This is a genomic window from Micromonospora sp. L31, from assembly GCF_052068075.1.
GTDB lineage: Bacteria > Actinomycetota > Actinomycetes > Mycobacteriales > Micromonosporaceae > Micromonospora > Micromonospora purpureochromogenes.
Map to the genome: position 1 here is coordinate 57,672 of NZ_JBQHDC010000008.1, position 57,671 is coordinate 115,342.

At 69.5% G+C, this 57,671-nt stretch carries 45 protein-coding genes and 1 pseudogene (2 of these 46 cut by a window edge); 26 read left to right on the forward strand and 20 right to left on the reverse strand.

Features of this window, described 5'->3' with window-relative positions; genetic code table 11:
• The 4 genes in view from ACTMS9_RS21650 to ACTMS9_RS21665 are tightly spaced (each overlapping or abutting the next) and all read left to right on the forward strand, a layout consistent with a single transcriptional unit that may run on beyond the window.
• Window positions 1-1,961, forward strand: the 3' portion of a protein-coding gene (locus ACTMS9_RS21650) for an FAD-dependent oxidoreductase (RefSeq protein ID WP_441165815.1). 316 nt of this gene lie to the left of the window's left edge; 1,961 of the gene's 2,277 nt are visible here — the last part of the coding sequence; the start codon falls outside the window, past its left edge; the stop codon is at window positions 1,959-1,961.
• Window positions 1,958-2,278 carry a putative quinol monooxygenase gene (locus ACTMS9_RS21655; protein WP_441165816.1) on the forward strand — a complete coding sequence of 107 codons (321 nt, stop codon included), beginning with the start codon at window positions 1,958-1,960 and terminating at the stop codon, window positions 2,276-2,278. Before ACTMS9_RS21650 ends, ACTMS9_RS21655 begins: the two co-directional genes overlap by 4 nt.
• Entirely contained in the window at window positions 2,275-3,612 is a 1,338-nt protein-coding gene (locus tag ACTMS9_RS21660) for a cytochrome P450 family protein (protein WP_441165817.1), read from the forward strand. Before ACTMS9_RS21655 ends, ACTMS9_RS21660 begins: the two co-directional genes overlap by 4 nt.
• On the forward strand, window positions 3,612-4,286 hold the full coding sequence (locus ACTMS9_RS21665) for a TcmI family type II polyketide cyclase (protein ID WP_441165818.1): 675 nt from the start codon (window positions 3,612-3,614) through the stop codon (window positions 4,284-4,286). Before ACTMS9_RS21660 ends, ACTMS9_RS21665 begins: the two co-directional genes overlap by 1 nt.
• 45 nt (window positions 4,287-4,331) lie before the next feature.
• Here ACTMS9_RS21665 and ACTMS9_RS21670 read toward each other — a convergent pair whose 3' ends face one another.
• The 7 genes from ACTMS9_RS21670 to ACTMS9_RS21700 all read right to left on the reverse strand — a co-directional run bounded on the left by ACTMS9_RS21670 (window position 4,332) and on the right by ACTMS9_RS21700 (window position 10,702).
• Window positions 4,332-4,712 carry a DUF4190 domain-containing protein gene (locus tag ACTMS9_RS21670; protein ID WP_441165819.1) on the reverse strand — a complete coding sequence of 127 codons (381 nt, stop codon included), beginning with the start codon at window positions 4,710-4,712 and terminating at the stop codon, window positions 4,332-4,334.
• Complete coding sequence (locus ACTMS9_RS21675; RefSeq protein WP_441165820.1) at window positions 4,709-5,113, reverse strand: hypothetical protein; 405 nt, start codon at window positions 5,111-5,113, stop codon at window positions 4,709-4,711. Before ACTMS9_RS21675 ends, ACTMS9_RS21670 begins: the two co-directional genes overlap by 4 nt.
• On the reverse strand, window positions 5,110-7,779 hold the full coding sequence (locus ACTMS9_RS21680) for an AAA family ATPase (protein ID WP_441165821.1): 2,670 nt from the start codon (window positions 7,777-7,779) through the stop codon (window positions 5,110-5,112). Before ACTMS9_RS21680 ends, ACTMS9_RS21675 begins: the two co-directional genes overlap by 4 nt.
• Window positions 7,780-7,991: 212 nt before the next feature.
• Window positions 7,992-8,810: a ribonuclease HI gene (locus tag ACTMS9_RS21685; RefSeq protein ID WP_441165822.1), complete on the reverse strand. Its 819-nt coding sequence runs from the start codon at window positions 8,808-8,810 to the stop codon at window positions 7,992-7,994.
• Between the two features lie 27 nt (window positions 8,811-8,837).
• Window positions 8,838-9,521 (reverse strand): hypothetical protein, encoded by a 684-nt coding sequence (locus ACTMS9_RS21690; RefSeq protein WP_441165823.1) that lies wholly within the window; start codon window positions 9,519-9,521, stop codon window positions 8,838-8,840.
• A 67-nt stretch (window positions 9,522-9,588) separates the two neighbouring features.
• Window positions 9,589-10,044 (reverse strand): hypothetical protein, encoded by a 456-nt coding sequence (locus ACTMS9_RS21695; protein ID WP_441165824.1) that lies wholly within the window; start codon window positions 10,042-10,044, stop codon window positions 9,589-9,591.
• Window positions 10,045-10,168: 124 nt separating this feature from the next.
• Entirely contained in the window at window positions 10,169-10,702 is a 534-nt protein-coding gene (locus ACTMS9_RS21700) for a DUF4352 domain-containing protein (RefSeq protein WP_441165825.1), read from the reverse strand.
• A 98-nt stretch (window positions 10,703-10,800) separates the two neighbouring features.
• Between ACTMS9_RS21700 and ACTMS9_RS21705 the strand changes: the two genes are divergently transcribed.
• The 13 genes from ACTMS9_RS21705 to ACTMS9_RS21765 all read left to right on the forward strand — a co-directional run bounded on the left by ACTMS9_RS21705 (window position 10,801) and on the right by ACTMS9_RS21765 (window position 35,156).
• Window positions 10,801-12,741: an N-6 DNA methylase gene (locus tag ACTMS9_RS21705; protein ID WP_441165826.1), complete on the forward strand. Its 1,941-nt coding sequence runs from the start codon at window positions 10,801-10,803 to the stop codon at window positions 12,739-12,741.
• A gap of 157 nt (window positions 12,742-12,898) precedes the next feature.
• The gene (locus ACTMS9_RS21710) at window positions 12,899-13,045 is read left to right on the forward strand and encodes a hypothetical protein (protein WP_441165827.1); all 147 of its coding nucleotides are present in this window, start codon (window positions 12,899-12,901) and stop codon (window positions 13,043-13,045) included.
• Window positions 13,036-19,281 (forward strand): protein kinase domain-containing protein, encoded by a 6,246-nt coding sequence (locus tag ACTMS9_RS21715; RefSeq protein WP_441165828.1) that lies wholly within the window; start codon window positions 13,036-13,038, stop codon window positions 19,279-19,281. The genes ACTMS9_RS21710 and ACTMS9_RS21715 overlap by 10 nt, the downstream gene beginning before the upstream one ends.
• A 52-nt stretch (window positions 19,282-19,333) precedes the next feature.
• Window positions 19,334-22,285, forward strand: a complete 2,952-nt coding sequence (locus ACTMS9_RS21720; protein WP_441165829.1) for a helicase-related protein — start codon at window positions 19,334-19,336, stop codon at window positions 22,283-22,285.
• Window positions 22,285-26,382 carry an Eco57I restriction-modification methylase domain-containing protein gene (locus tag ACTMS9_RS21725; RefSeq protein ID WP_441165830.1) on the forward strand — a complete coding sequence of 1,366 codons (4,098 nt, stop codon included), beginning with the start codon at window positions 22,285-22,287 and terminating at the stop codon, window positions 26,380-26,382. The genes ACTMS9_RS21720 and ACTMS9_RS21725 overlap by 1 nt, the downstream gene beginning before the upstream one ends.
• Window positions 26,382-28,223 (forward strand): DUF4357 domain-containing protein, encoded by a 1,842-nt coding sequence (locus tag ACTMS9_RS21730; protein WP_441165831.1) that lies wholly within the window; start codon window positions 26,382-26,384, stop codon window positions 28,221-28,223. The genes ACTMS9_RS21725 and ACTMS9_RS21730 overlap by 1 nt, the downstream gene beginning before the upstream one ends.
• On the forward strand, window positions 28,220-29,425 hold the full coding sequence (locus tag ACTMS9_RS21735; protein ID WP_441165832.1) for an McrC family protein: 1,206 nt from the start codon (window positions 28,220-28,222) through the stop codon (window positions 29,423-29,425). Before ACTMS9_RS21730 ends, ACTMS9_RS21735 begins: the two co-directional genes overlap by 4 nt.
• Before the next feature lie 37 nt (window positions 29,426-29,462).
• A complete protein-coding gene (locus ACTMS9_RS21740; protein WP_441165833.1) occupies window positions 29,463-31,619 on the forward strand; it encodes a UvrD-helicase domain-containing protein in 2,157 nt (718 codons plus the stop codon).
• 14 nt (window positions 31,620-31,633) lie between these two features.
• Window positions 31,634-32,308: a DUF6308 family protein gene (locus ACTMS9_RS21745; protein ID WP_441165834.1), complete on the forward strand. Its 675-nt coding sequence runs from the start codon at window positions 31,634-31,636 to the stop codon at window positions 32,306-32,308.
• A gap of 30 nt (window positions 32,309-32,338) precedes the next feature.
• On the forward strand, window positions 32,339-32,605 hold the full coding sequence (locus tag ACTMS9_RS21750; protein WP_441165835.1) for a hypothetical protein: 267 nt from the start codon (window positions 32,339-32,341) through the stop codon (window positions 32,603-32,605).
• Window positions 32,606-32,756: 151 nt separating this feature from the next.
• Entirely contained in the window at window positions 32,757-33,572 is an 816-nt protein-coding gene (locus ACTMS9_RS21755; RefSeq protein WP_441165836.1) for a hypothetical protein, read from the forward strand.
• A gap of 58 nt (window positions 33,573-33,630) precedes the next feature.
• Window positions 33,631-33,849, forward strand: coding sequence for a hypothetical protein (locus ACTMS9_RS21760; protein WP_441165837.1), 219 nt, complete (start codon window positions 33,631-33,633; stop codon window positions 33,847-33,849).
• Window positions 33,850-34,943: 1,094 nt separating this feature from the next.
• The gene (locus ACTMS9_RS21765) at window positions 34,944-35,156 is read left to right on the forward strand and encodes a hypothetical protein (RefSeq protein WP_441165838.1); all 213 of its coding nucleotides are present in this window, start codon (window positions 34,944-34,946) and stop codon (window positions 35,154-35,156) included.
• 79 nt (window positions 35,157-35,235) lie between these two features.
• Here ACTMS9_RS21765 and ACTMS9_RS21770 read toward each other — a convergent pair whose 3' ends face one another.
• Window positions 35,236-35,733, reverse strand: coding sequence for a hypothetical protein (locus ACTMS9_RS21770; protein WP_441165839.1), 498 nt, complete (start codon window positions 35,731-35,733; stop codon window positions 35,236-35,238).
• A gap of 120 nt (window positions 35,734-35,853) precedes the next feature.
• Here ACTMS9_RS21770 and ACTMS9_RS21775 point away from each other — a divergent pair, with 120 nt between their 5' ends.
• A complete protein-coding gene (locus ACTMS9_RS21775; RefSeq protein ID WP_441165840.1) occupies window positions 35,854-41,862 on the forward strand; it encodes a DUF4011 domain-containing protein in 6,009 nt (2,002 codons plus the stop codon).
• A gap of 65 nt (window positions 41,863-41,927) precedes the next feature.
• Here the strand turns inward: ACTMS9_RS21775 and ACTMS9_RS21780 are convergent, their stop codons facing one another.
• The 8 genes from ACTMS9_RS21780 to ACTMS9_RS21815 all read right to left on the reverse strand — a co-directional run bounded on the left by ACTMS9_RS21780 (window position 41,928) and on the right by ACTMS9_RS21815 (window position 45,830).
• Entirely contained in the window at window positions 41,928-42,212 is a 285-nt protein-coding gene (locus tag ACTMS9_RS21780; RefSeq protein WP_441165841.1) for a hypothetical protein, read from the reverse strand.
• Window positions 42,212-43,357, reverse strand: coding sequence for a WXG100 family type VII secretion target (locus tag ACTMS9_RS21785; RefSeq protein WP_441165842.1), 1,146 nt, complete (start codon window positions 43,355-43,357; stop codon window positions 42,212-42,214). The genes ACTMS9_RS21780 and ACTMS9_RS21785 overlap by 1 nt, the downstream gene beginning before the upstream one ends.
• Window positions 43,354-43,668, reverse strand: a complete 315-nt coding sequence (locus tag ACTMS9_RS21790) for a type VII secretion target (RefSeq protein ID WP_441165843.1) — start codon at window positions 43,666-43,668, stop codon at window positions 43,354-43,356. Before ACTMS9_RS21790 ends, ACTMS9_RS21785 begins: the two co-directional genes overlap by 4 nt.
• Window positions 43,661-44,065: a YbaB/EbfC family nucleoid-associated protein gene (locus ACTMS9_RS21795; protein ID WP_441165844.1), complete on the reverse strand. Its 405-nt coding sequence runs from the start codon at window positions 44,063-44,065 to the stop codon at window positions 43,661-43,663. Before ACTMS9_RS21795 ends, ACTMS9_RS21790 begins: the two co-directional genes overlap by 8 nt.
• Before the next feature lie 136 nt (window positions 44,066-44,201).
• Window positions 44,202-44,393 carry a hypothetical protein gene (locus tag ACTMS9_RS21800; protein ID WP_441165845.1) on the reverse strand — a complete coding sequence of 64 codons (192 nt, stop codon included), beginning with the start codon at window positions 44,391-44,393 and terminating at the stop codon, window positions 44,202-44,204.
• Window positions 44,394-44,432: 39 nt separating this feature from the next.
• Window positions 44,433-44,663: a hypothetical protein gene (locus ACTMS9_RS21805; RefSeq protein ID WP_441165846.1), complete on the reverse strand. Its 231-nt coding sequence runs from the start codon at window positions 44,661-44,663 to the stop codon at window positions 44,433-44,435.
• Between the two features lie 62 nt (window positions 44,664-44,725).
• Window positions 44,726-44,947 carry a DUF397 domain-containing protein gene (locus ACTMS9_RS21810; RefSeq protein ID WP_441165847.1) on the reverse strand — a complete coding sequence of 74 codons (222 nt, stop codon included), beginning with the start codon at window positions 44,945-44,947 and terminating at the stop codon, window positions 44,726-44,728.
• Complete coding sequence (locus ACTMS9_RS21815; protein WP_441165848.1) at window positions 44,940-45,830, reverse strand: helix-turn-helix domain-containing protein; 891 nt, start codon at window positions 45,828-45,830, stop codon at window positions 44,940-44,942. Before ACTMS9_RS21815 ends, ACTMS9_RS21810 begins: the two co-directional genes overlap by 8 nt.
• 264 nt (window positions 45,831-46,094) lie before the next feature.
• Between ACTMS9_RS21815 and ACTMS9_RS21820 the strand changes: the two genes are divergently transcribed.
• Window positions 46,095-46,364, forward strand: coding sequence for a DivIVA domain-containing protein (locus tag ACTMS9_RS21820; protein WP_441165849.1), 270 nt, complete (start codon window positions 46,095-46,097; stop codon window positions 46,362-46,364).
• Window positions 46,361-46,612, forward strand: a complete 252-nt coding sequence (locus ACTMS9_RS21825) for a hypothetical protein (protein ID WP_441148512.1) — start codon at window positions 46,361-46,363, stop codon at window positions 46,610-46,612. The genes ACTMS9_RS21820 and ACTMS9_RS21825 overlap by 4 nt, the downstream gene beginning before the upstream one ends.
• A 370-nt stretch (window positions 46,613-46,982) precedes the next feature.
• Here the strand turns inward: ACTMS9_RS21825 and ACTMS9_RS21830 are convergent, their stop codons facing one another.
• Window positions 46,983-47,390, reverse strand: coding sequence for a DUF805 domain-containing protein (locus ACTMS9_RS21830; RefSeq protein WP_441165850.1), 408 nt, complete (start codon window positions 47,388-47,390; stop codon window positions 46,983-46,985).
• A gap of 671 nt (window positions 47,391-48,061) precedes the next feature.
• On the reverse strand, window positions 48,062-49,525 hold the full coding sequence (locus ACTMS9_RS21835; RefSeq protein ID WP_441165851.1) for a PepSY-associated TM helix domain-containing protein: 1,464 nt from the start codon (window positions 49,523-49,525) through the stop codon (window positions 48,062-48,064).
• A 363-nt stretch (window positions 49,526-49,888) separates the two neighbouring features.
• Here ACTMS9_RS21835 and ACTMS9_RS21840 point away from each other — a divergent pair, with 363 nt between their 5' ends.
• Together ACTMS9_RS21840 and ACTMS9_RS21845 are read left to right on the forward strand one after the other, a co-directional pair.
• Window positions 49,889-50,095 carry a hypothetical protein gene (locus ACTMS9_RS21840; RefSeq protein WP_441165852.1) on the forward strand — a complete coding sequence of 69 codons (207 nt, stop codon included), beginning with the start codon at window positions 49,889-49,891 and terminating at the stop codon, window positions 50,093-50,095.
• A 208-nt stretch (window positions 50,096-50,303) separates the two neighbouring features.
• Window positions 50,304-50,611: pseudogene (locus tag ACTMS9_RS21845) on the forward strand (Bcr/CflA family drug resistance efflux transporter); the annotation flags it as partial.
• Window positions 50,612-50,614: 3 nt separating this feature from the next.
• On the opposite strand, the gene ACTMS9_RS21850 reads toward ACTMS9_RS21845, so the two are convergent.
• Entirely contained in the window at window positions 50,615-51,784 is a 1,170-nt protein-coding gene (locus ACTMS9_RS21850) for a YncE family protein (protein WP_441165955.1), read from the reverse strand.
• Window positions 51,785-51,892: 108 nt separating this feature from the next.
• Here ACTMS9_RS21850 and ACTMS9_RS21855 point away from each other — a divergent pair, with 108 nt between their 5' ends.
• Window positions 51,893-52,294 (forward strand): nuclear transport factor 2 family protein, encoded by a 402-nt coding sequence (locus tag ACTMS9_RS21855; RefSeq protein WP_441165956.1) that lies wholly within the window; start codon window positions 51,893-51,895, stop codon window positions 52,292-52,294.
• Window positions 52,295-52,515: 221 nt separating this feature from the next.
• Here ACTMS9_RS21855 and ACTMS9_RS21860 read toward each other — a convergent pair whose 3' ends face one another.
• Window positions 52,516-53,403 carry an RNA polymerase sigma-70 factor gene (locus ACTMS9_RS21860; RefSeq protein ID WP_441165853.1) on the reverse strand — a complete coding sequence of 296 codons (888 nt, stop codon included), beginning with the start codon at window positions 53,401-53,403 and terminating at the stop codon, window positions 52,516-52,518.
• A 358-nt stretch (window positions 53,404-53,761) separates the two neighbouring features.
• On the opposite strand from ACTMS9_RS21860, the gene aceE reads away from it, so the two are divergent.
• From aceE to ACTMS9_RS21875, 3 genes are all read left to right on the forward strand, one after another.
• Window positions 53,762-56,473, forward strand: coding sequence for a pyruvate dehydrogenase (acetyl-transferring), homodimeric type (gene aceE, locus ACTMS9_RS21865; RefSeq protein WP_441165854.1), 2,712 nt, complete (start codon window positions 53,762-53,764; stop codon window positions 56,471-56,473).
• A gap of 456 nt (window positions 56,474-56,929) precedes the next feature.
• Window positions 56,930-57,280: a hypothetical protein gene (locus ACTMS9_RS21870; protein ID WP_441148506.1), complete on the forward strand. Its 351-nt coding sequence runs from the start codon at window positions 56,930-56,932 to the stop codon at window positions 57,278-57,280.
• Between the two features lie 246 nt (window positions 57,281-57,526).
• On the forward strand, window positions 57,527-57,671 hold the 5' end (the start) of the coding sequence (locus ACTMS9_RS21875) for a DUF2267 domain-containing protein (protein ID WP_441148505.1). 278 nt of this gene lie beyond the right edge of the window; only the first 145 of its 423 coding nucleotides appear in the window; its start codon is at window positions 57,527-57,529; its stop codon lies beyond the right edge, outside the window.

Genomic DNA, 57,671 nt, shown 5'->3' on the forward strand with positions numbered 1-57,671 from the left:
ACGTCGAGGTCACCGTGCCGGCCGCCCGGCTCGCCGAGTTCACCCGCGGCTACGCCGAGGTGAAGGCACGGATGGCGGACGTGCCCGGCTACCTGCGCGAGGACCTGCTCCGCGAGCCCGACTCGGACGTCCACCACATCTTCGCCGAATGGCGCAGCCAAGCGGAGTTCTTCCGCTGGATCGGCAACCCCGCACACGCGCAGGAGGAGGCCGGGCCGATCGCGCCGTTCCTCCTCGACTTCCGGCGCCGCCTGTTCCACAGCGCGGCTCATTCCGACACCAGGCGAGAACCGAGTACGGGCAAGGAGATCGACGTGCACACGACAACGGACGTACTCATCGTCGGAGCGGGGCCCACCGGGCTGACCGCCGCCGTCGAGCTGGCCCGGCGCGGCATCGAGTGCCGGGTGGTCGAGAAGCGGGCCACCCCGCCGGGGCAGGCCGACAAGGCGATCGGCGTGCACTGCCGCACGATGGAGATCTGGGAGAGCCAGGGCATCGTGCGCGAGGCGATGGACGCCGGGATCTGGCTGACCGGCAACATGGTGTTCGTCAACGGGGTGCAGACCCACCAGATGAGCTGGGAGCTGCCCGAGCTGCCCTACGCGCACCTCGGCCTGCCCCAGTACGAGACCGAGCGCATCCTCACCGAACGGCTGGCCACCCTCGGCGTACGCCCGCAGCGCGGTGCCGAGCTGGTCGCGTTCACCCAGGACGACGACGGCGTCCTGGCCACGCTCGCGACCGCCGCCGGCGAGGAGACGGTACGCGCCAAGTACCTCGTCGGCTGCGACGGCGCGCACAGCAAGGTACGCGAGCTGCTCGGGTTGACGTTCTCCGGCGGGCTGGGCCGGTTCCCGCAGCTCTTCATGCTCTGCGACGTGGACGTGGACTGGGACATGCCGGAGGGCCACCTGCTCCGGTTCATGCACGAGACCGACGGCCAGATGGACGGGATGCTGGTCTGCGTGCCGCTGCGCGGCGAGTCCCGGTACCGGATCGCCACCCTCGCGCCGCCCCGGTTCTTCGCGCAGACCGGCGGGCAGGACGCCCCGCCGGGGTTCAGCGAGGAACTCGCCGAACCCACCCTCGCCGACCTCCAGGTCGCGCTGGACCGGCTGGCCCCGCCCGGCACCCGCGCGTCGAACCTGCGCTGGTCGTCGGTGTTCCGGATCAGCCACGGCATCGTGGACCGGTACGGCGACGGCCGGGTGTTCGTGGCCGGCGACGCGGCCCACCTGCACCCGCCCGCGGGCGGCCAGGGCATGAACACCGGCATCCAGGACGCCTGGAACCTGGCGTGGAAACTGGCCCTGGCGGTACGCGGGATCGCCGCCCCCGGGCTGCTGGACAGCTACGAGACCGAACGGCGCCCGGAGGGCGAGGAGATCGTCGGGCGCGCGGTGCGGCTGGCCTTCACCGACGAGCTGGACCGCGACGACCTGAAGCGGCAGTTCCTCCAGGAGATGTCCATGCTGCTCAGCTACGCGGACAGCCCGCTGGTCGGCGAGTCGCTGTCCGCTCCCGACGCCCTGCGCGCCGGCCCCGGGCCCGGCGACCGCGCTCCCGACGTCGGCGGCCTGCACCGGCGGGGCGTCGGGCACCCGCTGCGCCTGCACGAGCTGACCCACGGCACCCGGCACACGCTGCTGCTCTACGCCGACAAATCCGCCGACCTGGCGGCGTCGACCGACCTGGGGAAGCTCTGCGCCGACGTCCGCCGGCAGACCTCCGGGCAGGTCGACATCTACCTGCTGCTCAGCCCGGACGCCCCGGTGCCGGCGCTGCTCGATCCGCCGGTGGTGCACGACGCCGAAGGCGGGTTCCGCGCCACCTACGGCGTTGACGGCAGCGGCCTCTACCTGATCCGCCCGGACGGGCACGTCGGGTTCCGCAGCCAGCCGATCGACGCCGACGCGCTCGGCAAGCACCTGCAACTGGTCTTCGGAGGCGCGCGATGACGACGGTACGCACCGTGCTCGCCATGCGTACCAAGGAGGGCTGCGAGGAACGGTTCGAGGCGGAGTGGCGCTCGGCGGCGGAGGCGATCCGCGCGCTGGACGGCTGCCTGAAGCAGGACCTGGTCCGCGACGCCGACGACCCGCGCAGCTACCTGATCATCAGCGACTGGGCGGACCGCGAACGGCTGGACGCCTTCGGCCGCAGCGAGCACCGGGACCGGCTGTTGCAGATGATCCGCGAGCTTCGCGAATCCGCGCAGCGGCACACCTACCAGGTTCTGCACAGCGTACGCAGCGAGCCCGAGGAGTCACGATGACCGAGGATGCGGTACCCGCGTCGGAGCTCTACACCCCCGAGTTCGCCGCCAATCCCTATCCCGCCTTCGCCCGGCTGCGGGCGGAGAAGCCGGTGTGCCCGATCAGCTCGCCGCGGTTCGACTCGTACCTGATCACCCGGTTCGACGACGCCAAGGCCGCGCTGATCGACCCCCGGCTGTCCAAGGACCTCTACGGCCCGGGCCAGGAGTACCTGCGGATCTTCGGGCCGAACTCCGAGGCGTTGAACAAGAACATGCTCAACGCGGACCCGCCCGAGCACACCAGGCTGCGCCGGATCGTGTCCCAGGCGTTCGCGCCGCGTCGGGTCGAGGCCCTGCGGCCCCGGGTGGCGGAGATCGTGGACAACCTGCTCGACAAGATCATCCCGCAGGGTCAGGCCGAGCTGATGCACGACTTCGCGATCCCGCTGCCGATGATGGTGATCAGCCACCTGCTCGGCATCCCGGAGACCGACCACGAGCGGGTCCTCGACTGGACCCAGGTGATCAGGACGTCCGGGTCGTCCGGCCGTAGTCCCGAGGAGGACCGGGCGGCCGTGCAGGAGGCCCAGCTCCGGCTGCACCACTATCTCGTCGACCTGATCCAGGCCAAACGCGCGCACCCCGGCGACGACATGATCAGCGCGCTGATCGACGCCTGCGAACACGGCCGACAGCTGTCCGAACCCGAACTGGTCACCACCACGTTCCTGCTGCTGTTCGCCGGGCACCAGACCACCGCGGACTTCCTCGGCAACGCCACCGTGGCGCTGCTGACCAATCCCGACCAGCTCGACCTGCTGCGCGCCAAGCCGGAACTGCTGCCCTCGGCGATCGAGGAGCTGCTGAGGTTCGACGGCCCGCTGCCGGTCGCCAGTCCCCGGATCGCCACCGAGGACGTCGAGTACCAGGGCGTCCGCATCCCGCGCGGGTCGATCGTCGGCGTCGTGATCAACGCGGCGAACCACGACCCGGCCCACTTCGTCGACCCGGACCGGCTGGACCTGCGCCGGGTGCGGGGCCCGCACATCGGCTTCGGCCACGGCGTCCACTACTGCCTCGGCGTCTCACTGGCCCGGATGGAGGCACAGATCGCCATCGAGGCGCTGCTGCGCCGGCTACCGGACCTGCGGCTCGGGGTGCCGGTCTCCCAGCTGCGCCGGCTGCCGGCCGGGTCGCCGTTCCGTGGCCTGCTGGAGCTTCCGGTCGAGTTCACCGCCTGGGACGCCGGATCGCCCTCCCCGATCGGCGGGGACGCGGGAGCGCCGTCCCCGATCGGCCACCAGAGATCACCGTCCACGCAAGCACCCGTCCACACACCCGAGGAGCGGTAATGGTCTTCCGAAACGTGATCGTCTGCCACATGGTTCCGGGCAGCGACGACATCGTCGGTGATGTCTTCGGCTACTACGACAAGTCGACCCGACCGCAGGACCTCGGCGTGATCGGGCGCCGGCTGCTGTCCTTCCACGACCTCTACATCCACGTGATCGAACGCAGGGAGGACCCGCGGATCTCCGGCCAGACCCGGGGACTGCCGGCGTTCCAGAAGATCGCCGAGGCCATCGCCCCGTACGTGACGCCGTACCCGAAATACTGGAAGAACCCCTCCGACTCCGTCGCCAAGGAGTTCTACAGCTGGGTCCCCGACGAGGACCCGGCGCCGGAGTCGGCCGACCGGAACCTCACCGTCATCATCGGACGGATCAAGCCCGGCGCGGAGCCCGACGTCGCGCGCATCTTCGGCGAGTCCGACGCCGGGTCGCTGCCGGTCCAGCTCGGCGTCACCGGGCGCTGGCTGTACTCGATCGACGACGTCTACGTGCACCTGTTGGAACGCACCGACGCGGCGGCCGCCGACGGCGCGGGGCAGGACCACGAGCAGCCGGTGTTCGCCAAGATCATGGCGGAGCTGAGCCCGTACATCAGCCCGTACAACCCGGCGACCTGGCGTGGGCCGGAGGACTCGGTGGCCAAGGAGTTCTACCGCTGGCAGGCCGAGGACTGACGCCTTCGGTGGCGGTCGCCGTGACGCCACGGCGACCGCCACCCTTCAGGGAGTGGAGGTGGGGGTCGGGGTGGCCGCACCGATCACGCCGCCGAAGAAGACCATGACGGTGAGCGCGACCGCCGGGGCGACGAAGACGTAGCCGAGCACCAGCCCGGCGACGGCCATGCCGCGCCCGGACTTCAGACCGTCGCGGGTCTCGTGCAGCCCGATGTGCCCGAGGATGACGGCGAGCAGGCAGGGAAGGCCGAACACACACCATCCGCCGAGCACGCCGACGATGCCGAGCACCATCGCGGCGGTGGCGCTGCCGGACGTGGGCAGCGCCGCGACCAGCAGCGGCGTCGGATACGGCACCGCCGGCGGATACGGCACGGCCGGCGGGTAGGGCCGGGCAGGCTCGTGGCCGGGCTGGGGGTAGGTCATCGTCGGGATTCCTGTCCTTGGTCGAGTCGGTGCAGCAGGGCGGCGACCTCGCTGTGCAGGCGGCGCAGCTCCGCCGCCGTCGGGGCCAGCTCGTAGCAGTGGTGGTGGGTGGCGGCCGACAGCGTCGACCAGGCGTAGGTAATCCGGCGGGCCACCTCGGCGCCCGGCCCGAGCCGACCGCGCAGCATCAGCTGCTTGGCCCGGCCCTGCCGGCACGCCGCCACGGCCGGCCGGACCCGCCGCCAGTAGTCGTCGATGCCGCCTTCGAGGGCGAGGCGGATCAGGCAGGCGCAGGCCCGCGGCCACCAGCCGGCGGTCACCGCCGAGGTGCCGAGCGGGCCGGCGCCGCGCAGCAGCTGATCGGCCGCCGCCAGGCAGCGGCGGGGCGTCGGCGCGGTCACGCCAGCACCTTCGCCAGGGCGCGGGCGTCCGTGACCAGGCCGGGCAGGTCCGCCAGGTACGCCCCGTGCACGCCCTCCCGGCAGGCCCGGTACGCGCCGACCGCCCAGCCGCCGTGGCGTCCCAGCCAACCGAGCACGTCGCCACCGCGGTCCGCGTCGTCGAAGACGGCCAACGCCACGATCGTGGTCAGCCGGCGGGACGCGTCGACGATCGCCGCCTCGATGTCGTCATGGGGCACGCCCCGGGTCACCCGGACCCGCCACACCCGCAGGTGGCAGGCCGCCTCGATCGCCGACCGGCACAGCTCCGCCACCACCGGACCCCGTACGTCGGCGGGCAGCTCGTCGTTGCGGGCCAGGGCCCACGCGTCGTCGAGATAGCGGGTGACCGGGTCGGAGCCGGGCCGCAGGGTCACCACGGACCGCTCGGCGCGCTGCACCTCCACGATCCGCGCCCGCCCCAGGTCGAGCCGACGCACCGCGTCGGGCAGCCGGGTGTCGTGGGTGAAGACCACCACCTGCCGGTCCTCGGCCAGCTCGGCGAGTACCCGGGCCAGCCCGTCCACCTTCGACGGGTCCATGCTCTGCACCGGGTCGTCGACGACGATGAACCGGAACGGGCTCTCCGGGGCACAGCTGCGCGGCAGGAACGTGGCCAGCCCGAGGGCCTGCATCTCACCCTGGCTCATCACGCCCAGCGCGGTGCCGTTGTCGGCGCCGTCCACGCTGACCGGGAAGACCACCCGCCGCCGGGTGTTCGTCCCGGCGAGGGTCATGGCGCCCAGCTCGACGTTGCTCTCCTGCCGCAGCTGCTCCCAGATCCGCTGCGAGTGCGCGGCGAACGGCGCGATCCGCTCGTCGCGGACCGCCGCGCCGGTCTCCTTCAACCAGGCGCGCGCGGCCTTCAACCGGGCCAGCGTCGCCTCCCGCGCCGCCAGCCCGCCGGCGGCGGCGACCCATTCGCGCAACTCGGCCGCCGCCGCCCGCCACCCGGTGTCGCGCTGCCGCAGGAACCCTTCGGCGTACGCACGTGCCGCGTCCGCCGCCGCCACCACCGCCGGGTACCGCGCCGCTAGGTGGTCGGCCAGGTCGGCCGGTTCCCCGGGTACGCCCCGAAGCGCGGCCACGGCCTCCCGCAGCGCCCCGAGCAGGACCTCCACTCCGTCGCCCTCGCGCGGCACCGCCGTGCCAACACCCTCGCGGAGTACCTCCGTGCCGGCCCTCTGGCGCGGCGCTTCCGCGCCGATCCCCGTGAGCGGCGACCCGGTCGGCGTGTGTGCTCGGGGGTCGTCGCGCACGGTCAGGACCTCCGTGCCGACCCCTTGCCGCAGCGCCCCCGTGCCGACGCTCGGCGGCGACCCGGTCGGCGTCTGCGATCCGGGGCCGTCGGGCACGGTCAGGTCGTCGATCAGGTGGTGCGCCTGGCGCAGCAGCGCGGTGAGCCGGGTCGCCGCGGTCTGGGCGGCGACGCTGCGCTGCCGCAGCTCGATCAGGCTCTTGGCGGCGGTCGCCCGCCAGCCACCGTCGAGGGCGCCGCTGGCGCAGACGGGACAGGGCCCGTCGCCCCGGTCGTCGTGGTGTTCGAGCGCGAGGCGGAGCAGTTCGGCGCTGCGCAGCGCCGCCCGGGACCGACCGCCGTCGTACCGGAGGGTCTCGGCCGCCGCCTCCCGCAGCTGCCCGGCCAGCCGCGTCACCTCGTCCACCGGCGGCGGGTCGAGGGCGGCGAGCTCGCGGCACAGCAGCACTGCCTCGTCGGCGGTCGCCTCGTCCGGCTCGTCGAGGATCGCCGTCAACGCCGGCAGGTCGACCGCGCCCCGGCCGCGCAGCAGCACGGCGGCCCGCCGGGCCCGGTCGTCGGCGACCCCGGCGAGCAGGTCGGCCAGGGCGGCGCGCTGTGCGCGTACCTGCTTGACGGCCGTGTCGTGCGGCCGGGCGGCGTGCATCAGACGCTGGTCGGCGTCGGTCAGCGCGTCCAGGCCGAGGATGGCGAAGAGCGCGTCGAAGAGCTGGCTCTGCGTGCCGGCGGCGAGCCGGCCCAGCTCGGCGGCGGTGAGGAACGGCCGGTACAGCTCCAGCGGGCGGGCCAGGCCCAGCTCGCCGAGGCCGTCGCGCCGGCCCCGCGCGCTGGTCACGGTCACCTCGGCGTCGGCCAGTTCACCGCCGGCGGGCCAGGCCCGCGCCACCCGGGTCGGCGTGGCCACGCCGTCGACCCGCAGCTCCACACCGATCCGGCACGGGTCCGGAACGTGCAGGTTGCGCCACCCGGTACGCCACACGCTGGTCTTGTCGGCCCAGCGGGCGCTGTCGCCGGTGAGGGCGAGTTCGACGGCCTCGGCGAAGCTCGACTTGCCGGAGCCGTTGCGGCCGACGACCAGGGTGAGGCCCGGCCCGGGCGCGATGTCGAGGGTGCGCTCCGGGCCGACGCCGCGGAACCCGGCGACGGTCACCGACTTCAGCCAGATCCGCTCCGACGGTTCGTCGTTCGTGGGGGAGTGCGGGTCGAGCCGGGTGGGGCTGCCGGCGAGGGCGGCGGTCAGGTCGTCGTCGCCGGTGAGCGCGGCGAGGACCAGTTCGGCGGTGTCGGCCGGCACGTCGCTGTCGGCGGCGAGCCGGTCGAAGATCAGCTCGATCAGGGGTGCGGTGGTGGGCTGCGCGGGGTCGGTCATGGTCGTCTCCAGGCGCGTGGTGTCCGCGGACCGACGGGTCGTCGGGCCGCCCGGGATGAGCGGTGGAAGTGGGGAGGCCGCTGTCGTCCCGGCTGGGGCGAGCAGTGGAGTCGGAGGGCGGTGGTGGCCGTTGGACGCTGTAGAGCTGATGTCGCAAACGAATCAGCGGTGCGACGTCGGGCGCCTCCGCTGCGGGCGGTGCGGGCGAGCGGTCAGAGCGTGGCGTTCGCGTGCCAGTCGTGCAGGAACGCGTCGACCAGGGCGTGCGCCCGAGGACGCAGGTCGAAGGACTCCTCCCGCCGGCGACGGGCCATGTGCGACAGGCCGTCGGCTGCCTCGTTGAGGGCGTGGCCGCTGTGCCCCTTGACGTGCGCGAACGTCAGGTCGGGGCGGCGGGCCACCTGCTCGGCGAGCCGGACCAGGGTCGGCTGGTCCGACCAACGGCGCTCCCGCAGGCTGTAGCCGGCCGGCATCGCGCCGGTCTCGCCAGCCTGCCAGCGGTGCAGGTAGCGCAGGGCGGCGAGGCAGTCCAGCAGCACCGTCATGCCCACCGGCGCCTCGTCGTACCCGGTCAGCAGGTAGTCGACCGCGCGCAGCTCATTGATCAGCACCCGGGAGGCGCCGGTCGGGTCGAGCCGGCCGATGCCCCGACCGAGCAGGCCGTAGTGGCCGTCGCTGACGACGTACCCGATGCCGCCGACGCGGCCCTTCCAGCTGGCGTCGGTCGCGGCCACCAGCGGCGCGGACGTCGTCGCCCAGCGGACCACCCGGCCGCGGCCGCGCTGCTGGTCGTCGCCGGACCGGCGGTGGATGCCGTGCTTGGCGGCCAGCCGCTCGGCGGTGTCGAGCAGCTCGCCGGCGGAGGTCAGCTCGTCGTAGTGGGCGGCGGTGAGGGCCAGGCGGACGGCGTCGCCGATGCGCTGGCAGTCATCGCAGCGGGTGGGGCGGGTGAAGGCGCGCAGGGTGAGGGCGCGGTCGTGCAGGGGAGGGGGGAGTAGGGCCAGGGTGCGGAGGAACTCATCGGGACGCACGACGCCTCCTGACGTCTCGGAGGAGTCCTAGAGGACCTTGATCGAGTTGACCATGAGCATCGGAACCGTGGTCTCGCCGCCGATCTGGGTGTCGTAGCTGAAGGAGCCGAGCACCGTGACGTTGGCGCGGAAGATGTCGTCCTCGACGAGGTTGTCGAGGTCCGACTCGGACCCGTTGAGGATCGTGTTGGTCTCGTACTCGTACTCGTCGGCCATTCGGCGGTGGGCGACGTCGGCCCGGAAGCTGTCGGTGCCGGTGGCCGCGTCAAACTGGGTGACCCGGCCGTAGACGACGTAGGTCTTGCCCATGTACGCGTCCGGGTTCTTCGCGATCAGCTTCCACTGCCGCTCGGTCAGCGCCTTGTACGACGGCGGCTTCGGCTTCGGCTTCGGCGGGGGAATGGTCCTCGTCGGCGACGGCGCGGCGCTGGTCGGGGCCGCCGTCGTGGGAGCGGCGGTGGTCGGCGCGACCGTGCTCGGGCTGGCGGACGCCATGGCGCCGGCGGCAGGCTTCGCGTCGTCGCTCGATGCACCGATAAAGGCACCACCAACGCCGAGGGCGACGACGAGGGCGACGCCACCCACCGCCCAGGCGCGGGCGTTGGAGTGCTTGGCGGGCATGGTCGGTTCGGGCGCGGTGTCGGGGGAGGTGGTCGGCTCTTGCGGTGCGGCGGGCTGCTCGGGCGTCATCGGACTCGTCCCGTCGGTCATGAAATTCTCCTGCTGTTCGAGGGCTCTTGGTCGGGCTTGTTGGGGGAGCTTGCTGTCTGCGGTCTGGTCAGGGGACGGAGAGCGTGAAGGGGGCCTTGTCCGTCTTGTCGTTAAAGCCGAAGGCATCGACCTTGTAGAGGCTCTTCTCAGGCACCTCGAACCTCAGGGCAGCGGTACAGCTGTAATCCCCGGTGTCAGCGCTGCCAGAGATCTCGCCCTCCAAGGGCAGCGACTTGGCGGCGAGGATCTCTCCATCCGGATCGGAGACGGTGAGGCTCTGGCTCGGGAACGACTTGAAGCTGTCCGCGAAGACGCAGCTGGAGCCGTCGATGTTGGCGCAGTACAACCCGTTGGTGCAGTGGACGTTCACGCTCACGCTGACCAAGGGGGGAGGCGTCGGACTGGCGGGAGCGGAGGGGGCCGTGGGTGAGATGGCGGCAGTCGGGCTGTCGTTCGTCGCTCTGCTGCAAGCCGTCAGCCAAAAGGCCGTGACGAGCAGGATGGCGCTGATCGCCTTTCTCACGAAGAGCAACCTTTCGGTGGGTTAAAACAGCGGCTCGAAGGCGGACGAATCCGGACTGCGCTGTGGCAGCAGCGCTGGAACCAGCGGGGCGGGCGGTGGCGCCCGCCCCGGGTCGAGCGGTGGATCAGGCGAGGGAGACGGTCACGCCGCCGGAGAACATCGAGTCGTGGAGCTCGAGCTTGGTGAGCTTCACGCTCTTCGGGATGTCGAATACGAACACGCCGGTCACCTGGTTGCCGGGGTTGATCTCCTCGAAGAAGGTGCTCGCCTCCTTGTTGGCGTAGAGGCCGGCCTCGGTGTCGGAGGAGTACTCGGTGCCGTCGGCGGTGTAGGCCTTCTGGCTGCTGCCGTCGAGGGTCTGCGGCTCCTTGCCGATGTTCTTGACGTTGATCGTGATCAGGCAGAACTGGCCCTGGGCCTTGTCGCCGAGCATCGAGCTGCCGACCTTCGCGACGCCGCACTTCGACGACTTGACCGTGAACTCGAACTTCCCGTCCTGGGCCGCCTGGCCGATCTTCGAGGTCTTCGCCGGCTTGTCCTCGCCCTTGGCGCCCCCGGCGTCGGCCTTGCTGCTGGTGGCGTCGTCGGCGGCGCCGGAGCCGCAGCCCAGGGCGACCAGGCCGGTGGCGATCAGGGCGAGGGTCGTGGTCTTGCGCATCGTTTCCTCCTGCTGTGAACGTGACGGCGTCAATGAGAACATCGCCTGTGAACCCTGTCAACAGACATGATGGTTGACAGGTGTGACACACTTCGGAGGTGCATGAGACACCGACCATCACGGCAGCGGAGATCGCCCGGCTCGCCGGGGTCGGTCGCGCTGCAGTCAGCAACTGGCGCAAGCGGCACCCCGACTTCCCCGCCCCGGTCGGCGGGACCCCGGCCAGTCCGGAGTTCGACCTGATCCAGGTCGAGCAGTGGCTGCGCGGGCAGGGCAAGCTCCCCGAGCTCTCACCCGTCGATCGGCTCTGGCGGCACCTCGCCCCGCCCACTGACACCGCCGCCGACGCGCTCGCCGCCGTCGGCGCCTTGCTGCTCGCCCGGCAACGCGGCGAACGCCCGTCACCCCGGCAGGTCGACCGACGGCTGGCCGACCTGCTACCCGAGATCAACGCCCTCGCCGACCACCTCGGCCCGCAGGCCGCGTTCGACGAGCTGTGGCAGCGCTTCTCCGCCCCCGGCCCCGGCCGGCCCTGGGCCACCCCCGACGACCTGGCCGACCTGATGGTCGGGCTCGCCGACGTCGGCGGCGGCGCCGTCCTCGACCCGGCCGCCGGCTCCGGCGCCACCCTGCGGGCGGCCGTCCGCGCCGGCTGCACCTCGGCGTACGGGCAGGAACTCGACGAATCCCTCGCCCGGCTGGCGGGGCTCTGGCTGGCCATGCGGGAGGTGCCCGGCGAGGTCTGCCCCGGCGACTCGCTGCGTGCCGACGCGTTCCCCCGTTCCGCGGTCGACGCGGTGGTCTGCCACCCGCCGTTCGGCGTCGCCAACTGGGGACACGACGAGCTCGGCTACGACTCTCGCTGGGAGTACGGCCTGCCGGCGCGTACCGAACCCGAGCTGGCCTGGGTGCAGCACGCCTTGGCCCACCTGCGTCCCGGCGGGCACGCCGTAATGCTGATGCCCCCCGCAGCCGCCAGTCGCCGCGCGGGGCGGCGGATTCGCAACAAGCTGCTGAGCCACGGCGCGCTGCGCGCCGTCGTCGCGCTTCCGCCGGGGGTGGCCGCGCCCCACGGCGTACCGCTGCACCTTTGGGTGCTGCGGCGGCCCGCGGCCGACGCGCCGCCACCGACGCGGGCGCTGCTGATCGACGCTGCCGACGGTGACCTCGCTGAGCTGTACGCACGGGTGCTGACCACCTGGCGGGCCTTCACCGCCGCACCCGATGCCGAGATCGAGGAAGTCGGTTTCGCCCGCGCGGTACCGGTCATCGAGCTGCTCGACGAGGAGGTCGACCTCACCCCCGCCCGCCGGCAACCCGCCGTCGGGGGCGAGCAGAGCGGAGAGCATCTGGTACGCACCAGGGAACGGCTGGCCGCCATCGTCGGCGACCTGCCGGCGCTGATGCCGCAGGTCACCCCCACGCCCGACGGCGCTGCCGCGCTCACCCTCTCGGTCGGCGAGCTGGCCCGCACGGGAGCGCTGCAGCTCCTCGGCCAGATCCGGACGGCCTCATCCGACGGCGACGCGACCTCAGGTGACGGGCCGCCGGTGCTCACCGTGCAGGACGTGCTGAACGGCGAGGACGCCTCCGGGCGGGACGACGGCAAGCTCGGCCAGGAGATCCCGCTCGCCGTCGGGGACGTGGTGGTGCCGATGATCGCCCGGACCCTCACCGCCCGGGTGGTCACCGCCGAGGGGGCGCTGCTCGGGCGCAACCTCTACCTGCTGCGACCCAACCCGGCCGCGCTCAACTCCTGGTTCCTCGCCGGGCAGCTGCGCACCTCCGCCAACAAGAAGCAGGCGTCGAGTCTGTCGGGGACGCTGCGGTTCGACATCCGACGGGCGCAGGTGCGACGGCTGCCGCTCGACGAGCAGCGCGTGCACGGGGAGGCGTTCCGGCGGCTGGATGCCTTCGAGTCGGCTATCCGACAGGCGGCGGCGCTTGGCGCGGAACTGGTGCAGCTCACGGCCGATGGCCTGGCCCGCGGCGCGCTCCGCGCAGAAAAGCGATCGGGCCGGAAACAACAGGCGAGGTAAGGACCGAGGGCAGCTGCCCTACTGACGGTCCGGACCCCCGCTTTGGCCGAGCAGGGGACTACAACGATGCAACCGACCAGCGATACTCCTTGTTGGCAACAACGAAAGGAACCAGGTGAGTACCACACACCATGCGCTCGCCAGCTTCGCTCGGCAGGTGGCTGACCTGGTGTCCGGTGATGACCAGCAGGGTGAGTACGGCAAGATCACCCTGCTGACCACCGGGTTGTGCGCCTCAACGCAGCCCATGGAGGTCGCGGTGCCTGCGATGCGTGACGAGCTGAGGATGCTGAAGTGTCTGTGAACCTGGACTGGGTAACGAACCGGTTCCGCCTGCTGGGCGCCATTGGCAGGGGCAACATGGGCGAGGTTCACCGCGCCGAGGATCTGCAGGCGGCCGAAGACTCCAAGGACCGCGTCGTCGCGGTGAAGCGCATTCTCCGTAGCCGCTCCGGAGCGATCATCGACACGACTGCCGATGGGAAGGCTGTGCAGCGCTTCGATCGCGAGATGCGGATCATGCGCAAGCTCAGCCACCCCAACCTCCCCCGGTCCATCGCCGGCGGGGTGGACGACAGCGGCGCGCCCTACATCGCCATGGAGTATCTCGACGGGGAAACCCTTCGCGACCTCGTGGCAGAGTATGCGCAGCTGCCCATCGCCTGGGTTGCGGCGCTGGGAGCGCAGATTGCGGACGGACTGTTTGCAGCGCACACCGCGGGTGTCATCCACCGGGATCTCAAGCCCTCGAACGTGATGCTGCTGCGCGGGGGAGTAGTCAAGGTCCTCGATTTCGGTATGGGACGGATCGTCGACGACATCGAGGGCGGCAAGCTTACGAGTACCGGTGCCACCGTTGGCACTGCCCGCTACATGGCGCCCGAGCAGTTCCGCGCCGCGACGGTCACCCAGGCAGCAGACCTCTATGCCCTCGGCTGTGTGCTGTTCGAGCTTCTCACCGGCGTTCCGCCCTTCCTCAGCGAGTCGGCACATGAGGTCGGGCAGAAACATTTGACTGAACTGGCGCCTCCCGTGCGGTTGCTGCGTTCGGATGTCCCGGAGGACATGGCGCGGCTCATCGACCGCTTGCTTGCCAAGGACCCGGCAGAGCGACCCGAGGATGCCGTCGCAGTCCGCGACGCTCTGCTGCCGTTCGTAACAGGCGAGGACAAGGTTCCGGGCTGGGACGAGTTCAACCCGGTACGGCACTTCAAGGCCCCGCCCACGCTCGGCGGCGTGTCGAAAGCGGCGCTGGATGACGTCGTGACCCCGGAGCCCCGGTTGGCCGGAGCCGGCATGGATGTCTTCGGCGTGCACCAGCAGCTCATCAAGGACTATCGGTCGTTCACCGAGGGCGGCACGATCATTCGTGATGACCGGATCGCGGCCTTCGTCGAAGACGACCTGGATGCCAAGTCCCAGTGGCCGGACCCCTGGTTGTCGCTGAACCCGTTCTTCGCCTCCGGGGGCAGCGTGCTGGAACTCGCGAGCGAAGGTGTGCTGCACCCTGAGTGCGCACGCATCTTCCAGGCCGGAAAGACCGAGGGTGGCACGGCCTGCGATGGCCGCTCGCTCACGCTTCACCGCCACCAGCGCGAGGCGATCGATACCGCGAAGTCCGGTGCCTCCTACGTCCTCACCACCGGCACCGGCTCGGGCAAGTCGCTGTCGTACATCGTCCCAATCGTCGACAAGGTGCTGAGAGAGCGCGAGCAGGAGGGCCCGAAGGCAGCCAAGCGGGTCCGCGCGATCATCGTCTATCCGATGAACGCGCTGGCCAACAGCCAGCTCAAGGAGCTCGACAAGTACCTCCGTGATGGCTACGGCCCTGGCCGGGAGCCGGTCACGTACGCCCGCTACACCGGTCAGGAGAGCGACGAGCGGCGCAAGGAGATCCGCGACAACCCGCCGGACATCCTGCTCACCAACTACGTGATGCTGGAGCTGATGCTCACCCGTCCGGACGACCGGCGCTCTCTCATCAAGATGGCGAATGGCCTGGAGTTCCTGGTCTTCGACGAGCTGCACACCTACCGCGGCCGGCAGGGAGCCGATGTCGCCCTGCTCATCCGCCGCGTGCGGGAGGCGTGCAAGGCGGACCAGCTGCAGTGCATCGGCACCTCCGCCACCATTTCCAGCGAAGGCACGGCCGAGGACCAGCGAAAGGTCGTCGCCCGGGTCGCGACCACGCTCTTCGGCACGGAGGTGAGCCCGGAGAACATCATCGGTGAGACGCTCGTCCGCGCGACCGCCGAGGCATCTGACACCGTGCCGATTGAAAGGCTTCGGGTGCCCGGCGCTCCCCGCGCCTACGCCGACCTGGTGAAGGACCCGCTCGCCCGCTGGATCGAGACCCGCTTCGGTCTTGCCACCGACCCGACCGGCCGCCTCGTACGGCAGAAGCCGGCGAAGATCGAGGAAGCAGCCGTCGAGCTTGCGGCGGACAGCGGATTGACCGTGGCCGAGTGCGCACAGGCGATCCGTAGCACGCTGAAGGCCGGTTCGGAGGCCAGGCATCCGGTCACCGAGCGTCCGCTGTTCGCGTTCCGGCTGCACCAGTTCCTCTCCAAGGGCGACACGGTCTACGTGACGCTCGAAGATGAGCTGACTCGTCACCTGACGCGCGAGTACCAACTCGTCCTGCCGGGCTCAGACGGCAAGATCCTGCTGCCGCTGGCCTTCTGCCGGGAGTGCGGCCAGGAGTACCTGACGGTGTGGCGCACCGAGAAAAACGGCAGCGCCGTGTATGAGCCGCGCCGAGACACCTTCGCCACCGGCGGTCGCGCCGGGGACGGCTACCTGTACATCGACTCGGACCGGCCCTGGCCGACGGACACAGCACAGGCCATCGACGCCCGCCGCCTGCCCGAGTCGTGGCTCGAGGCTGACGACAGTGGCCAAGAGGTCGTCCGCAGCAACTATCGCGATCGGCTGCCTAGGGCTGTCACGGTCGACGCCTACGGCTATGAGGGGCGAGGTGAGCTCAAGGCAGCTTTCATACCGTCGCCGTTCCTTTTCTGCGCGCACTGCGGGGTCAGCTACGAGCAGACCAGGGGCAAGGACTTCGCGAAGCTGGCGACTCTTGACCAGGAGGGGCGGTCCTCAGCGACCTCGCTGGTTTCCGCGTCCATCGTCCGCTCCCTCATGCAGGCGCCTGCCGAAGCGCTCAGCAAGAAGGCGCGCAAGCTCCTCACCTTCGTCGACAACCGGCAGGACGCTGCCCTTCAGGCGGGTCACTTCAACGACTTCGTGCAGATCACGCAGCTGCGCGGCGCGCTGTACCAGGCGGCTCTTGAGGCCGGCAAGGAGGGCATCAACCACGAGGAGTTGGCCTCCCGGGTCACCACCGCGTTGGGCCTCACGCTGGCGGACTATGCCCGTGAGGCGGACCTGCCTCCGTCCATGGCGAGCGCCGCAGCCAAGACCCTCCGCGATGTCGTCGCGTTCCGGCTTTACCTGGACCTCGAACGCGGTTGGCGCATCACCATGCCCAACCTGGAGCAGACCGGTCTGCTGGAGATCGACTACCAGGACCTGACCTGGCTCGCCGAGAAGCAGGATCGCTGGTCCAAGACTCACGAGAAGCTGCGCGACGCGGAGGCCGGCCAGCGGGCCGAAATCATGCGGGCACTGCTCAACGAGATGCGCCGTGCTCTGGCCATCGATGTCCAGTACTTCCGGGACGACTTTGACATGCTCCAGCGCGCGAGCGAGGAGCGTCTCATTGACCCCTGGGTGCTCTCCGCGGGCGACCGCCCGAAGGTCGGCACCGCCTACCCCCAGCCATCGAAGCCCGGCCTGGATCGTTCCGGCCTGTTCCTGTCCGGGCGGGGGAAGGTCGGCAAGTACCTGCGCCGAGTGCACTTCGCGGATCTGTCATTCAGTGACGCTCAAGAGATCATCGTTGACCTGCTCAAGGTGCTCAGGGGTGCCGGCCTGGTCACGGAGGTCTCGGCGGCGCCGCAGAGTGCCGGCCGGTTCCGGCGTCCCGCCGGCCCGACGGTCATTGGCTACCGGGTTTCCGCCGCCTCTCTAATCTGGCGAGCCGGGTCCGGCGAGACCGGCAGCCACGATCCCTTGACGCGCACCTATGCCAGCGGCGACGGTCCTCGTGTCAACACCTTCTTCCGGGACCTTTACCAAAGCGCGGCCGGAACTCTCGCCGGCCTAGCCGCCCGTGAGCACACCGCCCAGGTCGATCCGGCCGAGCGGGAGAGGCGGGAAGAAGCCTTCCGCAAGGCGGAGTTGAGGTTGCTCTACTGCTCGCCCACGATGGAGCTGGGCGTGGACATCTCGGAGCTCAACGCCGTCATGATGCGCAATGTCCCGCCCACCCCAGCCAACTACGCTCAGCGCAGCGGGCGGGCCGGCCGGTCGGGACAGCCCGCGCTGGTGACCACATACTGCGCGACCGGCAACAGCCACGACCAGTATTACTTCCGGCGCTCTGAGCGGATGGTGGCCGGAGCGGTTGCCCCGCCGCGGCTGGACCTGGCCAACGAGGACCTGGTCCGTTCCCATGTCGACGCCATCTGGCTGGCCGAGGCTGGGCTCAAGCTGGGCCGGGCCATACCCGAGACCGTTGACATCAGCTACATCGAGGAGACTCGACGGCCGGATCCTGCCCTCGCTCTGCATGACCACATCGTTGCGGCGCTGCGCGACTCCAGCGCGCAAGAGAGAGCTGCCGCGGCCGCCCGCAAGGTCTTCGCGGGGCTCCTGCCGGACTTCGAGGACTCGACGTGGTGGGACGACCAGTGGATCGAGGACAGTGTCCGCACCACGCCGGAGAGGTTTGACCGGGCGCTCGACCGCTGGCGGGACCTGTTCAGGGCGGCGCTGGTCGACCAGGCCGAGCAGAACCGCCGAGTCCTGGACCACACGCTCTCCGAGCGCGACCGCCGGATCGCCGTGGGCCGCCGCAAGGAGGCCGAGACGCAGCTCAACCTGCTGAAGAACGAGAGCGTGGAGAGCAAGTCGGTCCTGTCTGACTTCAACCCGTACCGCTACCTCGCCAGCGAGGGCTTCCTGCCTGGGTACTCGTTCCCGCGGCTGCCGCTCGCCGCCTACGTCCCTACGACGGGCCGCAGGTTCGGCGACGGCGACTATCTCCAGCGTCCCCGCTTCCTGGCCATCCGCGAGTTCGGGCCCGGGGCCCTGATCTATCACGAGGGAGCCCGCTACCAGGTCACCCGCATCCAGCTGCCGCCAGACGCGGCGGGGGACGTCGTGACCGGTGAGGCCCGGAGATGCAGCTGCTGCGGCTATCACCACGACATCAAGGAGGGCGCCGACCGCTGCCAGATGTGCGACGAGCCGCTGGGTGAGAAGACCACGGGATTGCTCCATCTGCACACCGTCTACACCAAGCGGCGAGAGCGCATCTCCTCCGACGAGGAGGAGCGTCGCAGGGCGGGCTTCCGACTCGTGACCTCCTACCGCTTTCAAGACCATGGCGCACGTCCGGGCCGCCAGGATGCCATCGTTTCTGATGCCGATGGCAAACTCGCCACCTTGTCCTACGGCGACTCGGCCACGGTCCGTATCACCAATGTCGGACGGGTGCGCTCGAAGGAGAACGAGCCGGACGGCTTCTGGCTCGACCCGGCCGACGGCCGCTGGATGAACGAACGCGACGCCGGCGAGGCGTCCGGCGATTCCAGCGAGATGCCGGTCGTCGACGCCGACGGCAACGAGAAGCGCCGCAAGAAGAAGGTCATTCCGTACGTCGAGGACCGCCGCAACATCCTGGTCCTGAAGCTCGATGAGCCGCTGGATGAGCCGGTCGCGCTCTCGCTGATGTATGCGCTGGAACGCGGCATCGAGGCGGCCTTCGAGCTGGAGGACTCGGAGCTGACCACCGAACTCCTGCCGCCGGACGAGGGGCCGCGCGAGCGGATGCTCTTCACCGAGGCGGCCGAGGGCGGTGCCGGCGTTCTGCGCCTGATGCAGTCGGACCCGCACGCCCTCGCCCGGGCCGCCGCCGAGGCGCTGGCCATCTGCCACTTCGCGCCCGACGGCACCGACCTAGGCGGCCCGGCCAAGGACCGGCCCTGCGCGATGGGCTGCTACGAGTGCCTGCTCACCTACGGCAACCAGCTCAACCACCGGTTCATCGACCGGCACACCGTGCGGGACCTGCTGCTGCACTTCGCCGCCGCCCGGGCCACCACCACCGGCCAGGGCGAGTCCCGCACCGAGCAGCTCCAGCGGCTGACCGCACAGTCGGACACCGCGCTGGAGGCAAAGCTCATCACCTGGCTCAAGGGGCGGGGGCTGCGGCTGCCCGACGAGGCGCAGACCCTCGTCACCGAGGCGCTGGCCCGGCCCGACTACGTCTACCGGCTGCCCGGTGCCACCGTCGCGGTCTTCGTCGACGGCCCCGTCCACGAACACGAGGCGGTCGCCGAGCGCGACCGCGACGCCGAGGAGCGGCTGCGCGACGCGGGCTGGGACGTGGTCCGCTTCCCGCACGACGCCGACTGGTCGGCCATCGTCGACGAGCACCGCTACTGCTTCGGCACCAGCGCCAGCGCGTGACCTCCGCCCGACCCTCTACGACAGAAGACACCATGACGCCCAAGGACTCCTCATGACCACCTCGTTCAGTGCCGGATCGCTGGTCTCCGCCCGGGGCCGCGACTGGGTCGTACTGCCCGAGAGCGCCCCCGACATGCTTGTCCTGCGGCCGCTCGGCGGCGCGGACGACGACATCGCGGCCGTATTCCCCGCCTTCGAGAGCGTCACGAGCGCCCAGTTCGCGGCCCCGTCGCCTGGAGACCTCGGCGACGCCCAGGCGGCGGGCCTGCTCCGCTCGGCGCTGCGGATCGGCTTTCGCTCCGGCGCCGGGCCGTTCCGGTCCCTCGGCGGCATCGCCGTCGAGCCGCGGGCCTACCAGTTCGTACCGCTGATGATGGCGCTGCGGCAGAAGACCACCCGCATCTTGATCTCCGACGACGTCGGCATCGGCAAGACCGTCGAGGCCGGTCTGATCGCCAGCGAGCTGCTCGCCCAGGGCAGCGCCCGCGGGCTCGCCGTGCTCTGCTCCCCGGCTCTCGCAGAGCAGTGGCAGGGCGAGCTGCGCACCAAGTTCGGCATCGACGCCGAGCTGGTCCTTGCCTCCACCGTCTCCCGGCTGGAACGCGGGCTGGACCTGGGCCAGTCGCTGTTCGATCGGCATCCGCACGTCATCGTCTCCACCGACTACATCAAGTCGACCCGGCATCGCGACGACTTCGTCCGGCACTGCCCGGACCTGGTCATCGTCGACGAGGCGCACACCTGCGTCTCCGCCGACGACAACAAGACCACCACCCAAAACCAGCTCCGCTACGAACTGCTCCAGCGCGTCGCCGCTGACGCCGACCGGCATTTGCTGCTGGTGACGGCCACGCCGCACAGCGGCAAGGAGAGCGCCTTCCGCAACCTGCTCGGTCTACTCAAGCCGGAACTGGCCAGCGTCGACCTCGGCTCGGACGCCGGCCGCCGGATGCTCGCCCCGCACTTCGTGCACCGCAAGCGCGCCGACGTCCGCCAGTATCTGACCCGGGAGGACGGGCTCGCCGACGACTCGCTCGCCGAGCAGACGTCGTTCCCGACTGACCGGCACTTCAAGGACGAGACCTACAAGCTCACCCCCGCCTACCGGGCGTTGCTCGACGACGCCATCGCGTACGCCAGCGACCGGGTCACCGCAGCCGACCAGCGCGGCCGGCGGGAGGCCCGGATCGCCTGGTGGTCCGCGATCGCCCTGCTGCGCTCCCTGGTGTCCTCGCCGCGCGCCGCCGCGCAGACCCTGCGCACCCGGTCGGCGACCGCTGCGGCCGTCACCGCCGAGGAAGCCGACCGGCTCGGCGCCCCGCTGACCAGCGACTTCTCCGACTCCGACGCCCTGGAAGGGCTCGACGTGGCACCCGGCGCCGAGGCCGCGGAGGTGGATAACGCCGGGGCGCGGCTGGCCGAACTGGCCGACCGGGCCGCCGAGCTGGAGGGCCCGAGCGAGGACCGCAAGCTCGCCGCTCTGGTCACCCACCTCAAGGCGCTGCTGAAGGAGGGCTACCACCCGATCGTCTTCTGCCGCTACATCCCCACCGCCGAGTACGTCGCCGAGCACCTCGACGGCAAGCTCGGCAAGAAGACGATCGTCCGCGCGGTCACCGGCACGCTCTCCCCGCAGCAGCGCATCGAGCGCATCGAGAAGCTCGCCGATGACGCTGGCGACGACCCCGCCGCCCGGCGGGTGCTGGTCGCCACCGACTGCCTCTCCGAGGGCGTCAACCTGCAACACCACTTCGACGCCGTCGTCCACTACGACCTCGCCTGGAACCCCACCCGGCACGACCAGCGTGAGGGCCGCGTCGACCGGTACGGCCAGAAACGCGACGTGGTCAGGGTCATCACCCTCTGGGGCAGCGACAACGGCATCGACGGCAAGGTCCTCGACGTCCTCATCAAGAAGCACCGGCAGATCCGTAAGGACCTCGGCATCTCCGTCTCTGTCCCGGACGCCGACTCCGCCGGCGTGACCGACGCGATCGTGCAGTGGGTGCTGCTGCGCGGCCAGCAGGTCCGCCGGGGCGACCAGGGCAGCCTCTTCGACATCGACGAGTTCACCGGCCTCGACAAGAAGGCCGCCGCCCTGGCCGCCGACTGGCAGTCCGCCGCCGAGCGGGAGAAGACGTCCCGCTCCCGGTTCGCTCAGCACGCCATCCGACCCGAGGAGGTCGCCCGCGAGGTCGCCGCCGTCCGCGACACCCTCGGCAGGGCCGGCGAGATCCGCGGCTTCGTACGCCGGTCGCTGCACGCCCTCGACGGCGTCCTGCGCGACCGCCCGGACGGATCCGGCGACTTCACCGCCGAACTCGGCGGCACCCCCGCCGGCCTACGCGACGCCCTCGCCCCAGCCCTCGGCGGCGACATCGTCGAGCGGGGCCGGCCGGTGCCGTTCCGCACCACGGCGGCCGTCGACCGCGGCGAGGCCGCCCTAGTCCGCACCGACCCGGCGGTGGTGGCGCTCGCCGGCTACGTCCTCAACGCCGCCCTCGACGACAAGGAGTCCGGCTCCCGACCGGCCCGCCGCTGCGGGGTGATCCGCACCCGGGCCGTCACCAGCCGCACCACCCTGCTGGTGGTCCGCTACCGATTCCACCTCACCCTGCCGTCGCGGACCGGCACCCGGCAGCTCGTCGCCGAGGACGCCCGGCTGCTCGCCTTCGAGGGCGCCCCGACGAACGCCCGCTGGCTCTCCCACGAGGACGCCCTGGCGCTGCTCGACGCCACCGCCGACGCGAACACCGACCCCGGATTCGGCGAAAGCACCATGCGCCGCGTCCTCCAGGACCTACCCGCGACCACCGACCACCTCGACGCGTACGGCGAGGAGCTGGCCGCCGAGCTGCTCGCCTCACACCGGCGGGTCCGTAGCGCCTCCGGCGAGATCGTCCGTGGCCTGACCGTCACCGCCCAGAAGCGCGCCGACATCCTCGGCGCCTACGTTTACCTGCCGGCCCCGACCGCCGCCCCCACCGCCGGAGGCACCGCCTGATGTCCGCCACCGCCCGCAACCAGGTCTTCTCCGCCATCCACACGATCGGCGGCCTGCTCCCCGCCGACATGCTCGTCCGCATCGCCGAGGGCAAGGACATGAGCGGTGCCAAGCCCGCCGACTACCAGGTGGTCGGCGCCCGCTCGGTGCGCGACGACGCCGAACGCCAGTGGGAGTGGCTCAAGTCGGCGTGGAAGGAGCTGCGCGGCACGCTCCCGATCGCCCCGGAGGCCGCCATCCCGGCTGACCCGACCGGCCTGGCCATCACGCAGTGGCTGGAACCGCTGTTCAAAGCGCTCGACTTCGGCCGGCTCACCCCGATCGGCGCGACCGGCATCCTGTCGGACGACGGCGGCAAGACCTTCCCGATCAGCCACCGCTGGCAGCACGTGCCGATCCACCTCGCGGCATGGAACGCCACCCTCGACAGGCGCCCGGCCGGCGGCGGGGTTCCGCCGCAATCGCTGGTGCAGGAGTGCCTGAACCGCTCCGAGGCCCACCTGTGGGGGGTGCTCACCAACGGCCGCCAGCTCCGGCTGCTGCGCGACTCCAGCGCGCTCGCCACCGCCGCGTACGTCGAGTTCGACCTGGAAGCGATCTTCGACGGCGAGCTGTTCAGCGAGTTCGTCCTGCTGTACCGGCTGCTGCACGTCTCCCGCTTCGAGGTAGCCGAGGGCGCCGCCCCGTCGACCTGCTGGCTGGAGAAGTGGCGCACCGAGGCGATCAGCTCCGGCGTCCGCGCCTTGGAGCAACTGCGCCGGGGCGTTCAGGAGGCGATCACCACCCTCGGCACCGGCTTCCTCCGCCACCCCGACAACAACCGGCTCCGCGAGGACTTCGACGTCCAGGCGTTCCACAACGCCCTGCTGCGCCTGGTCTACCGCATGTTGTTCCTCTTCGTCGCCGAGGACCGGGACGTCCTGCACCCGCCCGGCACCAGCGACGAGGCCCGCGAGCGGTACGAGGCATACTTCTCCTCCGCCCGGCTACGTGCCCACGCCCGCCGCCGCCGGGGGAGTGCCCACACGGACCTGTATCAGTCGCTCTGCGTCGTGCTGGACGCACTCGCCGACGTGAACGGCCGCCCCGAGTTGGGCCTGCCGGCCCTCGGCGGCATCTTCCACGGCAAGCTCGGCACCATCCCCGCCGACAACGGCCGTACCGAAAAGGATGCCCTGCACGGACTGTCGCTGGCCAACGAGTACCTGCTGACCGCTGTACGCCACCTGTCCCAAGTGCGCGACACCGGCACCCGCCGCTGGCGGTCAGTCGACTATCGACACCTGGACGCGGAGGAGCTGGGCTCCATTTATGAGTCTCTGCTGGAGCTGGTGCCGAAGCACAGCGCTGTGGACCGCACCTTCGAGCTGGTCGAACTCGCCGGCAACACCCGTAAGACCACCGGTTCCTACTACACCCCGTCCTCACTCATCGAATGCCTGCTGGACTCGGCGCTCGACCCGGTGATCGACGACGCAGTGAAGCGCGGCGAACAGGCTGCCACGGCCGCCAGGCAGCTCGACCCGTCCGACGCCATCGTCTCCGAGCTGCTGTCGCTGACGGTCTGCGACCCGGCCTGCGGCTCCGGCCATTTCCTGGTGGCGGCAGCTCGTCGGATCGCCAAGCGTGTCGCGGCCGTCCGGGAACGCAACCCCGAACCGACCCTCGACGCGGTCCGGCATGCCCTGCACGAGGTCATCGCCCGCTGCATCTACGGCGTCGACCTCAACCTGATGGCGGTGGAACTCGCCAAGGTCTCCCTGTGGCTGGAGGCACTGGAACCGGGCAAGCCCCTGAGCTTTCTCGACGCCCATATCAAGCACGGGAACGCGCTGATCGGGGCCACGCCCGCGCTGCTCAAGCGCGGCATCCCCGACGAGGCATTCAAGCCCATCGAGGGCGACGACAAGACGTTCGCCAAGGGCCTGGAGAAACTAAACGCCAAGGAGCGGGCGGGACAAAGCACACTCTTCGACCTGAACGCCGGGGCAAAGGTGGCCAACACCGTCTTCGCGCATGGCCTGCGCCGTGTTATGGAGGCTCCCTCGGACGACCTCGGTGACGTGCGTACGCAGGAGTCCGCGTATCGGGACTGGGCGGGTTCCGCCGAGTACGTGCGTGCAATGCACGTCGCCGACGCCTGGTGTGCGGCGTTCATGTGGAAGAAGACGCCGGATGCGCCGCCCGCCGTCACCCACGGTGTCTTCCGCGCTTTGGAGGACCCCCGCGCCTCGGCTGCTCCGCAAGAGTCCCACGATGAAATCACCCGGCTGCGCGAGCAGTACAGCTTCTTCCACTGGCACCTGGAGTTCCCCGAGATCTTCGAGGTAGCGGAAAGCGGCGCCGGTATCGACCAGGCGACGGGGTGGGCGGGCGGCTTTCACTGTTTACTCGGAAACCCACCGTGGGACCAGGTACAGGTTGACGCACGGGAGTTCTTCGCCACCCGGCGGCCTTCTATCGCTGAGGCTACCAACATGACGGCCCGAAATCGGATGATCAAGAAACTTGAAGTAGAGGACCCCGAACTCTTCATAAAGTTCTCTGACGAGAAGCGCAAGAACGACGGATTCAAGCACTTTATGCACTCGTCAAACCGGTATCCGCTGACCGCCTACGGCCGCCTTAACACGTACTCGCTGTTCGCAGAAAGCGTGCGGTCGCTGACGGCGTCATTGGGTCGCTCCGGTCAGATCCTACCATCGGGAATTGCGACTGATTCTTTCAATCAGCACTACTTCAAAGATCTCGTGCGAAACGCCTCAATTGCAGCTCTTTACGACTTCGAGAACCGCAATGGTCTCTTCCCCGCCGTTCACTCGAGCATGAAGTTCTGCATCCTTTCACTCACCGGGCACTCTCTCCGCGAGCGTTCCGCTAAATTCGCCTTCTTCCTTCGGGACGCGGCGGAGTTGAACGACGCAAACAAGGTTTTTACCCTTACCCCCGAAGAGATCACGCTCCTCAATCCCAACACCGGCACGTCCCCCGTTTTTCGTTCTCGTCGCGACGCCGAGATCACGATCGGGATCTACCGTCGAGTACCTGTCTTCGTGAACGAATCGGGCAGTCGCGGCGGTGACAGTAATCGGTGGAACGTGAAATTGCAGCTAATGTTCATGATGAACTCCGTCTCGGAAATCTTTGAGGATGGCGAATCCCTGCGGCGGCGCGGAGCAGTTCAACGAGGAAACACCTATCATCTTCAGAACGAACAGTACCTGCCTTTGTACGAGGCTAAGATGGTCGGAGCGTACGACCATCGGGCCGCTGACGTTGTGAAGAGCGCCACGGCGGCCGTGCGTCAAAACCAGCCGGCCTATATCGGCCTGAGTGGGCATGGCGATCCTGATCGTCAGGCAATCCCAATCTCCTGGGTATCCGCAGTAGAGGTGTCCAAGCGGATCGGTGACGCGAGTTGGCTTGCCGCGTTCTGTGATGTTACAAGCCCCACAAACGAACGAACTGTCATTGCATCCATGATCCCGAGGGCAGCGGCAGGTGACACGTTGCCCGTGGTGCACTCCCCGAACAAGCACCTCCTTGTGGCTATTTTCAATGCCTTCGTATTCGACTACGTTGCGCGTCAGAAAGTCGCTGGCCTCCATCTGCGATTCGGCTATGTCAAACAGTTGCCCGTACTTGATCCGACCGTCCTTGGTACCCACCGCGGGTTCATTGAAGATCGCGTCCGTGAACTCGCTTACACCGCTCACGACATGAGGGCCTTCGCCCAGGATATCGGGGATGGCGGCGCGCCGTTCCGCTGGGACGAGGACCGCCGCTTTGTCATTCGCGCCGAGTTGGATGCCTTGTTCTTCCACCTCTACGGGATCTCGCGGGATGATGCGGACTACATCATGGAGACATTCCCAATCGTCAAGCGGAAAGACCAGGCGAAGTACGGCACGTATCGGACTAAGGAAATCATCCTCGCCGAGTACGATCGGATGGCTGCGGCTGGCGTGGGCCTCACCGCTTCCCTCATTGATGGTGATAACTACACCTCCACCCTCACGCCACCCCCTGGCCACGGCCCCCGCCACCTTGCCGGGCGCTCTGCGGTCGGCACTCCGACCGTTGACAAGGGAGCCTGATGCGAGACGACTACCCCGATTTCCAGCTTCGGCTGCCGTTTGGAGGCCCCGCGGCGCGTGGACGGCTGCTGGACGAGCAGGGGACCAACGGCAGCCAGAGGTTCTTGGTGTATGCCGGTTCACCGGTACGGCGCGAGATCGTCCCATCGTTCTCCACGCGAAAGTCGTCCTCGTACGTCCTTCGGCGGCGGCTGATCGCCGACGATTTGATCGCGGAGTCCACCACCGAGCCGGGCTATCTGGAGACATCCAAGGACCTCACCTTCAACTCCGCTTCGGAAGCCGCCTGCGTCCTACTTGGCCGTAGCTCAAATGGATGGCTCGAGTGGAAGACCGTCGATGGGCGGCCTCTGGGCGACTTCCTGGAGCAGGTGGGGTGGGGGCCGAGACGCACCTGGCTGATTCGGGGCTCCAATGTGTTCGGCGTGGACCTGGTCCAGCGCATGTGGCTTCCCAAGGGATGGGTGAGCATCCCGGCCAACCGCCTGCGTGCGAGCGTGGAGCAGGGCGTGAGCAAGGAGCAGTTGCGGAGCTTCCTGGAGGTCGACTACGAGTCCACAGTGACCTACGGACAGAAGGTCCAGATGGTCGAGGAGTTCCACGCCTTCCTATCCCGGATGAAGCTGGGTGACACGATTTGCACCATCTCCAACGGGCGGCTGTACGTCGGGGAGATCACCGGCGACGCCGTACAGGTCGCCTCCGAGGGGGGCACGTCGAACCTACGGCGCCCAGTTGAGTGGCAGAGCATCGGGTACGCCTACGACGAGCTGCCTGAGGAACTGCAGCAGAAGCTGTCCATCCAGCACGACGTCGTCGATCTCACCTCCATACAGGCGCTGGTTAGCGGTCTTGGCCGCAGCAACGAGGAATTGGCCGCCGAGGCGCAAGACCAGGCTGCTGGTCCGAGCCTAGAGATCGCCGCGCTGGCAGCGCGGCGGGAGTTGGAGCTTCCCGAGCCGACCTCTGAGCTAGTGGACGAGCTGCTAATACATGATGTGGACTGGCTGCGCGAGCTGCGGGATCTGCTGTGGGATGAGCGGCAGCTGGTGCTGTACGGACCGCCTGGTACCGGAAAGACATATCTGGCGCTCAAGCTGGCCGAATTCCTCGGCGGCGGGCCCGAGCAGGTCAAGCTGGTGCAGTTCCATCCCTCGTACGCGTACGAGGACTTCTTCGAGGGCTTTCGCCCCCGGGAGGATCCGGCAACCCGAGAGGTCGCCTTCCGGCTCACTGCGGGCCCGCTGCGGGAACTCGCCGACCTCGCGTCACGCGAGGGTAACCGGCACGTCCCGCACTTTCTCATCATCGACGAAATCAACCGGGCCAACCTTGCGAAGGTCTTCGGCGAGCTGTACTTCCTGTTGGAATATCGCAACAAATCGGTGCGGCTCACCTACTCGGGCGATGACTTCGCGCTGCCGCCGAACGTGTTCGTCATCGGCACCATGAACACCGCCGACCGCTCCATCGCGCTGGTGGACGCCGCCATGCGCCGTCGCTTCGCTTTCGTCGAACTCTCTCCCCGGACCGAGCCGACCATTGGGCTGCTGCGCCGTTGGCTCACGCGTGAGGGACGTGACGACGAGCCCGCCGAACTCCTTGACGCGCTCAACTCTCGTATCGGCGACCCCGACTTTCGGGTCGGGCCCTCGTATCTGATGAAGAAGGGGGTTTACCGCGACGGTGGGCTCGAACGTACCTGGCGTACCAAGATCCTGCCGCTCCTTGAGGAGTACCACTACGGGGAAGACGTGGACGTCGAGCGGCGCTACGGACTGCGATCGCTGCGCGCCGCTATCGCGCCGTCTCCGGTAGCGGACGAACACGGCCCGTCATGACGGACATCGAGCTCGCCGAGCACGGCGCGGCGCTCTCGGTCCGTCTTGATGACGCTGTCGGCCGGGCCCTCGTGACATCGCGCCTTGTCGAGGCGGCACCCGACCCCTACCTTCCCGGGCGGTGGCGGGTGAAGGCCCGAGGAAAGGTCGGTGTCGCGACGGTCACCGTGCCTGGTGGCCGGCCGTTCACCCTGCGGATTGTCCCCAAGGTCCCTGTCGCGAGGCTCCTGTTCCTCCTCGGCTACAGCCTCGACAGTAAAGGGTGGCGGAACGAGGACGCAGAACTGGAGGAGGAGTCTGAGCTGCTGCCCGCACTTGCCCGTCTCTTCGAGCGACAGGCGGAGCACGCGCTGCGTCAGGGACTGCTCCAGGGCTATCGCACTACCGAGGACACGTCCCTGCTCGTTCGTGGCCGCATCCGCGAGGCCGATCAGATCCGCAGACATCACGGTAGCCTCATCCCAGTGGAGATCATCCACGACGAGTACACCGCTGACATCGCCGAGAACCAGCTTCTGCGTACCGCCTGCGAGTGGCTCTGCCGGCTGCCCCGCGGCATTCCCGATGACGTACGCGGCACACTGCTTCGGCTGCGTGTCCGGCTGGCCGACATCACCCCGATCGGCCGAAGGCAGGAGCTGCCCACATGGTGGCCTAGCCGGCTCAATGCGCGCTACCACAAGGCTTTGCGGCTGGCCGAACTCGTGCTACGGGGGGCCTCCGTCGAGCACCGGCCCGGTAACGTCACCGTGAGCGGCTTCCTCTTCGACATGGCCAGGGTCTTCGAGGACTTCGTCACCGTCGCCCTGCGCGATGCCTTCACCGGCAGCGGCGGCCGCTGCGTATTGCAGGCCACCCATCACCTCGACGAACGTCACGCGATCCGCATGATCCCCGACTTCGTCCGGTACGCCGACGACGGCACCCCGCTCGCCGTGGCAGACGCCAAGTACAAGGCCGAGAAACTCGAGGGTTTCCCGGACGCCGACCTTTACCAGATGCTCGCCTACTGTACGGCGCTCGGCCTGCCGGACGGCCATCTCGTCTACGCCAAGGGCAATGCTCCGCACGCCGCCCACCGTGTCCGGCACGCTCGCATCACCATCCACCAGCATGCGCTCGAACTCGACCAGCCGCCTGCCGGGCTGCTCGCCGAGGTACGAGCTTTGGCGCAGCGGCTCACCGCAGCCGTACCCTGTTGATCCGCCGTCACTGACCGCCCGCCTCAGGAGATCCGCCGTGCCTCAGCTCGCCTTCGCCAACAGCTTCTGGGAGAGCTACGACGTCCTGGAGAAGCCGGTCAAGGCCGGCGTACGCAAGGCGATGGACAAGTTTCAGCAGCTCACCATCGCCGAGCTGCACGCCGACAAGGGTCTGCACCTGGAGTCGGTCAACAACGCCCGGGATCCCCGGATGCGGACCATCCGGATCAACGATTTCTGGCGCGGGGTCGTCCTGGCCCCGGACGACGGCAGCGACACCTTCCTCCTGCTGAGCGTGGTGCCGCACGACAGCGCGTACACCTGGGCGGCGAAGCGTCTCTACACCGTGAACACGGCCACGCGGGCGCTGGAGGTGCGCAACGTGGTCGCCATCGAGCAGCTCACGCCGGCGCTGGAGAAAGCGGCGGCGGACGCGCCGACGCTGCTCTTCGCCCGCCATTCGGACACGGTGCTGCGGGACCTCGGCATCGACGACCAGGTGCTGCGAGCGGTGCGAACGATCATCAACAAGCCGCAGCTCGAAGCGTTCGGCACGTTGCTGCCCGAGGACCAGTTCGAGGTGCTGCAGTACCTCGCCGAGGGCTTCTCGGCCGACGAGGTGTACCGCGACCTCGTGGCCGAACGCCGGCCGGCCGACGCCACCCCGGAGCCGAGCGAGAGCCTGGCGACGGCGATCGCCAACACCACGAACCGCATCACGCTGGTGACCCGGCCGGACGAGCTGGCCGAGATCCTCGACAAGCCGTTCGCCGCCTGGCGGGTGTTCCTCCACCCGTCACAGCGCCGCGTCGCGTACCGGGTGTCGTACAAGGGGCCGGCGCAGGTGACCGGCGGACCCGGTACGGGCAAGACGGTGGTCGCCCTGCACCGGGTCAAGCACCTGCTCTCGCGGTCCGCCGACAGCCGGGTGCTGCTCACCACGTACACCAACGCCCTCGCCGCGACCCTGCGGGAGAACCTGGCGCTGCTCCTCGGCGACGAGGAGCAGTTGGCGCGGGTGGAGGTGACCACGGTGAACGCCTTCGCCAACCGCACCGTGCGAACCCTCGCCAGCCGGGTGCCGGCACCCATCGGGGACGCGGACGAGCGGCAGGTCTGGCGGCGGGTGTGCCGGCGGCTGAACCTGCCGTGGACCGAGCAGTTCCTCGCCCAGGAGTTCCGGCACGTCTTCCTCGCGCAGGACGTGCGGAGCCGGGAGGAGTACCGCGCGGCCAGCCGGCGGGGGAGAGGGTTGGCACTGGGCGGCCGGCAACGCGACCAGGTGTGGGACGCGGTCGAGATGTTCTGGGCCGAGCTGTCGGCGGCCGGCACCATGACGCACCTGCAGGTGTGCGCGCGGGCGGCGCAACTGCTCGACGGCGCCGACCTGACCGTCCACGGGTTCGACCACGTGGTGGTCGACGAGGCGCAAGACCTCCACCCCGCGCAGTGGCGGGTGCTGCGCGCCGCGGCGTCGCCTGGCCCCGACGACATGTTCATCACCGGCGACCCGCACCAGCGAATCTACGACTCCCGGGTGTCGCTGGGTGCCCTCGGTGTCTCCGTCGCCGGCCGCAGCAGCCGGCTGCGCATCAACTACCGCAGCACCGAGGAGATCCTCACCTGGTCCACCGGCGTGCTCGTCGGCTCGCGGGTCGAGGACCTCGGAGGTGAGGGCGAGGACAGCCTCACCGGCTACCGGTCGCTGCTGCACGGGAAGCGGCCGCAGACGGTGGGGTATCCGACGGCCCAGGCCGAGGTCGCGGCGCTCGTCAAGCGGGTGGGGGAGTGGCTGGAACAGGGCGTCCAGCCGAGCGAGGTCGCGGTCTGCGCGCGGTTCAACACAGTCCTCAGCAGCGTGTACGACGAGCTGACCGGTGCAGGAATCCCTGCCGTGCGGGTGCGGGACCAGCCCGGCGCGGACGTTGACGGGGTGCGGCTCGCCACCATGCACGCGATGAAGGGGCTGGAGTTCCGGTGCGTCGCGGTGGTGGGGGCAACGGCCAAGGCGGTTCCCTTCGCGAAGGAGGTCACGCCGAGCGAGGTCGATCAGTTGCAGCACGACAGCGACATGCTCCGAGAGCGCTGCCTGCTCTTCGTCGCCAGCACCCGCGCCCGGGAAGCCCTGCACGTGTCGTGGAGCGGGACGCCCAGCCCGTTTCTGTCATTCGCCTCTGGGGGCCAGCCCAGGTGATCCGAAGGAGAAGCATGAGGCAGCCCCTGACACTCGCCGAGATCCTGACCGTGCTGACTGATCCTCAGTCAGTCCCCGACCTTCAGCGCTATTTCCTGGCGGTTGGCGATGCAGCATTCACCGGTGGCCAGTTCGAGCGACTCGGCGGCGGCGGTGATCGTCTGGCGGTGGCAAACACCGTCACCGCCGAGGATCTGATCGCGGCGGAACTGCTCAGCGTGCAGGTGCGCCCGCGTCGGGCGCTCGACCTGCTGCAGGGGCAGCTCGGCAAGGATTTTGGAGCGGAGCTGGCGAGGATTCCCGTCGACGTCGAGTTGGGCACCGACGAAGCGTTACCGCTGATCGTGGAGGGCGGTCACGCGGATAGCGCGTGGCGACTGCTGCGCAATGAGGACGGCATCGGCTGGGTCATCGCCGGCAAGCTGCTCGCCCGCAAACGCCCAAAGCTCGTGCCGGTGTACGACGAGGTGGTGTCCTGTGCCTTCGGTACCGGGACCGGCTTCTGGGAGTGGCTGCACGGCAAGCTCCGTGAGGAGGGCGGCGTCCTGGCGCAGCGTCTTGACGCCTGCCACGTGGAGGCTGACCTGCCAGCGGCGGTCAGCCGACTGCGGGTCCTTGACGTTGTGTTCTGGATGCGGCACCGAGACGCTCACGGCGGTAACGGGTGCCTCGGACTGCGACTGCCCTGAAATCGGACGATCACAGTGGGGAGCTATGAGATGCGGGAGATCACGGTTCGCCTCGGCGGCGTCAGCGACGAGCAGTACGCGGACATCGTGAACGCGATCTGGATGCAGATGAATGCGATTGGCTGCGACTTCACCGTTACGCCGGACAGACAGGCTGTGCCAGCCCGGCTCGACAAGCGCTGGGACGAATACAGCCAGGTGTCGTGGGAGGCAGGTGGTCGACGCGGCACACCGCAGGCAATCGCGGCCGGTGCCGACCGGACCGGCATCCAAGATGGTGCCGGTTCGGGCGAATGACGAAGTGGAGTGGGAAGCACCAATCAGTCTCCTGAACGCGCCTGTGTTAACTGCGGCGAAGTCGTCCACGGCCGGGCGAACTCCCGCTATCGCGGCCCGGATATCGCGGTCCGTCCACTGTAATTCGTGTGCCGAGCTGGTCGCGGACCAGATGGAGCCGCTCGAGCTCCTGCAGGTGGACAGCGGCGCCGACATCCACCGGTGCCGAAACTGCGGCATCCACCGGGTTTGCCACATGGGCTGGCGGACTCGATGTCACGTCTGCCTAGACGAGCGATCGTCCGGCCTCGCCCTTGCGGCCGGAGAGCGACTGCTGTCCCGGCTTCCGCACGCGCCCGCCCTCGCGGACCAGGTTCGCCGGTTCGCCGGCGTGACTGCCACGGACGCCATCCCCGTTCGCGCCGCCGCCGAGTTCCAGGCCGCGGTCGCTCTCGGCGAGGAGCTCGACCGGCATCGCCGTGACGGCTGGACCGACCTGGCCGGCGACGTCCACGGACTCCCGTGGTACGGCGAACGCCAAGGAACGCCGTCCCACGGCACCTGGGGCGTGCACGTCCGCTGCGGCTCGTGGCAGCCACCTCGCAGCGGATCCTGTACCCAGTGTCCGCCCGAGGCCGATGACCGGTCGTTCGCCGCGTTGCAAGACACGGCCTACCTGCTCTATCTGGTGCGTCATCGTGGGTTGCTCAAGTTCGGGGTCGGCGGCGCGCGGCGGGTGCGGGAGCACCTGCTGGCGGGGGCTGAGTTGGTCGAGGTCGTTGAGGGCCGCCACGCCGACGTCATCGCCGCGGAGGCAATCCTCAAGCGGCAGAAGCGAGAGGCGGCGGTGCCGCTGCGAAAATGGCGAACGTGGCGAATGCCGGCCTCGTTCGGGGCGGGCACCGAGGTGGTTCGGGTTGGCCTCCAGATCCGGCTCGCCGACGTCTTGCCTGAGGGCCGGGACGTCACCGACCGCTTCGCCAGGTAGACACCGACTGCGGGAAGGGCACTCACTACGAAAAGCTGTGTGCTCATAGAGTCTGCTCATGGCGACGTGGACGTGCCGCGACGAAGTTCTGCAGGCAGCGACGCCGCGGGCGATCACCGTTGTCGAGGCAATCGACCGGCTCAGCCGGGAGAGGCAGGCCGGCCATCTGAGCACCGCCCTCATCATCACCGAGAGCGGCCGGAGGACGGACAAGCCGCTGCGGCTGGTCACTCCCTACGACCTTCCGGTGCTCACCGCTGCCCTCGCCATCACCTGACTCCTCAAGGCCAGGCCGTCGCGCCGCTGGCCCCCCACAGCCGAGCCAGCGGCGTGCGGGCCCGGCTGGCGAGAGAGCCTGGCCAGCCCCGGCTGGTCGGTTGCCGATAGCGTGCGCTGGTGACCACTGAGCAACCGAGCACGGACGACACACCGGCGACGGAGCAGCCCGCGCCACCCCGGCGGGAACCAAGCAGGTTTTCCGACTGGGGACCTGACTACGGCCCTGAGCTCCTCGACTACGAGGAGCCGCCGTACGACGAGCCGGAAGCCGACAATGGCAGGGGTGACCTGGCCTCTTGACGAGGTGCCTGCCACTGATGGCCCACCCGGACTCGGCCCGGGCGCTGCTCCGGGGCGAGCCTGGGGGATACGCACGGTCCTCGCGCCGCCTGCGCGGTGACACATCAGACGATCCGTCGTGTTGACTGGCCGTTGCGCCGAGTGCAGTGGTGATCATCAGGCCGCGAACGTGCGCAGCACGGGAGGTGGCCGGGTTGGCTCGGCGTTGGGACGCCTGGTTCGAGCAGGAGCATCTTGTCGTCCGGCGTCGGCGGTTGCTGCCATGGCTGAAGGCGGACGTCAGGCACATTCCGCTCGCCACGGTCCTCGAGATCGGCTCAACCACCGCAGCCGACCACGCGAAGCGGCGCGCACAACTCACCCTCCGGGACCCGTCGGCACCGCACCTGACCGAGGTCATCCCGGTCAGGTTCACGCCGGAGCAGTGGGAGCTCGCCGAATCGTTCGTGCGGGAACGGCGAGCGGCACCGGCCGAGCCGCCGCAACCCGGTGAAGGCACCGACGCGAGGGGCCGCCGCGCCCCGCCCGACTGTCGGCGTTCCGCCACAGTCGCGGCGACGGGTGGAGCCGCCGGCCGCCCTGCAAGCCCACCTTTCGACCAAGCGCGCCCCACCACACGAAGTGCCCCGTCGGCAACCCCCGTCATGCGGGCGGCGACGGCAAGAGGCCGGTATGGCTGTGGCTCCAGAACGGGAAGATCCACGCCTCCCTCGTTCCAGTGGCAACGCCTCGCCGCGCAGGCTGAGCCCCTCCGATTCCGCCCATCTCCTGCTCGCTGACCCGTCCAGGGCGATGCCGGCCATCCGTGCGTTGACCGGCGTCGCCGACAGCCAGCAGGCGCTGGCTCACCTGCGGAGCTGGCAGCGGCCCGACCCGGTCGTCGTCAACCTGAGCGCCTCCGACCTCGCCGGACGGCGGTTCACAGAGGCCCCAAAAAAGCCGGGACGGAGCAACCCGGATGGCAGCGTGCGGACCGTTCCGAGCCTGAACAAGCGCCGCCGGTGAGCCTGAGCCAGGGAGACGCCGGCCGCGCATGGATAGCGGAGCCGGTCCTCGGAAGCGATGCCGGCCTCTCCGTTGTTCCTCAGGCGGTCACCGAGCCGAGGCCGAGGCCGTCGAGCAGGTTGATGAGTTCGTCGTCGCGGGTCACCTCGTAGCCAAGCTCGCGCAGCTCCGCGACCAGTTCAGCCTCGCCGTCGAGCGGAACCTCGAGGTACTCACCGTCGTGAACCGGGAGCACGATTTCGCCGTACCGGTCCTGCAAATCCTGCGGCAGCACGCTTAACGCCCGCGCCGTGACCATCTCGGGCCAGCTCATGTCCACGACCGCACCCACCTCGGTAATGTCGAAGGGCTTGTCGTCGGCGTAGTCGTCCTCCGGCTCGTAGCAGTCGGGGCCGGCGGGGTTCCACAGGTGGGTCATCTGCACCTGCCGGGCCTCGCCCCACGTACGCGCGGCGGCGAGGGCCCTGATCTCCGCGGCCTCCCCTGCGGCGGTGTCGGCGTCGACGAAGGCGAGGCAGTCGTAGTTGGTGGCGTGGCCGTAGACCAGGCGCCGGGTGTTCGGGTGGTGCGTCGTCATGGCGCATATCCTGCCCCAGGGGTACGACAACCAAGATCGGCATACGGCCCGGGGGCGGATCGACCGGTCGGGTGACCGCTAGGCTGGCCTTTCCTGGCCGCGCCACCTGGAGAAACGCCCATGTCCGACAGCGTCTTCGCGCAGTTCACCGCCGACGACGACCAACTCGCCGTCGCGTTGCTCGTACAGCCGGCGATCAACGCCGCCCTGGTGCACAACCGGGTACCGCTGGTCCGCCACCTCACGCTCGTCAACCGGGGCACGGAACCGCTGGCGGACGTGACGCTGACGCTGGAGCTGCTGGGTCCCGACGGCGCGCTCACCGAGCCATGGACGCGTACCCTCACCGCGCCGCTGCGGCCGGGCGCGAGCACGGGCTGGGACGACTTCCGGGATGTCACGCCCGACCGTGCGCTGCCCTACCACACCGACGAGGCGTTCCCGGTAGACTACCGCCTGACGGTCGAGGCAGGTGACGAGGCGTTGACGCTGGTCGCCCCGTCAAGAGTGCTGGCGCACAACGAGTGGTTCAACAGCCCAGCCCTCTACGACAGCCTGGCGGCCTTCGTGCAGCCGAACACCCGCGCGGTCGAGGCGGTGCTGCGGTCGGCGGCACAGCTCCTGCTCGCGCGGACCGGCTCCGGCTCCCTGCAGGGCTACCAGGAGGGTTCCGAGCGAGCGGCGCTGATCGCCGGCGCCGTTTACGAGGCGCTGCGCCAACTCGAGATCACCTATCAGACCCTGCCGGCGTCGTTCGAGAACAGCGGGCAGAAGGTGCGGACGACAGCCGCGGTGCTGGACGCGCGGCTCGGGAACTGCCTCGACCTGTCCGTCACGTACGCCGCGTGTCTGGAGGCCGCGGGGCTGCACCCTCTCGTCTTCATCAGCGAGGGCCACGCCTTCGGCGGCTTCCTGCTGGAGGAGGAGCGGCTCGGCTCGGCCGCGGTGACCGAGACGAACCTGCTGATCTCCATGGTGGACTCCGGCCGTGCGGTGCCGGTCGAGCTGACCCGCATCGGGCCGGGCGCGCAGTCGGCGACCTTCACCGAGGCGGTACGGGTCGGGCTCGGCCACTTCCGCGGCGACGGCGAGCGTTTGCAGGGCGTCGTCGACGTGCACCTGGCCCACCGCTCCGGCATCCGGCCGTTGCCGTCGGCAGACGAACTGGTCGCGCCCGCCCCGGTCGACGCCGAGGCGACGCCCGACGTCGTCGCGTCGCTCGACCTTCCGCCCGGCGTTGCCGCAGCGAAGCTGCGCCAGCTCGTCGACGAGGGTGACGAGGTGCCGCAGCAGTCCGACGGGTCGCCGGCGCGTGTCCAGCAGTGGAAAAAGTCGCTGCTCGACCTGAGCCTGCGCAACCCGCTGCTCAACCTGCCCAAGCGCGGCCGCGGCCTTGACCTGCACGTGCCGGTGGGTGCGCTGGCCCTGCTCGACGACCTCATCCACGACGGCCGTCAGGTGCAGGTCATCCCGCAGGACGACATCAGCCACGTCCACGAGCTGGCCGGGGCACGCCGGGCCCAGGACCTCGACGCCGAGATCCTGACCCGGGAGCTGCGCACCGACCGCCGGGTCTACGGCGCGGTCACCGAGGCCCGCTACAAGACCGCGATGCGGGCGCTGCAGCGCGAGGCGCGCACGATGGAGCAGGAGACCGGCAGCAACTACCTCTACCTGACCATCGGCACACTGGTGCACACCAAGACGACCGGGGGAGAGGCGTACGCGCCGCTGTTCCTCCTGCCGGTGCGCATCGAGGGTGGCACCGGCCGCCGCCCGTACGCGATGGTCATCGACGGCACCGAGGTCGCCAGCCCGAACTACTGCCTGATCGAGTGGCTGCGCGTCAAGCACAGCGTCCGGATTCCGGAGCTGGAACAGCCGGTGCTCGACGAGCACGGCATCGACGTCGCCAAGACCCTGGCCGCGATCAACACCGGCCTGGTCGACAACCGGCTCAACTACCGCATCGACGAGACCGCCAGCCTCCGGCTGCTGCAGTTCTCCACCTTCCAGATGTGGCGGGATCTCACCGACCACTGGCCCCGGTTCATGGAGAATCCGGTCGTCCGACACCTGGTCGAGTCTTCCGGCGCGACGTTCGACGACCCGGCCCGCCCCGACCACGACGCCGACGTCGCCGTCGACGAGGCGCACCTGCACCTGCCGATCCCCGCTGACGGGTCCCAGATGCAGGCCATCGTGCGGGCCGAGCGCGGCCGCTCCTTCGTCCTGGAGGGGCCACCCGGCACCGGCAAGTCCCAGACCATCACCAACATGATCGCCCGAGCGGTCACCGCCGGCCGATCGGTGCTGTTCGTCGCCGAGAAGCAGGCCGCACTGGAGGTCGTGAAGCGCCGTCTCAAGCAGATCGGCCTCGGGCCGTTCGCCCTCGACCTGCACGGGCGCAAGCAGTCCCTGAACGCGATCCGCCAACAGCTGCGCGACGCCCTCGACCAGTACGACCAGGGTGGCGACGGCACGTGGACGGCCGTCGAGACGGCCTATCGGACGCGGCTCGCCCCGCTGACGGAGTACCCGGCGCAGGTCCACACCGCCAACCCCGTCGGGATGTCGCTCTGGTCGGCCTACGAGCAGGTCCTGGCGTACGGGGACGGCCCGGTCGCCCCGATTCCGGTCAGCTACCTGCACGCGCCCGCAGAGGCACGCGCGGGGGTCGAGACAAAACTGCGGGAGTTCCCAGCGGCCGCACGCTCGGCGCGGGTCCGTGCCGCGCACCCCTGGGCGCTGAGTGGGTGCCGATCCCTCGACGGGCTGCACGGCGCCGCCGTCACCGAGATCGCCGCTGAGCTCGAACGCCTTCGCGCCGACCTCGCCGCCCACCCGCACCTGGTCGGGCTGCTGCGGACGCTGCCCGCCCCCGAGACCGTCGGCGAGCTGCAGGCCGGTGCCTGGCTCGCCGTACGCGGACTGCTGCCGGACCGGGAGACCACGCTGCGCGCCAGCGACCGACGGTGGGACGAGGGGGTCGCCCGGCTCCAGGCGGACCTGGCGGCCTTCCGGCAGGGCTTCGCCGGTGAGCTCGCCACCTTCCGGCCGGACGTGTTCGCCCGCCCAGAGCTGACCGCCTGGCACGGCGAGGCCCAGGAAGCGGCGAAGAAGCTGCTCGGTAAGCGCAAGCGTCGGCAGGCCATCGCGGACCGGCTGGCGGTGCACCTGGTCGCCGGTGCGACTCTCGACGTCGAGCGGGTCGAGGTGGCCACCGGTCGGCTGGTCGCCGCCCAGGCGCAGGCGGCCGCGCTCCACCAGCAGTTGGTGGCGCTGGGTGGGCTGCGGCTGCCGGCGTGGCAGCCCACCGATCCCAACGCGCAGGAGCGGCTGGCGGAAGCGATCGAGGCGACCCGGGCCGGCCGGACGCTCCTGGCCCGGCACCCGCGCGCCTGGGAGCTGTTCCACGGCGGGTTCACCGACGTCGGTGCGGCCCTTCTCGACCGGGTCGCCTCGCGGTGGCGGGCCTGGCGCGGGGTGCTGCGCTCGTCCGGGCCGGAGCTGACGCTGTGGGCCGCCGGTGCACACTGGGTCGACGCCTGGCAGCGGGACGGCGTGGCGTGGCTGCACGAGCTGCAGGCCGAGGAGCTGTTTCCGCTCCGCCGGTGGGCGACCGTCCTGACCCACGCCGACGTGCTCGCCTCGGCCGGCCTCACCGAATACCGGGACCAACTGCTCCGCGCCGAGGTGCCCGCGCAGCTCGCCGAGGAGGTATACCGGCGGGGAGTCGCGGCGGCGTCGCTCGCCGAGCGGGTACGCGCCGGCGGCCTGCAGTACTTCGACCCGGAGCTGCACGACGACGAGATCAGCCAGTTCGAGGCGGCCGCGGGCGAGCTGCGGTCCGCGCTGCCGACGCAGCTGCCGTCGGTGCTGGTCCGCCGTCGCCCCTTCAGCCCGACCGACCGGCGCGGCCGCTTCGCCGACTTCGCCGCTGAGCTTCGTCGCAAGCGGGGCGGCAGGTCCTTTCGGGAACTGTTCGAGCTGTATCCGGACGCCGTGCTGGCGCTGACCCCGTGCGTGCTGGTCAGCCCCGCGTCGGCGGCGAACTTCCTGGCACCGGGGAGTCAGCGCTTCGACCTGGTGATCTTCGACGAGGCGTCGCAGATCCGCGTGGCCGAAGCGATCGGCGCGATGGGTCGGGGCAGCGCCGTCGTGGTGGTCGGCGACTCCCGGCAGATGCCGCCGAGCAGCATCATGCAGGCCAGCCACACGGCCGACGAGGTCGACGAGGGCAACGGCCCGGTGCCGGAGGACCTGGAGAGCATCCTCAGCGAGGCCGTCGAATCGGGACTGCCGCAACGATGGCTCTCCTGGCACTACCGCAGCCACGACGAGTCACTCATCGCCTTCTCCAACCGCTACTACTACGACAACAAGCTCTCCAGCCTCCCGTCGCCCGGTGCCACCAGCTCCGCCGGCGTCAGCTGGCGGCGCGTCGACGGCCAGTACGACCGGGGCGGCTCCCGGACCAACGAGGTCGAGGCGCGGGCGATCCTCGCGGACATCACCCGGCGGCTGCACGACCCGGCGAACGCCACCCAGTCCATCGGCGTGGTCACCTTCAACATCCAGCAGCGGGACCTCATCCTCAACCTGCTGGAGGAGAGCACCGATCCGATCATCCGCGAGCACCTCTCCGGGGCGGTCCCGGAGCCGATCTTCGTCAAGAACCTGGAGAACGTGCAGGGCGACGAGCGGGACGTCGTCCTGTTTTCCCTGGCCTTCTCCACCAACCCGGAGACCGGCCAGCTTCCGCTGAACTTCGGCCCGCTCAGCCAGGCCGGCGGCGAGCGGCGGCTCAACGTGGCCATCACCCGGGCCCGCCGCCAGGTCGTCCTGTACTCCTCCTTCGACCCGTCGGACATCGACCTGTCCCGCACCTCCGCGCTGGGCACGCAGCACCTGCGAGCGTACTGCGAGATGGCCGCCGCCGGCGCGGACCGCCTGGGTGACCTGGCCACCGACCGCGCCGAGCGGCGCAGCCGGATCCGCGAGGAGGTAGCCACGGCGCTGCGCGGCCGCGGCCACGAGGTCCACACCTCGCACGGCCTCTCCGACTTCACCGTGGACATCGCCGTACGCAAGCCGGGCGCGCCTCGGTGGCAGGTAGCCGTCATGCTGGACGGCCCGGACTGGAGTGCTCGCCCGACGGTGGCCGACCGGGACTCGGCGCCAACGCTCCTCCGGTCGATCATGGGCTGGCCGGAGGTCGTGCGGTTCTGGCTGCCGGCATGGATCTACGACCGGTCGGCGCTGCTCGACCGGGTCGACGAAGCGGTAACCCGAGCTGAAGCCCCCGTAACCGTCGAACCGGAGCCCGGGCAGGCTCAGGCCGCAGCGCCGCACGGGGACGCCGACCTTCCGCAGCCGCGCTCGGCGACAGACGACGAGCTGTCGCCGCCGCGCCCGATGCTGGCCACCGAGCTGTCACCATCGCGCCTCGCCGCGGACGATGGGTCCCTCATCGGCGCGTCGCCAGCACTTGTCACCGGGCTCGTCGCTGTGTCCGCGCCGCCGGAGGTGACGGCCACGCCAGCGACAGAGACGGGCACCGTCGCGGTCAGTCCGTTCGTTCCTTACCTGCCGACCTCGCTCGGCGACCAGGCCGACCTCGACCTGCTCGCCACCGACCAGCGGGTGCGCAATCTGATGCAGACCGCGCTCCGCGAGATCATCGAGGCGGAGGGCCCCGTCGAGCAGCACCGGCTCGCCCGCCTGGCCCTCGCCCGGTTCGGCTTCCTCCGGACCAGGGAGGACCGCCGCACCGCCGTGCTCGCGCTGGTCGACTCCCGCCGGTTGTACGCGCACCCGACCGTGAGCCGATACGCCTGGCCCGATGGGGCTGACCCGCAGACGTACCGCGCGTACCGGGTCACCCAGGCGAGCAACGATCGGGCGTTCGAGGAGGTGCCGCCCGAGGAGGTGGCCAACGCCCTCGTACACGTGCTGCAGGACGTACCGAGCATGGACGAGGAGCGGCTGCTGCGCGCCGGCCTGGAGCGGCTCGGCTACCGTCGGCGCACCGATAAGATCGACAAGCTGCTCCGGTACGGGCTGCACGTCGCCGTGACCAGCGGTCGCCTTCGCTTCGACCAGGAGGGACGCCTGACCCTCGGCTGACGAGCGTCACCAGGCCCAATTGCCCTCTTGTTTGCACCCCGTCCCGATCGAACTGGGCTCCGGCGTTACGTCACAAGGCGGTAGTCGGGTATTCCGCGGTTGCGTTCCTCGGCCGGTTCGTCCGTCGAGCGGGCGGTGACTCCGGCTGGAACGAGGGCTCGCGACACGTAGATCCCCTCGAGGCAGGTGTCGCACCAGAACGAGGCGTAGCCGTGTCCGGCGGCGGGTCGTGCCGTGAAGACGATCCGAAGCGTGCGGTGGCCGCAGTTCGGGCAGGCAAGATCGGACGCCGCCGGCAGCGCACGGTACACGACGTCGTAGGCCGTCAGCCATTCATCGAACGTTGCCATCAGCGCGCTCCCTCCGGCCTGACCGAGTGGTTGGTCCACCACTGTTCCTCATGCGCATAGGCCCGATCTTCGAAGGCGTCGATATCGTGACGGGTCGCCGGGTAGGGACGTCCCTCGCGCAGTTCGGCGACATGGAATCGCTCATGCTCGAGCGTACGGGCCAGGTCCTCTTCGCTGCGGAAGGCTTCTCGGCAGAGCATGACCGACTCGTCGGGTTTAGTCAGTCCGCAAACCCCCGAGACGCGGTTGTTGATGGTGACCTGGATGTCGGAGATATCGATCCCGTACTTGGCGGCGATGCTTCCCACCGACTCCAGGTTCATCGGCATTCGAGGACCAGTCCCTCTGCCACGAACCCTACTGAGGCTGTCCGGGTCCACTCCTGTGCGCCGTAGCCGCCCAAGTGCCTGCTTGAGCTTCTCGATCAGGTCGCCGAGTCGGCGGACTTCCGGGACGAGGCGGCGCAGGCTGGCCAGCAGACCGCGCAGGAGCTTCGCGATCCGCGCACCCCAGGAGGCCACCAGCGTGGTGACCTGCTCCACCACCAGCGGCGCGGCGAACCCGCCGGTGACCACGAGTTCGCCCGCGTACACGAGGAGGCGGGAGACGCAGGTGGCGATGGCGTCGCGGACCAGCAGCCTGACGGCGGCCACCAGACCGGCCGCCCCCTCGGTGATCGCGGCCAGAGTGTCTGCGCCCTGGGCGAGGCCGGTGATGGCCTGCTGCTGCTCGGCGGCCCAGGCCCGGTAGGCGGGGCCGGCGCTGCCACCCCAGCCTCCGACATCGTTGGCGATGGCGCGGGCAAGCTCGGCGGCTTCATCGCGAAGTGACCCGGCAACGTTTCGCCAGGTCTGAGCGTGGGCGGTGATCTGTGCCGGGTCGCCGGCGAGCCAGTCGAGGGCTTCGCTGAGGGGTTTGACGTGTTCGATGAGCCAGGCGATGCCGTACTGCAGGAGTGCGCCGACCGGGTCGGAGACGAAGGCGAGCGCGTCGAGGCCGGCACTGACCACGCCGAGACTGCCGTCGATCCAACTGCCGGTGCGGATGCCCTGGGCGATGAGCTCGATGTCCTCGCAGATCCAGACTCCCGCCCACGGCGTGGGCGCGGTGTCGGCCGCGGTGGCCACGAGGGGATTGGCCGTCACCCCCGGTCCCCGGCTTGGCGGAGCTGGCGCTCGACGATTTCGTCGGTGCGCCGGTAGTTGTCTGCGCTGGTGCGCAACCGGCCGGCGGTGTCCCGTACCGACCAGGCGGCGATGCCGATGCCGGCGACGAGGGTCCGCTGGAGGCCGTCGAGCAGCACCGGCACGATGACGCACAACTGCCCGTACGCGCCGTCGCTGAGCTGGATGTGCTGGCCGGCCTGCTTAGCGGTGTCGAGGCTGTCGGCGCTGCGGTCGAGGCGCGCCGCGTGCCGGGTCAGGTCGTCGGGGTCGACAAGGATGCCGTCAGGCATGGGCCTCGCCCGGGTCGGGCCGCAGGCGACTGCGGTACGACTCGACGATGGCTCGCCCGGTCGGGTCATCCTGGCCGAGGGCGCCGGCGGTTGCGTCCGTGACCTGCCGGAGCAGGTCGGCCCGCGCCCCGTCAGTGGTTTCCAGGATCAGCCGGGCGGTTTGTGCGGCGGGGTGCTGCCGAATGCGTTCGTCGAGCCGGAGATCGGAGAGCGCGCCGGTGGCGTCGACGGTGACGGTGACGGCTCGGTCGGTGCTGGTGGCGGTGCCAGTCAGCGCCTGGACCTGCGCCGACAGGCTCTTCGCCCGCTCCGCCCGCTCCGCCCGCTCGGCCAGGTCGGACTCCCACTGGTCGAGCCGGCGTTCCGCCGCGTCCAGCGCGGCGTCATCCGTCCACATGCGATCCTCCCGGAGAGTCTTGCCGGCGGAGGTCCGGCGCGAACCGCCGTCACGTTACCAATCGGTGGCTCTCGGTGCTGACCCGCTGAGGCCAGCAGGGGAAGGCACCCCGCTCGGCGGCGACCCGCGAGAACCTTCAGCCGGGTCCTTCGAGTACGGCGACGATGCCGGGGCAGTTCAGGGCGATCTTGACGCCGTTGCCGCCGCTGTGGGTTCTCATGCGCCCGTACGCGACCTCGACCGGCTGTCGCACCGCCACCAGCCCCGCGAGCCAGGCGCGCGTCTCAGCGTCGGTCGAGTAGACGATCGTCGTTCCTGCCGAGAGCATCGGCTGCCGCAGCTCTGCGCCGGACTTTCCCGGTGCGACCTAGCCGGCGAACAGCATCCTCGCCGGGAACTCACCACTGGACCGCCAGGAGTTGACGATCTTCGTGGTGATGGCGCTGGCCGCCGAGTTGAAGTCGCCGTCCTCGACACGTGCCGCGAGAGTGCCGGGATCGATCACGAGAATCCGATCGAACCTGTCCTCGAACCCGAACTCGTATCGGACCTCGTTGGTCGCGCCTTCGATTCGTCGCGCAGCCACCATCATTCCCATGCCACCAGCCTCCGACGTCCGAGTGGGTCCTCGCCAGCAGGGCGGTGAACCCGCGAGAACCGTCAGGCGGTGACCGTCGTCGGCCCGTCGGTGGGGCGGGCGCCGGCCGCGGCGACGAACGTCGACCAGGCTGAAGGCGTGAAGGTGAGCACGGCTCCGGCCCGGTCCTTCGAGTCGCGTACGGCCACGATGCCGGGGAGGTTGTCGGCGACCTCGACGCAGTTGCCGCCGTTGCCGCCGCTGCGGGTGCTCTTGCGCCAGACGGCGCCGGTCAGGTCAGTCATGCCGCAGCTCCCCGATGATCGTCTTGATCATGTCGGTCGATTGTGCCTCATCAAGGGCGAGCGCATCCAGGCTCTTCCAGGCGCCCCGGTACGCGGCCAACTCGTCGGGCTTGTCGAGGTACAACGCTCCGGTCAGAGATTCGCTGTAGGCAACCGATGGCTCAGGTGCGGCTCGGCCGCCCTTGGTCGCCGGGAAGTCGAGGATCACGAAGGAGCCGGCGACCGCGCCGGAGTGTGGACCGACGGCGAAGGGCAGCACCCGCACGGTGACATTGGGCAGCTCGGCAGCCTCCAATAGTCGACTGAGCTGCCCCATCATCACGCCTCGGCCACCGACGCTGCGGCGGAGTACCGCCTCCGACAAAATCGCGTCGAGCTGCGGTGGCTGGGGAAGCCGTCGGGTGAGCAACCCTTGGCGTTGCAGCCTTACCTCGACCGCCCGCTCGCGCTCGTCCTCGCTTACCGAGGGCCGATCGAGTCGGGCGAGTCCGAGCGAGTACTGGCGGGTCTGAAGCAGTCCGGGGATCAACGTCTCCTCGTACTGGCGGAGATGCGCGGCGGCGGATTCCAGGCCGACGTACAGCTCGAACCAGCTCGGCACCGCGTCCCCGTACGCGTGCCACCACCCCTTCGACTTCGTCTCGGCCGCCAGCCCCCGCATCGCCTCGGTCATCTCCGGCGACACGTGGTACAGCTCGCACATCGCCTTGACGTCGAGCACCCGCACCGGCCCCAGGCCGCTCTCGATCCGCCAGATCTTCTGCCGGCTGTACTCAAGCGCTTCGGCGGCGGCGTCCAGCGTCACCCCGGCCTCGGTACGAAACTGGCGCAGCAGCCGACCGAGCTGCCGACGCGGCACGGTCGATCCGACGTCCTCTGTCACCCGAGCACTCCCTGATTCCATCCCGCAACACTCCGTAACGCGACCACGTAACTCATATCGGTTGCAGTAAAAGAAGTCAATGCTTGAGCCAAGAATTCTGCTGTGGAACGTTGCGCCTCCACTGCGCACTGTCACACGATGACTGCAAGGCCCTGGTGCCGTACCGCTGATCGCAAGCTGCGGCGGCAGGGCGGGGTGGGTCCGCGCGTGCGGGGAGGACGAGTAGCCCCACCCCTTCCATCCGACACGAGAGGCAGGCAGCAGATGAGCGTCCGCAATCAACGGTCGAGCTACGGCGTTTTGCCGTACACCCCGCTGCTGCCGTGGCAGGTGCGCGAGCGCCGCTTCAAGCTGGTCGGGCTCGGACGCCGCGGCCTTGAGCCCGACCACGTGTACGCCTTCCTCGACCGGGTCGCCGTGGACATGGCCGCCGTCTACGCGGCCCTGGCCGCGAGCAGGCGGGAAGCCGCCTGTGCCGCAGACGCGCTGCGTCGCCAGCAGAGCGATCACCCCGATCGGGGATCCGAGGCATGACCCAGCGGTACGTCATCCACCTGCCGGTGGCCGCCGCCGACCTGCCCGCCGCGCAGCGCCTGGCCCGGGTGATCGGCCGGTGGCTGCTGGTACTGCCGCAGACCGACCCGGGGGAGACCACCGTCTCCGCCGAGGACCACCAGAACGTACGCCATCGGGTCTTCTGCGACCTGCTGATGCCCGGCGGCCGGCGCTGCCTGCTCCGCGCCGACCACGACGGCCCTTGCACCCGTCGCTTGCGCCGCTGACAACGCGAGCGTGTCGGCTATCCGTCACTTCGCTGGCCGCGTCGTGTCGGTCTGCTTCCGTAGCGCGGTGAACCTCATCGACCAGCCGAAGAACGTGGCGAAGCGCTGGTGACCGCGGTGCTCGGTCCGGCGTGGACGCTCAAACCCGACACTCCTGAGGACACCGGCCGCCAGCCGCTCGCCGTCGAGACTGTGATCGGCACGCAAAGGGCTTGCTGCTCTCTCGCCTCTGCTCCTGGCGTGGCCACAGTTGCTCGCGCTGCCAAAGACCGTTGAGTGGCGCCGGCGGTGACAGTCGTGCGCTGTCAACCGCCGGCATTGGCTTCCTGGGCTGGCTTAGCTCTAGCAAGCAGCCACTCAATGGGCCCTGTCAGGCCATGCTGGGGGCGGCGGCGTGCGGCGCCTCCTTCGGGTCGGCACCGTACCGGTTACTTCCCCGAGTGCCGTCCTTCACGAAGAACACGAGCAGGACGATGGCCCCCACGAGAGGCACGAGTCCGATCAACAGCCACCAGCCCGAGCGATCCGTGTCGTGAAGTCGCCGCACGGCAACGGCCAGGGTCGGCACCAGCAGGGCCAAGCTGACGATGAGACCGATGACGCCGGTAGAGCTCGGCTCCGACCCGATGTCGGTCCCCAGCGCGCCGTCCAGAATTCCGGTGACGATACCGAGGATCAGGGTGAAGAGGACAAACCACCAGTACTCGGACCGGCGAGCTCGACCGCCAAAGCCGGCATACTGGGAGAGGACGGATTTGATGGCATCAATGGGGGACATACATTCTCCAGCGCAGTGAGAGATTGAGACCTGCAAGGTCAACTGCGACGCAGCCAAGCAGACGCCCGGCGGGCGGTCAACGGCCGTTCGGCTGCCCCCCCGCCCGGTTGGAGCCTGAGACTTGAACCCTCAACCCCTCGGGCTAGCTCCTGATCAACTCAAATCGGGCGGAACGGCAGCTGACCTCGGGCGAGCTCTTCTGCTGCCTTACGGCGGTTGACAGCCCTTATCGGCGTCACTTGTGCCCGACGATCTTGCTGAGGCGACTTGAACTGGGCCAACCGACTACCGTCGGCCGTGCTCGATCCCGCAACTGTCTTCGACGCATCCGGCCCGTTGGAGGACCCCCTCACCGACGAGGCTCTGCGGATTGTGGAGGCCCAGCTTGTGCGCCAGCTGCCCGCCACGTACGTCGACCTGTCCCGTCGACACAACGGCGGCTTCCTCGCCCTGACGCCCACTCTGCACCCAGCCGAACCTCCTGGGCCGAGGACCACGTCGGTGTGTACGCACTGGCGGCGATCGGTCGAACTGCACCGCCAGCCACATTAGCGGGCGTCCGTCGTCCGGGGCCCGGTGACGACTGCCGGTCGGGCGGACCAGCGGCAACACGCTCGTGGGCGGAGCCACGTCGGCGCTGCGCGGGTCACGGGGGCGGACACGCCCGCAGGTCACTTCGGATCTTGCGCCGTGGCCGGGTGTGATTGTGCGTGACGTGCCAGTGCTAAGGCGGCGTCGAGGATGAGGAAGCCGAGTAGGGTCCAGCCCAGTATGGGGACCGCCCAGCCCACAGCGAGGGCGGCGAGCGCGGTGATGACGAGGGCCGGGATGGGCAGGTGTCGCCAGGTGCCTCGTGGCGGGGGCGTGCCGAGCCGGTAGCGGTGCCTGTGGCGGGTGGGGCGGCGCTGCCACCACATCCGGTAGCCCCACCCGATGGTGACGATCAGTCCGGCGGCGACGAGGGCGAGGGCGATCTGGTTGGCGAATCCGAACAGGACGCCCATGTGCGCGTGGATGCCGAAGCTGGTGAGTTTGGCCAGCGGTGGCTGGTCGGCCCAGCGGACGGTGTCGATGATCTGGCCGGTGTGCGGGTGGACGGCGATCTTGTCGCGGTGTACGGGCCAGGTGTTGTCGGTCTGTGCGACGGTCCAGGCGTGGCCGGGTTCGTCGGCGGGGGTGATGGTGACCGGGCCGCTCAGCCGGGATGTTTCGACGGAAGCGGCGATGGCGTCGAGGTCTGCCTGGGTCCTGGTGGTGCCGCCGCTGCCGTGATGCTTGCTGTCACCGGCCGATGGGCCGGTGGCGCCGAGGCCGGTCGTGAGCGGAATGTTGTCGGAGTTGAGGGTGGCGCTTAGCAGGTCGAATTTGGCTCCGGCGTGCTGGGACCAGGTCAGTCCGGTGGCCGACAGGAACAGCAGCATGAGCGCGAGCCATATGCCGGCGGTGGCGTGGAGGCTGCGGGTGCGGCGGACCCCTTTGCCCGCGGTGGTTCCTGGCAGGAGGAGTCGGCGGGCGGTGCGTGTGCCGCGCTGCTGGCGCCACCACAGGATCAGTCCGCCGAGGACGAGTACCCACAGCCAGGAGGCGGCTAGCTCGGAGTAGAGCCGGCCGGTGTCGCCAAGGTTGAGGTTGGCGTGCATCTGGTCCAGCCAGGTGGTGATCGGGGTGGCGCCGGACCAGGTCGTCAGCAGCCCGCGGACCTGGCCGGTGTAGGGGTCGAGGTAGACGGTGCGCTGCTTGTCGCCCAGCTCGGGAAGGCTGAACTCGACCTTTGTGGTGGCGTCGGGTGCGGCGGCGGGGTGGATCGCGGCCAGGGTACCTGCGGGTACGACCTGCTGTGCGGCGGCGACCTGCTGCGATAGCGGCAGCCGGGTGGTGCCGACGGTGTTGACGTGGAGTTGGTCGTGGTAGGCGACCTGATCGATCTGCGGGGTGAACGCATACGCCAGCCCGGTGAGCGCCACCAGGATCAGGAACGGGGCGACGAGGATGCCGGCGTAGAAGTGCAGGCGACGCAGCAGCGGCCCGAACCCGCGGTACAGGCTTGCTCTCCCCGCTGATATCTCCTGCGGTACCGGCTGTGGGCCGGGCTGGTCTTCCTCCGGCTGGGTGCTTGGTGGGCTGGTGATGGACATCTTGGGCTCCTGTCAAACCGGGAAAGGTCATGGCTTCCTTTGCCGGGCCGTACCGCCGGGCGTTCCATATGGGACATATATGGCTAGTGACCGTTCGGTAACCTGGCTCCGTCAGGATGGCTGGAGCAGTGACCGATGTCAATGGACGTCAGATGTGATCACGGTTGGGCGAAAGCAACCGACGACTGCCCAGCTCGGACGTCTTGCCCCGACCAGGTGATAGACGACCCACTGGAACCGGATCGGGATGCCTGCCACAACCCAAGCCACACACGCACAAGCGGCTACGGAAGCCATCTTCGGCGAAGCCCGGTGCCACAGGGCAGGAGTGACCATGCAGGTGAACCGAGCGCCGGGGTGGCGATGGATCTGTTCGGCAACGCGCAGCCCAGCCCATCCGGCGATGAAACGGTGGACAGTGTCTACGAGCCGCTGCCGACGTCGCTGAAGGCGATCTGCTGCGACCTGATCTGGACCAGCGACCAGCGCATGAGTTCCGGCAGCGTCTACGCATACAGGCTGCACGCCGAGGTGGTCGCCGAGCGGTACGTCGGGCTGCTACTGCGCTGAGCCACGCACCATCGCCGCCGGGGTGCCGCGCATCGAATACATTCCCACCGCAGGATGCGCAGGCGAGCCGGCCGGGTGGTACGCGAAGCGGAAAGAACTTCTGGAGCGGCACCGGCCACCTCATGCAGTGCGGTGATGGTCTCGTCGGTCTGGTGGGCCCGAAGTCTCCGTCGTGTGCCGCCCATGGCGGCGACGCTCGACCCGTTTATCGACTGGAGTAGCTCGCGGGGCACTGCTCAGCAGCCTGCCGCTGGTCGCGGCGCTGTTCCTCTTCCTCGGGTCGCTCGGCATGGTCATGCCGAACGGCGAGCGCTCGCTTTGGACCGGCACTCCGCCCACGCCGGGACGGCCGCCGCGCTGCTCGCCGCCATCCAGTCCGTCGTCGGGGCCCTCGCAGCGCCGCTGGTCGGACTGGGTGGGGAGGGCAGCGCCGTCCTGATGGCGGTGGTGATCACCGGCTCGGCGGTCGCCTCCCTCGCCGTCGTCCTCACCCTGGCCGCGCGCGAACTTTGGTGAGATCTAGCGGATGTTGGCGGTGTGGCCCAGGGAGTAGCGGCCGGGCTGGGGCCAGATGGTCAATCCGTGTGGACCGGCGCCGACGGGGATGCGAGCGAGGAGTTTCCCGTCGCGGGTACGGATGACGTACACCTCGTCGTGGTAGCGGCCGGACAGCCACAGGGTGGTGCCGTCCGCGGAGAGGGCGCCCATGTCCGGGCTCCCTCCGCCCGGGATCCGCCAGGTGGTGGTCGGCTTCAGGGTGGCCAGGTCGAGCACGGCGATGCTGCCGGCGTCGCGGTTGGTGATGTAGGCGAGCTTGCTGTCGCGGCTGAAGTAGATGCCGTGCGCGCCCCTGCCGGTGGGGATGAAGCCGGTCTGGCGGGTGGCGTGAGCGTCGAAGACGTACACCCCGTGGGCGTGCATGTCGGCGACCAGGAAGTGTTGTCCGTCCGGGGTGAGTCGGGTGTCCTGGGGCATCCCGTCGGGCGTCTCGGTCAGGGTGAACTCGCGCAGCTTGTCGAGGCTGAGGGCGTCCAGCACGAGCATTCGGTTGGCGAACTCGCAGCTGAACAGCATGATCTTGCCGTCGGCGGAGTAGTCCATGTGGTTGATGCCCTCGCACTCGGGAAACCGCACCGACCGCACCCGCTGCCACGTGCCCAGGTCGTAGAAGTCCAGCCGCTGGTACGCCTCGGCCACCACGATGGCCTGCTTGCCGTCCGGCGTGAAGTAGAGGTTGTAGACGTCCTCCAGCAGCCGGAACTTGCCGGGCTTGCCGATGCGGGGGTCGATCGGGACGAGGCCTCCGTCCGGGATCTGGCTGGAGGCCACGTACAGCGTCCGCAGGTCGTACGACGGCACGACGTGCTGCGGCTCGGGTCCACCCGGGAAGGTGTCGATCACCTTGTACGTCTTCGGGTCGATCACCGACACGTCGTTGCTCTTCGTGTTCGGCACGTACACGAGGGCCCGGTCGTTGCGGACCTGCTCGGCCAGCATGTTCGGGCCCGCCGCCGCGTACACGTCTCCCGGTCGTGGATAGGTCGGCATTCCGGCGACCAGCGGGCCGAACGGCGACTCGCCTGGCGGCGGCGACGTCGGCGGCTGCTGCTGCCGATCCCCTTCGGCGGCAGTGCATGCGGAAGCGGAAAGGAACAGCACGGCGAGAGCAATGATCCGCTGCGACATCATCACCCCGGCAGGCTACGGGTAAACCGCCCTAACAGGCACTTTTTGCGCGAATTGACTGTGGCTCATGTTGGTGATGCATCGATGTGCCCCACTAGAATGGAGAGAGTGATGTTGACCCATAGAGAGATCTTCGAGCGGTACGTGTACGCCGGCCCCATCAGCCGCAACCCGGACGCGGTCGCTGAGCTGTTCACCGAGGATGGGGTCTTCGAGGCGCCACTGGTACCTGAAGGGCATCCACTGCCACGCCGTCTGGACGGCCGCGAGGCCATCCGGGCCGGTATCGGCGCTTACCACAGGGATCCGGCCTACCAGGGCACGGTGAACACCGAGCGGTCCAGGTACGTGCTGCACGACGCGACGGATCCCGACGTGTTCATCGCCGAGATCGACACGGTTTTAGATGCACCGGAAGGAGGCAGCGCGGCGATGTCACTGGTGCAGGTGTTCCGCCTCCGTAAGGGAAAGATCACTATGCTGCGCGACTATTTTGCGGTTCCATCCACGTAGGCCGACACAGCCGGCAGGCCATGGCGGCGGAACCACCGTCCTCGTTCATCGAAGGAGGGTCTCGGGGACATCGTGCAGTCCGGCAGGTGCGGCCGGTGGGTGAGGAGGAGCGTGTCGGGTGGGCTCGGGAAGTTGATGCCTGCCTACTGGCTGGTGCCGCTGTCGCGTCAGGCTTGGCCCCAGGCGGGTCGCCCGATCAACCCGCGTGGGTCACCGCCCGATCAGCCGGTTTCCCATGGATCGAATCGGGCGAGTTTGGTCGGGTTGAGGGTGATCAGCACTCGGGTGATCCCCTCGGTAGAGGCATCGATCGCGCACAGTGCGACGACGGATCCTGCCCGGCGGACGAGGACGGCTTCCTGCCCGTTGGACTCGACGAAGTCCAGCGAGACGACCGCGCCGAACTTTCCCATGAGGCCGGCGATGTAGCGGGCGACATCGGCCCGGCCGGTTACCGGTACCCGCGCCGCGCTGACCATGCCGCCGCCGTCGGCGTAGGAGACGACGTCGTCCGCCAGCAGTTTCTCCAGCTGCCCGAGATCACCGGCGCGTGCGGCGGCGAGGAAGGCGTGGAGCAGCCGGCCGTGCTCGGCGGGGGCGACCGGCGCGTGCCGTTCTTCGGCGAGGTGCGCGCGCGCCCGGCGGCCGAGCTGCCGCGCGTTCGCCTCGGTGATGTCGAGGACCTCGGCGATCTGCCGGAAGGGGTAGTCGAAGGCCTCGCGTAGCACGTACACGGCGCGTTCGTGCGGAGTCAGTCGTTGCAGGAGGAGGAGCAGCGCAAGTTCGAGAGCTTCGCCCTGCTCGGCTCGGGTTGCCGGGTCGACCGACGTCTGGATCGGCTCGGGCAGCCATGGGCCGACGTAGGTCTCTCGCCGGGCGCGTGCCGATGTCGCCGCGTTCAGGGCGAGCCTGGTTGTTGCGGTGACGAGGAATGCTGTCGGGTCCCGTACCGCGCTGCGGTCTGTGCGCTGCCACCGTAGCCACGTGTCCTGGACGATGTCCTCGGCGTCGTGAACGCTGCCCAGCATCCGGTAGGCGATGCCGAACAGCCGGGGCCGGACCGCGTCGAAGGTCCGCACGGCATCCATCGGGACCTCGCGCTGGGACATGAGGTCTCTTTTCTCCCGTTGGTAGCCGCCTGTCGTCTTCGCCGAGGTCCTGTCCACCTGATTTCAGCTTGCCGGGTGCCACGTCCGGTGCCGGCATACCCGTTCCGTGATGCGAATCGCGGGCCGGAGAGCTGACGGCGGTGCCTCGCCGGGCGCCGGTCGCGGTCGGTTGTCACGAATCCCTGCCTCACCTGGTCCTTGCTGGTGGATCGGCGAGGCGGCTCGGGGCCTTGCCGCTTCCCAGTCACTTCGCTGGTAGCTGCGGCCGGAGCATCCCCGGCAGGCAGCTTTCCTGTCTCACCGTGTCGACCTCCCGCCCTGCGGACGAGAGGTCCGGAACCGTCGGAAGGCGGCCACCATGACTGACATCGGGCGAAACACCCCAAGCACACTCGATCAGATCCCGGACCGCGACCCCGAGGAGACCGCCGAGTGGGCGGCCTCTCTCGACGCCGTCACCGCCGCGGCGGGGCCGCAGCGCGCCTCGTACCTCCTGCGCCGCACTCTCGAACACGCTGAGGGCGTCGGCCTTGCGCTGCCGAAGCTGCTCGAGACCGAATACATCAACACCATCCCGACCGCCGCCGAGCCGGAGTTCCCCGGTGACGAGGAGATGGAACGGCGCGTCACCGCGTGGAACCGCTGGAACGCCGCCGCGATGGTGACCCGCGGCAGCCGCTATGGCCTGGGCGGTCACATCGCTACCTACGCCTCCGCCGCCTGGCTCTACGAGACCGGCTTCCAGCACTTCTTCCGCGGTAAGGAGGCCGACGGCTCCGGCGACCAGCTCTACCTCCAGGGCCATGCCGCCCCCGGCATCTACGCCCGCGCCTTCCTCGACGGTCGGCTCACCGAGGGCCAGCTCGATCGGTTCCGGCAGGAGGCGGGCGGCGATGGCCTTCCCTCCTACCCGCACCCGCGCCGGCTGCCGTGGCTGTGGGAGTTCCCGACCGTGTCGATGGGCCTGGGCCCGCTGTCGGCGATCTACCAGGCGCGGTTCAACCGCTACCTGCAGCACCGTGGCATCAAGGACACCTCAGCCTCGCGGGTGTGGGCGTTCCTCGGCGACGGCGAGATGGACGAGCCTGAGTCGACCGCCGCGCTCGCTCTTGCCGGTCGCGAAGGCCTCGACAATCTCACCTTCGTGGTCAACTGCAACCTGCAGCGGCTCGACGGGCCGGTGCGCGCCAACTTCAAGATCGTCCAGGAGTTGGAGGCGCGGTTCCGCGCGGCGGGCTGGAACGTCGTCAAGTCGCTGTGGGGCTCGGCCTGGGACGACCTGTTCGCGCTCGACACCACGGGCGCGCTCGTCCGCCGGCTGCGCGAGGTCCCCGACGGGCAGTTCCAGACGTACGCGGCCCGGGATGTCGGCTACATCCGCGAGCACTTCTTCGGCGCCGACCCGGCGCTCGTCGAGATGGCGAAGGTGCTGACCGACGCGAAGATCGCCGAGTGCTTCCACGCCTCGCGGGCCGGCCACGAACCCCGCAAGGTGTACGCCGCCTATCGGGCCGCCGTCGAGCACCGGGGCGCGCCCACCGTGATCCTCGCCCAGACGGTCAAGGGCTACACGCTCGGCCCCGCCTTCGAGTCGCGCAACGCCAACCACCAGATGAAGAAGCTGACCGGCGACGAGTTCCGCGCGCTGCGCGACCTCCTCGAACTTCCCATCCCCGACAGCAAGCTCACCGGTGAGGTGGTGCCGTACGTTCACCCCGGCGCCGATTCGCCGGAGGTCCGTTACCTCCACGAGCGCAGGGCCGCGCTGGGCGGGCCCGCCCCGGCTCGCCGTGTCCACCCGGTGGTGCTGCCCGCGCCGTCCGCCAAGCCCTTCGACACGTTGGCCAAGGGGTCCGGTAGTCAGGAGATCGCGACGACCATGGCCTTCGTCCGCCTGGTCAAGGACCTGATGCGGGACCCGGAGACCGGCCGGCGTTGGGTGCCGATCGTTCCGGACGAGGCGCGTACCTTCGGCATGGAGTCGCTCTTTCCCACCGCCGGGATCTACTCGCCGCACGGCCAGACCTACGACCCGGTCGACCGCGACACGCTCCTGTACTACAAGGAGGCCACGAGCGGCCAGATCCTCAACGAGGGCATCACCGAGGCCGGTTCGATGGCCGACTTCACGGCCGCCGCAACGTCGTACGCCACGCACGGCGAGCCGATGATCCCCTTCTACATCTTCTACTCGATGTTCGGCTGGCAGCGGACGGCCGACCAGATGTGGGCGCTCGCCGACCAGCTCGGCCGTGGCTTCCTCATCGGTGCCACCGCCGGCCGTACGACGATGACCGGCGAGGGCCTGCAACACGCGGACGGCCACTCCCACCTGATCGCCTCCACCAACCCGGCGGCGATCGCCTACGACCCGGCCTTCGCGTACGAGGTCGCCGTGATCGTCCGCGACGGGCTGCGCCGGATGTACGGCCCGGACGCCGAGGACGTCTTCTACTACCTCACGGTCTACAACGAGGCGAAGGTGCAGCCGCCCATGCCGTCCGGCGCGGACGTCGAGGAGGGCATCCGCAAGGGCCTCTACCGGTACCAGGAAGCCAATGCCACGGAGTTGGCGGCGGATGCCCCGCGCCTGCAGCTTCTCGCCTCCGGCACCGCGATTCACTGGGCCCTGGAGGCCCAGCGGCTCCTAGCCGTCGACTGGGGTGTGGCGGCCGACGTGTGGTCGGCCACCTCCTGGAGCGAGCTGCGCCGCGACGCTCTCGACTGTGACGCGGCGCGGCTCGAGGGTGAGGACCGGATCCCTTACGTGACCCGGGTGCTGAACGGCGCTCCCGGTCCGGTGCTCGCCGTCAGCGACTGGATGCGGGCGGTTCCGGACCAGATCAGCCAGTGGGTGCCGCAGGACTGGCACTCGATCGGCACGGACGGCTTCGGCCTCTCCGACACCCGTGCGGCCGTCCGTCGCCACTTCGGGGTCGACGCGCAGTCGGTCGTGGTCGCGGCGCTGGCAGCCCTGGCCCGGCGCGGCGAGGTCAAGCCCGAGACCGTTCAGGAGGCCCGCAAGCGCTACCAAGATGCGGGCCAGTGCTCCGCCCTTCAGGGCGGGTGAAGGCCCGCACGGGAGGGGCCGCCAGGCCCCGAGCGTGCCATTGACCGTGGTAAAATCTGGGCGGGCTCCAGCGATAACCAAGCTGGAGCCCGCCGCACCAGACGTCGCCGCAGGGCATGCGGAGACGGAAAACGCCTGTGGAGCGGACGTAAGACCGGAGCACGCTCCGGCTGATCGCGGTGAAGCAGGAACCCACCTGGGCGTTGCGCGTTCCGCGCGCAGCGCGGAGGGAATCCCCGCCATTCATGGCGGTGGAGGAAGTCAAGGGATCGCCTGAGGGCACTCCTGCCTTGTCGGTTCTGTGGCGACTGGGATGCAGCGGCCGCTGCCGTCGGGCACCGGCCGCTGCACCTCCGCCTGAACCTGAGGATCGGCGCCGCCGGCAGCCCTGGTCATGGCCGGACCAGCCATCGTGATCGGGCCCATGGTGATCAAGCGGCGGGTACGGTGAACGTCGTGGAGGATCTCGGCGCGAAGGTCTCGTATCTCGCGCTCCCCGTCGGCATCCGGGTCTACGACGTCGACTCGGCACCCGTCGGCGTGGTCGAGCACGTGCTGACCGACGAACCGAAGGACATCTTCCACGGCATCATCGTGGCACCGCCGGGGCCGGACCAGTCCCACCGCTTCGCCCACCGGGAGCAGATCGCCGACCTGTACGAGCGGGGGGTCGTGCTGTCGGTACCCGGTGCCGAGATGCACGAGCCGGGCGAGGACCCGCCGGCCGGAGTAGTCGAGGAAGCGGCTCACAAACCGGTGCAGGCGGACCTGCGCCGCGCCTGGCAGCGGCTGAGTCGACCCCGCTGAACCCGCCGGCAGGCCCGATGCCAGGGGGCCAGATCGGCGCTGCTCAGCGGCAGTTGATGCCGGCATCCCGTAGCGCGCCCTGGTGATTCGCCCGATGGGGATGAGGCAGGGTCACCCCCCGTCCCAGGAGGCTGTCGAGGTACCAGTTCGCTCGGCATCCGAGATGAAGTGTCCGATCGCGGCGCATTGAGGTCAGGGGCTCGTAACTGGCGGTCCGACGGCGATCGGGCCGGAGAGGAGAACCAGGTGGAATACCAGGATTTCATCAACGCAGTGGCCACGCGGGCAAAGGTGTCGACGGATCAGGCGGCGACACTCACCAGCGCGACGTTGGAGACATTGGCAGATCGGATCAGCGCCGGCCAGGCTGATGACCTTGCCTATCAGCTTC

Excerpts from the sequence above, each read along its gene's own strand:
- ACTMS9_RS21655 (WP_441165816.1), top strand. The coding sequence starts at position 1,958 with ATGACGACGGTACGCACCGTGCTCGCCATGCGTACCAAGGAGGGCTGC.
- ACTMS9_RS21660 (WP_441165817.1), top strand. The coding sequence starts at position 2,275 with ATGACCGAGGATGCGGTACCCGCGTCGGAGCTCTACACCCCCGAGTTC.
- ACTMS9_RS21665 (WP_441165818.1), top strand. The coding sequence starts at position 3,612 with ATGGTCTTCCGAAACGTGATCGTCTGCCACATGGTTCCGGGCAGCGAC.
- ACTMS9_RS21670 (WP_441165819.1), bottom strand. The coding sequence starts at position 4,712 with ATGACCTACCCCCAGCCCGGCCACGAGCCTGCCCGGCCCTACCCGCCG.
- ACTMS9_RS21680 (WP_441165821.1), bottom strand. The coding sequence starts at position 7,779 with ATGACCGACCCCGCGCAGCCCACCACCGCACCCCTGATCGAGCTGATC.
- ACTMS9_RS21690 (WP_441165823.1), bottom strand. The coding sequence starts at position 9,521 with ATGACCGACGGGACGAGTCCGATGACGCCCGAGCAGCCCGCCGCACCG.
- ACTMS9_RS21700 (WP_441165825.1), bottom strand. The coding sequence starts at position 10,702 with ATGCGCAAGACCACGACCCTCGCCCTGATCGCCACCGGCCTGGTCGCC.
- ACTMS9_RS21720 (WP_441165829.1), top strand. The coding sequence starts at position 19,334 with ATGACCACCTCGTTCAGTGCCGGATCGCTGGTCTCCGCCCGGGGCCGC.
- ACTMS9_RS21725 (WP_441165830.1), top strand. The coding sequence starts at position 22,285 with ATGTCCGCCACCGCCCGCAACCAGGTCTTCTCCGCCATCCACACGATC.
- ACTMS9_RS21730 (WP_441165831.1), top strand. The coding sequence starts at position 26,382 with ATGCGAGACGACTACCCCGATTTCCAGCTTCGGCTGCCGTTTGGAGGC.
- ACTMS9_RS21735 (WP_441165832.1), top strand. The coding sequence starts at position 28,220 with ATGACGGACATCGAGCTCGCCGAGCACGGCGCGGCGCTCTCGGTCCGT.
- ACTMS9_RS21745 (WP_441165834.1), top strand. The coding sequence starts at position 31,634 with ATGAGGCAGCCCCTGACACTCGCCGAGATCCTGACCGTGCTGACTGAT.
- ACTMS9_RS21750 (WP_441165835.1), top strand. The coding sequence starts at position 32,339 with ATGCGGGAGATCACGGTTCGCCTCGGCGGCGTCAGCGACGAGCAGTAC.
- ACTMS9_RS21755 (WP_441165836.1), top strand. The coding sequence starts at position 32,757 with ATGGAGCCGCTCGAGCTCCTGCAGGTGGACAGCGGCGCCGACATCCAC.
- ACTMS9_RS21760 (WP_441165837.1), top strand. The coding sequence starts at position 33,631 with ATGGCGACGTGGACGTGCCGCGACGAAGTTCTGCAGGCAGCGACGCCG.
- ACTMS9_RS21765 (WP_441165838.1), top strand. The coding sequence starts at position 34,944 with ATGCCGGCCATCCGTGCGTTGACCGGCGTCGCCGACAGCCAGCAGGCG.
- ACTMS9_RS21770 (WP_441165839.1), bottom strand. The coding sequence starts at position 35,733 with ATGACGACGCACCACCCGAACACCCGGCGCCTGGTCTACGGCCACGCC.
- ACTMS9_RS21775 (WP_441165840.1), top strand. The coding sequence starts at position 35,854 with ATGTCCGACAGCGTCTTCGCGCAGTTCACCGCCGACGACGACCAACTC.
- ACTMS9_RS21780 (WP_441165841.1), bottom strand. The coding sequence starts at position 42,212 with ATGGCAACGTTCGATGAATGGCTGACGGCCTACGACGTCGTGTACCGT.
- ACTMS9_RS21790 (WP_441165843.1), bottom strand. The coding sequence starts at position 43,668 with ATGCCTGACGGCATCCTTGTCGACCCCGACGACCTGACCCGGCACGCG.
- ACTMS9_RS21795 (WP_441165844.1), bottom strand. The coding sequence starts at position 44,065 with ATGTGGACGGATGACGCCGCGCTGGACGCGGCGGAACGCCGGCTCGAC.
- ACTMS9_RS21800 (WP_441165845.1), bottom strand. The coding sequence starts at position 44,393 with ATGCTCTCGGCAGGAACGACGATCGTCTACTCGACCGACGCTGAGACG.
- ACTMS9_RS21805 (WP_441165846.1), bottom strand. The coding sequence starts at position 44,663 with ATGGGAATGATGGTGGCTGCGCGACGAATCGAAGGCGCGACCAACGAG.
- ACTMS9_RS21810 (WP_441165847.1), bottom strand. The coding sequence starts at position 44,947 with ATGACTGACCTGACCGGCGCCGTCTGGCGCAAGAGCACCCGCAGCGGC.
- ACTMS9_RS21820 (WP_441165849.1), top strand. The coding sequence starts at position 46,095 with ATGAGCGTCCGCAATCAACGGTCGAGCTACGGCGTTTTGCCGTACACC.
- ACTMS9_RS21825 (WP_441148512.1), top strand. The coding sequence starts at position 46,361 with ATGACCCAGCGGTACGTCATCCACCTGCCGGTGGCCGCCGCCGACCTG.
- ACTMS9_RS21830 (WP_441165850.1), bottom strand. The coding sequence starts at position 47,390 with ATGTCCCCCATTGATGCCATCAAATCCGTCCTCTCCCAGTATGCCGGC.
- ACTMS9_RS21835 (WP_441165851.1), bottom strand. The coding sequence starts at position 49,525 with ATGTCCATCACCAGCCCACCAAGCACCCAGCCGGAGGAAGACCAGCCC.
- ACTMS9_RS21840 (WP_441165852.1), top strand. The coding sequence starts at position 49,889 with ATGGATCTGTTCGGCAACGCGCAGCCCAGCCCATCCGGCGATGAAACG.
- ACTMS9_RS21850 (WP_441165955.1), bottom strand. The coding sequence starts at position 51,784 with ATGATGTCGCAGCGGATCATTGCTCTCGCCGTGCTGTTCCTTTCCGCT.
- ACTMS9_RS21855 (WP_441165956.1), top strand. The coding sequence starts at position 51,893 with ATGTTGACCCATAGAGAGATCTTCGAGCGGTACGTGTACGCCGGCCCC.
- ACTMS9_RS21860 (WP_441165853.1), bottom strand. The coding sequence starts at position 53,403 with ATGTCCCAGCGCGAGGTCCCGATGGATGCCGTGCGGACCTTCGACGCG.
- aceE (WP_441165854.1), top strand. The coding sequence starts at position 53,762 with ATGACTGACATCGGGCGAAACACCCCAAGCACACTCGATCAGATCCCG.